This window comes from Amazonocrinis nigriterrae CENA67 (assembly GCF_016056305.1).
Taxonomy (GTDB): domain Bacteria; phylum Cyanobacteriota; class Cyanobacteriia; order Cyanobacteriales; family Nostocaceae; genus Amazonocrinis; species Amazonocrinis nigriterrae.
In genome coordinates this window covers 1,865-59,535 of sequence record NZ_JAECZC010000017.1, presented here as the reverse complement: position 1 = coordinate 59,535, position 57,671 = coordinate 1,865, and the positions used below count along the sequence as shown (strand labels likewise).

The following is a 57,671-nucleotide window of genomic DNA, read 5'->3' as shown; positions in this document are numbered from 1 at the left end:
TAAGAAAGATGTGACTAATGGATAGCCTTTCAAGGGAGAGGAATGGAAGCGGGGTTTTTTAAATCTGTCGAATTCACGTTAATGAGGCTAATAAGTAGGAGGCAGGCAGGAGGAGGGAAAAGCCTTGTGGTGAGTAGATTTTTCTGATTGGCATTTTATATTTAATTATGTCCACCTACTTAGCAATTCTGTCTGAAGATGCATCTAGAGAATTTATACAATGCCACACTCTTCATGGAGCAATTTATGAATTGTCCCTACAACCCTCCTTTACCTACATTTTATCTAAATTGCGATTTTATCTGTATTTTTTCTTAATGATTTTCAACAATACATCCTGATTTGTATATTAACGAAGACTATAATTTATTCATCTACAGGAGACGGACAATATCAGTATTTATAGTTTTGATGAATTTTCTAAGTTAAGCAATTGTCTTGGGAATATTAAATCAATAGGAGAATATTAGAATTAATATCACCATTCCTGAGACGGTCAGCAGAGGAAGCAATCCTCTACTCGCCAGAGTTCTTCTAGTCAAAAATGTGTTTTCTTCCCTTTTAATGTGTCAGTTACAATAGCAGAACAAGAAAAGTCATGACTACTCTTTTAGAATACAAAGTTATAGAAACAGTTTATGAAGATTTAAGAACCGTTATTTATCGAGCCTTCAGGGAAAAAGACGGCAAAGCAGTTATTCTCAAAACTCTCCGCGCAGAGTGCCCCACCTTAGAAGAAATCACCCAACTCCGGCACGAATACGAGATTTCCAAACAACTCAAAATAGCTGGAATCGTTCAACCATACGGACTAGAGAACTATCGTAACAGTCTTGTTCTAGTCTTAGAAGATTTTGGCGGTCAATCTATCAAGCAATTTATTGATCACAATTCTGTTGATATTGTTTGCTTTCTCCAAATTGCTATTCAGCTAGCAAATACACTGTTTTTGCTGCACGAAAATCACATTATCCATAAAGATATTAAAAGCCAAAATCTGATTATCCATCCAGAAACTTTGCAAGTCAAAATTACTGACTTCAGCATTGCTTCGCGCCTATCAAAAGAGAATCCCAGCTTTAGCAATCCAAAATTTATTCAAGGTACACTTGCTTATATGTCGCCGGAACAAACCGGGCGCATGAATCGTTCCATTGATTATCGCACCGACTTCTACTCTTTAGGAGTAACTTTTTATGAAATCCTCACAGGTAAGCTACCTTTTGTAACAACTGATCCAATGGAGTTAGTTCACTGTCACATTGCCAAACAACCCTTACCTCCAAGCGAACGAAATCCTAAAATTCCTCAAGCAATTTCTAACATCATCCTGAAATTGTTGGCAAAGACAGCAGAAGATAGATATCAAAGCGCCGTTGGTTTAGAAGCTGATTTAAAAACTTGTCTCATCCAGCTTGAAACCACAGGCAACATAGAAAACTTTATTTTGGGCCAGCAAGACCGTTCTGGTCAACTACAAATTCCTCAAAAACTTTACGGTCGCGAAGCCGAAGTTGCTACACTCATTGAGGCTTTCGTTCGTGTTGCAACTGTATCAGAAAAACCAGCAGATTCTGGCTCAACAGAAATGATGTTGGTTGCGGGTTATTCAGGAATTGGTAAGTCAGCTTTGGTTAATGAAGTTCATAAACCAATTGTGAAAGCACGCGGTTACTTTATTGCTGGTAAGTTCGATCAGTTTAAACGAAATATTCCTTATAGTTGTGTTGTCAACGCCTTTCAAGATTTAATTCGGCAGCTACTCACAGAAAGTCAAGAAAGTATAGCTGTTTGGAAACAAAAACTTTTAGAAGCCTTAGGTGCTAACGGTCAGGCCATTGTTGAAGTTATCCCCGAAGTTGAACTAATTATTGGTCAACAACCAGACCTGCCTCAATTAGGGCCAACCGAATCGCAAAACCGTTTTAATCGAGTCTTTCAAAAATTTATTCAAGTCTTTGCTCAACCTCAACATCCACTAGTTTTATTTCTAGATGACTTACAGTGGTCAGATTCAGCGTCTCTCAAATTAATTCAGCTGATGATGACAGACCCTGATAGCAAACATCTATTACTAATCGGAGCTTATCGAGATAACGAAGTCAGCGCTACCCATCCGTTAATAGTGACCTTGGAGGAAATAAAAAAAACGGGTGCAACTGTAAACGCGATCGCTCTACAAGCTTTAGAATTTGACCACGTTTGCCAAATAGTAGCCGATACCCTCAAACAAAGCGATGAATCACAACCTCTTGCCGAACTACTATTTCATAAAACCCAAGGCAATCCTTTCTTCCTGACTCAGTTACTCCAAACCCTACATGAAGAAAAGCTTTTAACTTTTGACTTTAAAACTGACAGTTGGCAGTGGGACATTGGCAAAATTCAAACCATCGGCATTACCGATTATAATGTTGTCGAACTCGTTGCAAGGAATATTCAAAAACTGCCATATGAAACGCAGCAAGTACTGAAATTAGCTGCTTGTATTGGCAACTCTTTTAATTTAGATATTCTGGCAATTGTCCGCGAGAAATCTCAAACAAAAACCGCTACAGAACTTTGGATAGCTCTGCAATCAGGTTTAATTTTACCCCTGAGCAACGCCTATAAAATTCCTTTAGCAACTGTTGATGATTCACTAACGATTGATAGCTTTGAACAACTAAATACAGACCGTGAAGCCCCAATCATTTCCTATAAATTTTTACATGACCGAGTGCAGCAAGCTGCTTATTCCCTAATTCCTGAAGAGCAGAAAAAAGAAACTCACCTCAAAGTTGGTCAACAGCTGCTAAAAAATACTCCTACAGCAAAAATTGAAGACAATATCTTTGACATTGTAAACCAGCTGAATATTGGGGTGGAACTGATTAGCGATCGCACACAAAAAGATGAGCTAGCTCACCTTAATCTGATTGCAGGTCGCAAAGCTAAGGCTGCAACAGCCTACGAACCAGCAGTGAGATACTTAAGGGTCGGATTGGGACTGCTAACACCTGAGAGTTGGCAAACTCACTATGACCTAACACTCAACCTCCACGTAGAAGCAGCAGAAGCAGAGTACTTAAATACCAATTTTCAAGGGTCAGCTATCTTATCTGAAGTCACACTGCAACATGCAACCAACCTCCTCGACAAAGTGAAAGTGTATGAGTTGCAAATCCAGTTTTATTTTGCTCAAAGCCAGATGAGTGCAGCGATGGACACGGGACTTTCTGCACTGTCAATGCTTGGTGTTTCTTGGGAAACTACTCCCAGTGACATGCAATTAGTAGCTAATCTGCCAACTCTGGCAGACTTAGAAGATATTCCAGTGATGACCGACCCTTACAAATTAGCAACTTTGCGTCTTTTAATCAGTGTTACGGCTGCCTCTACCTTTGCTAAACCTGATATGTTTCCCCTAATTATATTGACGCAAATCAATTTGTGTATCGAAAATGGCTATTCTGGTCTAGCAGCTTTTGCATGTGCATTATACGGTATGCTTTTATCTGCAATAATGGGGAACACAGATGCAGGATACTTGTCTGGTCAATTGGCATTAAAGCTGTTGGATAAATTTAATGCTAGAGAACTCAAATGTAAGGTATATAACCTATTCAATCTCTTTATTCGTCCTTGGAAAGAGCATGTGAAAACATCTCTCAAACCATTGATAGAAGGAGTTCACAGCGGACTAGAAACAGGTGATATCGAGTTTTCAGGATATTGTATAGTTAACTACTGCTGCCATTTATTTTGGTCAGGAGAGCAGCTAGAAAAAGTTGAGCAGCAGCAAACACAATATTTAGAACTCTTGCTAAAAATGAAGCAAGAATATTCGATTGACAATGTGAGTATTGCGCGACAAGTTGTCTTCAATCTATTAGGAAAAGCTGAAAATAATTCTCAGCTAATTGGTGAAAGTTTTGATGAATCAAAAAAGCTGCCTGCTTTTTTAGCAGCAAATAATCCGATTTTGCTGTTTCTCACCTACAATGCCAAAGCAATTTTAATGTATCTCTTTAAAGACTGTGCCCAAGCAGTTGCCAACGCGAAATTAGCAGCAGAATACATTACGCCTGTTGTCGGGTGGGTGATGGTTTTTGGTAATTATACCTTCTTTTATTCCTTGGCTGTTCTCGGTTTATATGCTCAAGCACAGACGAGCGAAAAACAACAATACTTAGCTTTGGTTGAAGAAAATCAGCAAAAGATGCAGCAATGGGCCCTACGCGCTCCTTGTAACTTTGAGCATAAGTATGAACTTGTAGCAGCAGAAAAAGCGCGAGTCTTAGGAGACATCGTTGCAGCCATGGAGCTTTATGATCGCGCGATCGCCAAAGCCAAGGAGCAAGGCTACCTTCAAGATGAAGCTATTGCTAACGAATTAGCAGCAGAGTTTTACTTTTCTCTTGGTCGAGAAAAAGTTGCTCAAACTTATTTAATTGAGGCTTACTATACCTATATTCGTTGGGGAGCAACAGCAAAAGTCAAAGATTTAGAAACAAACTATCCAATGGTTTTCTCCCAAATTCATAAACGAGAAACTCCAGAGAGAGAATTAACTCAGACGACAACCTTGACTAGTGGGATTGCTTCCAGTGCATTGGATTTTACCACCATTATGAAAGCATCGCAAGCTCTAACAAGTGAAATCGTCCTTAGTCGCTTGCTAGAAAAGTTACTCAGAATTGTCATGGAAAATGCTGGCGCTCAAACGAGTTACTTACTTTTAGAAAAGCAAGGTAAGTTATTAATTGAAGCTCAGGGTTCCGTTGAACAAGATGAATTTACTTTATGTTCATCTATTCCTTTAGAAAATACAGCATATTACCTGCCTCTCTCTTTAATTAATTACGTGGCAAGAACTAAGGAAAATATTGTTTTAAATTATGCTGCTCAAGAAGGAATATTTATTAAAGACCCCTATATTGCGAAAACCAAACCAAAGTCGGTTTTGTGCATTCCCTTAATTAACCAAGGACAACTAATTGGCATTCTTTACTTAGAAAACAATCTCACTACCGATGCCTTTACTTCCCAAAGGCTCGAAGTTTTAGGACTGCTTTCTTCTCAAATGGCGATCTCTCTGAAAAATGCTTTACTATATGCCAAACTGGAAGCAGCTAATAAAAAACTCCAAGAAGCAAAAGCAAGTTTAGAAGATTACAGCAGAAATTTAGAAAACAAAGTCCAGGAAAGAACATTAGAACTTTATGATAAAAATCAGCATTTACAACAAGCTTTGCAACAATTACAGCAAACCCAAACTCAATTAATCCAAACAGAAAAAATGTCCAGTTTAGGACAACTAGTAGCTGGTGTAGCTCACGAAATTAACAACCCAGTCAACTTTATTAATGGTAACCTTGTTCACACAACTAATTACCTTCAAGATTTGCTACAGCTAGTAGAGGATTACGAACAAAACTATCCCCATCCCGCAGCGGGAATCCTAGCTAGGCAAGAAGCCATTGATTTAGAATTCTTGAAAGAAGATTTGCCAAAAACTTTAGAATCCATGAAAATGGGAGCAAATCGTATCCGCCAGATTGTGCTGTCGCTGCGTAACTTCTCCCGCCTGGATGAAGCAGAGATGAAACAGGTAGATATTCATGAAGGCATTGACAGTACGTTGCTAATTTTGCAGCATCGCTTCAAAGAAAAGGCAGGAAGACCGAGAATTGAAGTCTATAAAGACTACATTCAACTACCAAAGCTTGAGTGCTATCCTGGGCAACTGAATCAAGTTTTTATCAATATTTTGACAAATGCCATTGATGCCATCGATCAAGAGTATGAAAATAGCCATGTTTCATGCAAGTTAGACCAAAAAAATGGTAAAGTTGTACAAGCAATCGCTGATTTACCAACCATTCATATTCGTACTGAACAGCTAGATTTTGACCGCGTGGTCATTCAAATCACAGACAATGGCCCTGGTATGACAGAAGAAGTACGCCGTCGAATATTTGATCCTTTCTTTACAACTAAACCAGTTGGTTCTGGCACTGGTCTAGGATTATCGATTTGCTACCAAACTATTGTTGAAAAGCACCGGGGTCAACTGAAGTGCAAATCTGCACTAGGACAAGGAACTCAATTCACCATTGAAATTCCCATCAAGCAGCATCAGTAGGACTTACGCGCATTGTCATATTTTTTGAGTGTGGATTGTATTAGCGTGAGTTCGATGAACCTTTCCCCAACCCCTCTCCGATACGGAGAGGGGCTTTAACATCCTCGGTAAAGAACGAAAAATCAAGCTTTTAACGGGACTTAAACATTTTTGAGGCAGAAACAAGGCTTAAACCTATACAGGGCAAGGAAAATACACCCCTTGCTCAAAAATGCTTCAAACCATGATATATCAATAAACTAGGTAAAACGATGTCAAAGCCTTTCTGTATATAGGTTTGATGTCTTTTGCAGGCTACTTTTTGTCTAAGTCCCACTATAAGTCCTGAGTTAGAAACTAGTTCCAGAGCAATTACTCTGTCTATGTATTTTTCGGTAATGGTAATGACGTAATTGTGAAATCTAGTGTTCTAAATCTGGTAAGTAAGTTTACTGAAAGTGTAAATGACTATCCTCTGTACTTTCACTTATCGTATTAATTAAGCGAGGGGTTGAGACACCAAACAAAGGCAATCAACCAAATAGCTAAAAGCAAATTCAACTCAAAATTAGAGGATTAAAACTATGTCTCACAACTTGTTTATCGATGTAACTGAAGAGCAACAAGAAATCGTAGCTGGTGGCGTAGAAGGTATTACCTTGTCAACATTATATAACCACCTCTACCAACTCTCTGAAACTATTGGGCCAGTTGCAGCTTCTTCAGGCCCTAGTGGTAGCACCATAGTGTCTGGTGGTATCCAAAAGACAATCCAAGAAGTTCTCCAAACATCTTCTATATTTTCAGCATTAGTTGGCTAACGCTCTTCAATAGATTGAATAACCTGGATGCTAATTAAAGGGTTACCTTCTTCAATCGTTTGAAGTCAAATGATCTTTAAGTTCAGTATTTCAGTTGTCAAGATAATTCAAGTCAAATCAAGGAGTTTCCAACCATGTTACACGAACTATTTACCGATTTATCTGCTGAACAACAAGAAGTTGTAGCAGGTGGTTTATCGACTCTAGACTTTAGCACCCTATATGCTAAAGCGTTCCAACAAACTGAAACTATTAGCCCAGTAGGTAGTAGTTCTGGTCTTGGCGGCAGCAGTTTATTAGCTGGTGGTGTGCTAAAAACAATTCAAGAAGCTATTCAAACAGCTTCTTCCTTTAAAGCAGTAGTTTCCTAGTTGATGCAATAGATCGCGATGAGTATGATCATCTCTCAACGCGTTGAGGAGGGGAGTAATTAGCGCTCCCCTATCTTCCCCTAGATTTTTGTTTTTATGACAGTTAGCTATCAGCTTTATATTAAATTTTAATGGATACAAAACTAATGATGTTTCCATAAATTGCTGATAGCTAACTGCTTTTTTTCAATTATTGTGCCATATTCCTTGTTGATAGAACATTGTAATTCCACTTTTTCAAGGCTAAAAAATATGTCTAGCCATATCAAACCGGAAATTGATGAATTATTTCTTGATGTATCCGAACAACAACAAGAAGCTATATCTGGTGGACGTTCACATTACTCAGGATTATCTCTTTACAATTTGTTCTTCCAAAAAACAGATATAGAAACTTTTGCCAATAGTGCAATTAATGTATCTGGTAGTAATGGTAGTATTTCTTCTATTCAACAAACTGGATATAGGTTTTCACAAATTACTTTTGGATTGAGTCTAGGTGGTAGAGGACGCGGGCGTAGGTCAAGTAGGAGGTCTAGTTTATTCGATATGTTATTTAATATTATATCTCTTTTAGATTAATCAATAAAGTTTTTAACTGTTAATAGGCTCTGAATCCAGAGTTGTTAGTAATTGCAAAAATCACCTAATAAATTGACAACATTATTAGGATTAGGTTGTCATAAACTAGAGTAATTGAGTTATGAAATATCAATTTGTTAAACAGCATAGTGAAGAAGACTGTGGAGCTGCTTGCCTCGCTGCTGTTTCTAAATATTATGGTCGTACTTTTACTCTGAGTCGTATTCGTGAAGCGGTTGGTACTGGGCAGTTTGGCACTACTTTGTTAGGGCTAAAAAGAGGTGCAGAAACACTTGGTTTTAATGCTCGTCCAGTGAAAACCTCACCAGAACTCCTAAACCGGATGAACGAAGCACCGCTACCTGCAATTATTCACTGGAAAGGCAATCACTGGGTTGTTTTATACGGTAGAAAGGGTCAAAAATGTTTAGTTGCTGATCCGGCTGTAGGTATCCGTTATCTTTCTAAAAAAGAGATAGCTGAAAGTTGGTCAGATTGGTTGATGCTTTTACTAGAACCTGATCCAATCAAGTTTTTTGCTCAGAAAGATGAAAAAGTAGGTGGATTTTGGCGTTTTTTTCAGCGCGTCTGGATTTACCGGGCTATTTTAGCTCAAGCTTTACCTCTTAACTTGATGTTGGGATTGCTATCTTTAGCTTCCCCATTTTTAATGCAAATCTTGACTGATGATGTGCTGGTTAGAGGTGATACAAAGTTACTTACTACTGTAGCGATCGCTGTGGTAGTGATGAATTTTATTTCTCGTAGTCTGTCGTTTGTCCAGTCCAACTTAATTGCTCACTTTGCACAACGTTTGCAATTGGGTTTAGTGCTAGAATTTGGGCGGCAAATTCTCCGATTACCTCTCTCATACTACGAAGCCCGTCGTAGTGGTGAAATTGTGAGCCGTCTACAAGATATTGACCAGATTAATCATTTAGTTGCTCAGGTTGTTGTTAGTCTACCTAGCCAATTTTTTGTTGCATTAGTTTCTTTGGGATTTATGGTTTTTTATAGTTGGAAACTGACTATAGTAGCTGTATTCATCGGTATAGTGATGAGCTTATCTACAGTAGTATTCCAGCCAACTTTACAGCAAAAAACTCGTGAACTTTTAGTCCAAGAAGCAGAAACACAAGGAGTTTTAGTAGAAACTTTTAAAGGCGCACTAACTCTTAAAACTACTACATCTGGGTTGCAATTTTGGGATGAATTACAAAGCCGATTTGGTCGCCTGGCTAACGTGACATACCGGACAATTCAGATTGGAATTATTAATAATACTTTCTCTGGCTTAGTTTCAGGGGTTGGTGGCGTGATTTTGCTTTGGTTTGGTGGCAATTTGGTAATTAACCCAGTAGAAAATCTGAGTATCGGGCAACTATTTGCCTTTAATTCCATGAATGCTAATTTTCTGGGCTTATTTGCTACTATAATCAGCTTTGTTGAAGAATTTACTCGTGCAAAAACCGCTACACAACGTCTTACAGAAGTGATAGATGCCACTTCAGAAAATGAGGGTGACGAGATCAAGCCTTACGCCAAGATTGCAGGAGATGCTGACATTGTTTGCACAAATATTAATTTCCATTATGCTGGTCGCCTAGATTTAATAGATGACTTTTCTTTAACAATTCCTGGTGGTAAAGTTGTTGCACTAATTGGTAAATCTGGTTGTGGTAAAAGTACTTTAGCAAAACTGATTGCTGGGTTATATTCACTGCAATCTGGCAATATTCGTATTGGTCTGTATAACCTCCAAGACTTATCCCTTGAATGTCTCAGACAACAAGTAGTACTTGTTCCCCAAGAGCCTCATTTTTGGAGTCGGTCAATTGTCGAAAACTTCCGCTTAGGCGCTCCCCATGTCACTTTTGAACAGATTGTCAGAGCTTGCCAAGTAGCGGAAGCTGATGAATTTATTAGTAAACTACCTGATAAATATCAAACTATTTTAGGGGAATTTGGTGCAAATATTTCTGGTGGGCAACGTCAAAGATTAGCAATAGCAAGAGCTATTGTTACAGATCCACCAATTCTGATTTTAGATGAATCTACTGGTGGTCTTGATCCAGTAAGTGAGGCTCAAGTTTTAGATAAATTATTTCAACATCGCCAAGGTAAAACTACAATTTTAATTACTCACCGTCCCAAGGTAGTTAATCGTGCTGATTGGATAGTTTTACTAGATCAAGGCAAGTTAAAAACTCAAGGTTCTTTGGAAGAACTGCGCTCTCAATCTGGTGAGCATTTAGAATTTTTAAATCCTTAATTATACAAATTTATTTAAATAATTATGCTCTACACATATAGTAAAAAACTTCTGCCATCAGAGCAGAATGAAGAGTTTCTCCCTCCTGTGAGTCGTTGGACATCTTTAGCAGGAATTTTTCTGGTTGTAAGTCTTGGTGCTGGGATTAGTCTTTCCTCATGGGTGAAATACAATGTGACGGTGAAAGCTACTGCTGTTGTGCGTCCTACAGGAGAAATTCGGTTAGTGCAACCGAAAATTGAAGGAACCGTTAAAAGTATTTTGGTGAAAGAAAATCAGCTAGTCAAACAGGGAGATGTAATTGCTCGTTTAGACGATGAACAACTACAAATCAAAAAGAGTCAATTACAAGACAATATTCAACAAATTAGGTTGCAAATACTACAAATTTATGCCCAAATTAGATCTTTAAATACTCAAATTACTGCTGAAGCAACAGTAGCAGAACGAAGCGTAGCTTCTGCTCAAGCAGATTTAGCACGCAATCAACGGGAATATCAAGAGCGACAAATTACCACCAACAGCGAATTAATAGCAGCGCAAGCAAGTTTAGAAAAAGCTGAAGCAGACTTGCAAAAAGCCCAAGCTGATTTAAGTTTTGCTGAAGTGGATCGCGATCGCTATGAACAGTTGGCGAAGCTTGGCGCAATTGGTAGGCGCGAATTTGAGCAGAAAAAGCTAGTTGTTGTGCAGACTAAAGCCATACTTGCAGCAGAAACAAAAGCTGTTGATATTGCCAAAGCTAAAGTGCAAGCAGCTAAAGCTGCTGTTAATCCTACCACCGCCATAGTTGCGATCGCTCAAGAACGCATTGGTCAAGAAACTGCTAAAGGTGAAGCCAGTCTCGCTATTTTAAAAAAGGAAAAACAAGCTTTAATTCAGCAGCGAGTGGAAATGCAAAACCAACTCGGACAATCTCATAAAGAACTTCTCCAAGTAATTAGTCAATTACAAGATACTATTCTGCGAGCAAGTGCTAATGGTATCATTCTCAAGCTCAATTTACGCAACCCTGGTCAAGTGCTGCGTGCTAGTGAAGCTATTGCTGAAATTGCTCCTAATAATGCTCCTTTAGTTATTAAAGCTGTTATTCCCACTCAAGAAATTAAAAATGTCGCAGTTGGTCAAAAAGTGCAATTGCGAATTGATGCTTGTCCTTATCCTGATTATGGCACTCTCAATGGTGTAGTCACGGCTGTTTCTCCCGATGCAATTGCGTCTAAAAGTAACAACCCAGAAGTTGCTATACCAGGTTCTGCAACCTCTGCAAATAGCTACTTTGAAGCAACTATTCAACCTGAAAAAACCATATTTGGCAATGGCGATCGCCAGTGTCATATCCAATCTGGAATGGAGGCCAAAGCTGACATTATTTCTAAAGAAGAGACAGCATTACAATTTATGTTGAGGAAGGCTAGGTTAATTGCTGATTTATGAAGAGACAAGTATGTGATTATGACATTCAACACGCAAAATCTACTAGTAATTACCTATGTAGTGACATTGGTAATGTTTTTGAAAACCTATTGTAGAATTCAACAAGCATTACAATGGTGGTTTTCTAGGCAGTCTCTAAAACTATTTATAGAAGCAAAGAAAATTCATGATGGCTTATTGCAAGAATCATTTACAATACGCCGCAGCTTAGATTTATTAGCGCAAGATAACCTCAGTTTAACAATTAATAAAACCCGAGAATACCTAAAACAAGCTGATAATTTTCATCACGCTCTCGTGCAATTGAGCGATCGCTTATTTCCGGCATATATTCAAGATAGCCTTCCTTTGGCTCTTGAGTGCCTATTAGAACCGTGGTTAACATCAAATTCTCACCTATGTTTTCATTTTGATATACCACCCTACTGGCGGTATGAGCCAGCTGAGCAGAGTTTGATAGTTTTAAGAGCTTTAGAAGAACTACTAATATTAACTTTGTCCCATGTTTCAGTTCCTACATCAATTTTTATCAGTTTAAAACAACAGAAAAATATGGGTCAGCTAATGGTACAAATTACATATCCTGACCAATCTACAGTCATTTTTTATTCTACCTTAAGAGAATTAAAGTATCTTTGCGAAAGCTTTCGATTTTTAACTTCGGGAACATGCTTTTGCCGTAAACAGAACCTGAGTATTACTTGTTACTTCTATTGGTAAGATTTATTGCAGTATTGCTTGCTGTCTGGCTAAAATGTATACCTTAATGATTTTAGATTAAAAACATGTAATAATGTAGTCATAAATATATAATCAACAATATAATTATATAGGTAATTACCCAACTGGCACAATAAAACAAATGTGAAGGTTGTGAAAATTCAACAGTTCATGGTCAAAAACAAGGTTTTTTAGACTATTGACCGGAGACTGCTAAAACTCCGGCTCTGCTTTTGAATTTTGACAGCTTCATAAAAAAATCTACTATACTGACGTAAGTGCTGTATATCAAAAAATATGTATGGATTGATTTCAAAATAAACAGTTAATCTTTACCTACTTCATCTGTAGGCTGTTAGTTATGAAACAAACTTGTACAGAGAAAGCATTGCTAAAAATTCTAGTAATTGATGACCACGAATCAGTTTTAGCTGGAACTGCGAATGTGCTACAAAAGCAATACCCTGACGCTGAATTCATCATTGCAATCAATGCTAAGAATGCTCTTAATCAAATTACTACCTCACAGCCAGATCTGGTTGTGATGGATCTTTCGATTCCAGATAACTCTGGAATGACAGCTCGACCTGATATAGGGGTTCAACTTTTAAGAACTTTGATGAAAAACTATCCCAACTTAAATATTGTTGTCCAAAGTGCTAATGTGAGAACCCTGGTGAGGGTTAGACCTGATATTGATAGTCACAAAGGAGGCTTTACAGTCGCTGATAAAAGCCTATCGACTCAGGAAATGTTGACCAGAGTTGATTGGGCATTACAGGGCTTAACTCATACAAAAGATATTAAAGGAATACATTCTGTCTTAGAAGTTAAACCAGAGTGGCTCAGGGTGCTGACTTTAGCATTTGAGGAAGGATTGCAAGATAAAGCAATTGCTGAACGTATGTGTATGTCTGAACGAATGGTGCGTCATTACTGGAGTAAGCTGCAAGATGCTTTAAGTGTTTATCCTGAAGAGGGTAAAAATATCCGAATTCAAACTGAAATCCGGGCTAGAGAAGAAGGATTAATTGATTGATAGTTGAGATAAATTATACAATTTTTGTAGTCATTATGCTGGTATCAGCAATAGTTAAAAGACTAAAAATAGCTTGATTTCTAACTATTGACTCTTCACAATCATCACTTTGGTATTAGTGTGTTAATTGCATAAGTTCTCAGTTAATGATTAATGGCTGATAGTTCAAGGCTAATTAACAGCAAAAAGTGAAGGTGGACGTTTATGAAGCCTGAACGTTGGAGAACAATTAAAGAAGAAATTGCTATATGGCGTGTAGGTGCATTACCAGGTATTGCAGTGATTGTGCTGGTGATGATTGCTCGTCTAGCTGGTTTAATGCAATCTTTAGAGTGGATGGCTTTTGATAATTTTCTTCGACTACGCCCCCATGAACCTAGAGATAAACGGATTGTAATTTTAGGGATTAATGAAGACGATATCAACACTCGTGCAGATTTTCCTCTATCAGATCACGACTTGGCACAGTTGCTGTTAAAATTGCAGAGTTATAAACCAAGAGCTATTGGTCTTGATATTTATAGGGATTTTCCAGTTAATCCTGGTCATCCAGAATTGGTTAGAGTTTTTCAAAGTTTCAAAAATATAATTGGTATTGAAAAAGTATTACCTGATGAAATTGCTCCACCACCAGGATTATCACCTGAACAGCTTGGTTTTGCCGATCAAATTACAGATAGCGATGGCAAATTAAGGCGTAGCTTGTTAAGTACACCCACAAGCAAAGGTTATAAGTTATCTTTATCTCTAAGTCTGGCAGCATTATATTTAAGTAATCAAGGTATTAGTATAGAAAATGGTATTCGCGATCGCGCTGCTATCAGATTCGGTAAGACTGAAATACCCAGGTTTTTAACTAATTCTGGGGGATATATCCGAACTGATGCAGGTGGAGTTCAGGTACTACTGAATTTTCGCAGTGGTCGAGAACAATTTAGAACTTTATCTTTGTATGATCTCAAAAGCGATAAATTTAATCCAGACTGGATACGCGATCGCATAGTCATTATTGGCATAACTTCCCCTAGCCGTAAAGATTTTATCCCTACTTCAGCCATTGAATCTATCGAATCTGCACCAGGACGAGTTTATGGAGTAGAAATTCAAGCACATGCTGTTAGCCAAATTATCAGCGCGGCGCTTGATTCTAGACCACTGTTAAATACTTGGCAAGATGGATGGGAATATCTATGGATTTTGACTTGGGGTTTGCTTGGAATTGCCATTGCTAGGCTCACTAAATCGCCTCTTACCAGTCTATTAGTTGTTGTGATCGCTAGCTGTAGCCTACTGATATTTTGTTATTTACTTCTGCTTTTGGGTTGGTGGGTTCCGCTGATACCGACACTCCTTGTTTTAGCTTTAAATGGAATGGAAATCACAGCTTTATATCAATACGATCAAGCTTTGCGTTCTGGAATTAGAGCAAGACAAACTATTATTGAGCGCACATTTGTAAAAATTCATAATGGCCCCCTGCAAAGCCTCGCTAAAGTTTTGAAACTAGTTCGAGACAAAGAGTTACCAATGAACGACTTGCTCCTAGAACTAGAAAAAGAACTTGAAAAATTGAACCACGAGTTAAGGGGAATTTATGAATATTTACAAAGGGAACCTATTGACCAAGAGACTAGTCTTTATTTAGGTAAAAGTCTAGTACTAAATTTGCGAGACCCTCTTCATGAAATTCTCTATCAAGTTTATAATTCTACCTTAGAAAGAGAATTACCCTGTTTTGAAACTATCAAAGTTAAAATCAGAGCTTTTGAACCTATAAATGAGCGGGTCTTGAATATGGAACAAAAGCGGGGGCTGTGCCGATTTTTGGAAGAAGCTTTATGCAATGTGGGTAAACATGCTATGGGAGTCACACGTCTGGAAGTTACTTGCTATTCATCTGAAGGCTGGTACACTCTCAGCATTATTGATGATGGTTTAGGAGGTAATTCATCTAAAGAAGGCCGGGGAACACAACAGTTTAGAAATTTAGCTCGACAATTGAAAGGGAAATTTCGGCGAGTACCACTTTCTCCTAAGGGTACTCTTTGTGAGTTATCTTGGCCTATGCCCAAGTTTTATTTTGGCAATTATTTCAAATGAAATTTTTACACAAATATACTTTATTGACAGTCGGTAGCAAACTCTAAACATGCAAGTAGTGTGGAGTTTTCATAATTGTATTTTTATACTAAGTTTCTGTTTGAAGTAGTACGATTTCTTCCCCTCTACTCCCCTACTCCATAAGCTACTATCTCTGAACACAACTTGGTATTAGATCTAGCTAGTGTAAGAATCAAGCATAACCTTACGTAGAATTAGTATTAAATTACTGATAAATTAGTAGACATTAATAGACTTAGCTAAAACTTATTAATTCCTAGTATTTGATACTTACTGATAAGTTAAATTTTATAAACTATAGCAATATAAAAATATGTCTATCGTGATTATCGCCATGCATATCTACTTATTTTTCCATATAAATATATTGAACAAAGAACCTAAAAAAGCTAAAAATTACTATATAGTTTGTAAAAAAGCTATAATCAAATATATGCTTGATTAAAAAATGCATAGTTAATAATATATGCATTTTTGTAAAGCTAATTTGATTGGACAATCGAGAATTTTGAAGATTTTAAAATATTTAATTGGCGTCAAACCGAAGGAAAAAAAACGATGACTAAATCATCTCGACTAGAAGTAGACAATTTAATATTTAGAGTAGTCTATACCTACAAAAAAGAAAGCAAATTCACAAGAGTATACGAAAAAAGTCTCTTTAAGAAAATTTTGAATCCTAAAGTTTTAACAAGTTGCTTTTTAAGTATGTTCTTAAGTATGGGACAGACTGCACTAGCTGGGTATCAACCACCCAAAGATCAAAAACCCCCTGCTGGGCATTCAGACTCATCAGGTGTAAGGGGAACATGTAAAACAAACAGTGAGCGATCGCTAGTAATGCTTGCTTCTGTGGCTAACATAGAAAAAACCAATTCTTTTGGATGGTTTGTAACTAATCACCAGCCTGTAGCAATACAATTTCAACTCTACAAATTTGACATTTCAGCCACTAACAATCCCTTTGTTGAAACCAATACTCACCCGGAAGCTGGCATAGACTATATTGCCCACCATGAAGTTGTGTTGCCTACTTCCAAACAGACAATAGATAGAGTTCTTGCCAGTTTTTTAACTAATCTTGCCAAATTGGAAAACCACGACAAAGCCAGCATTTAAAAGAATGTCTGCAAAGAGGGCAAAATGTATAATCTGTCATTGTGTTGGGGGGTGGCTAATTGGGTGTAGTGCTAAGTGCTAAGAAACATTGCATTGAGCAGTGTGAAACGCCGGCTTACTCTTCTTAATTCTCTACACCCTACACCCCAAAAACCTTAATATCAAAAGTTAGTGCTTTTCTTTGTGTCATTCCTGTTTAGCGAAATAACTGAGGGTAAATTTGTTTCCAAGCTAGCCAGATGCAGCCACCCATTAATAGCAACAACCATATTAATGCCGCTAACCACCACTCTGGTAAACTGAAAGGCCAGCGTAATAAATCGACAAAAGCCGCTAAAGGCAATACAGTTGCTACTTTTTCGAGTATGGGAGGAAGTGTATTACGAGGAAAATAAGTGCCGCAGATTGTAAACATCGGCACAAGCAATAAAAAAGTAGGTACGTTTAATTGGTCTACTTTTCGGACAATTCCCGCCGTCAGCAGTCCCATTGCTGCAAACACAAGACAACCTAAACAAATCAGGGGTAAAGACAAAAGCAGGTGCCAACTTGAATATAATCCCCAGAAACATACTATGATTGCAGTTACTAGACCAGCTATCAAACCGCGAGTTGCAGCCCAAAGCCACTCTCCTAAAAACACCTCAGTAAATGTTAGCGGTGCCGTCAATAATGCTTGCCAAATTTTTTGAAACTTCAAACGGATGAAGCTATTATAAGCACCTTCATAATAAGATTGATTGAGAATTCCGATCGCGATCATTCCTGGAGCGAGAAATTCTAGATAACTAATGGTTCGTCCGCCATAAGTTATTTCTCCCACTAAGGGAGTTAAGCCGTAACCAAAAGCCACCAAATAAATTAAGGGTTCTAAAATTGGCGGTAGCAAGTTAACTAACCAAGTATTTTGGTACACCTTGGCATTACGACGCCAGACAGAATAGACACCCCAAAGAGTAATACTTGAATTCAACTTCATCTCAATGAAATACCAGTAAGTCTAAGAAACACATCTTCTAAATTAGTTCGTCGCCGAGTTAGGCTGATAGGCTGTGTAGCGACAAGTTGTTCCCATAAAAGATTGGGATTGTTTGCAGGTAAAGTTACCAGATAACTGTTACCGAACGGGCGATACCAAGTTCCTGCTGACATCGCTAGCTGTTGCAAAATAGATTCTGCTACACCTGCGATTTCTACTATTTCTTGTCCGACAATACGATCAATTAGTTCTATAGGGCTACCTTGGTCAATCACTTGTCCTTGCTGAAGTAATAGCAGGCGATCGCACAATCGTTGTGCTTCATCCATATAATGAGTCGTGAGTAATACTCCACAGCCATCTTGTTTTAGTTGACTGACTAATTTCCAAAAATCTTGTCGTGCATCTGGATCTAAACCTGTTGTTGGCTCATCTAAAAACACAACTTGAGGATGGTTAATTAAAGCACGGGCTAAGACTACCCGCCGCTTCAGTCCCCCAGAAAGCTCATCCAGATGATGCTTAGCATAATTTTCCAATCCCACTCGCTCTAATAATTCCCCAACCCTGTGCTTTGCGGCTTTACCAACCAAGCGATAGTGATGGGCAAAGTGAATGAGATTCTGAAAAACCGTGAACTCCGGGTCTAAGTTATCATCTTGTGTGACAATTCCCATGTGAGTACGGACTTGGCGACCTTGACGATGCACATTCCAAGACCCCAATTGCACAAATCCACCACTGGGAATTACTGCTCCGTAAAGCATTCCTACCGTTGTTGTTTTCCCCGCTCCATTTGGCCCTAAAAGACCGAGAATTTCCTGAGGATTGAGGGTAAAACTAACATTTTGAACAACTGGAAGTTCTCTATAGAATTTGCATAAATCCCTAGCCACTAATGCCATTGATTTGACTTTCATGATACTGCTTTTTGTATATTGAAAGAGTGCTGAATGAGTTAGTTGTTAGTTGTCAGTTGTTAGTTGTCAGTTGTCATTTGTTATTCTTCCCATCTCCCCATCACTCCATCACCCCATCACCCCCGCTCCCCTGCTCCCCCGCCGCTCCCTTCAGGTATTTGTCTCAAATTGCTTTTCAATAATTTAACTGATGTGTTGCAACAGCATTTTATGCTTATATAACTTTTGAAGCATAAAATAATATAAAGGAGTTTCATGATCAAGTCTCTCGAAACCCCAGAGCTGCAGTTGCTGAAGCCAGGTGTTAAGGCACCTGTTCAGGAAACGTTGTTAACACCCAGGTTTTACACCACTGACTTTGAAGCAGTGGCGAATTTAGATGTTTCGGCAAATGAAACTGAGTTACGGGCAGTTATTGAAGAATTACGTGCTGACTATAACCGCCATCACTTCGTGCGCGATGAGGAGTTTAAGCAGAATTGGGATCATATTACTGGAGAAAAACGCCGCGCTTTTATTGATTTCTTAGAACGTTCTTGCACTTCAGAATTTTCGGGTTTTCTTTTGTTCAAAGAGTTATCTCGCCGACTCAAAGAGCGAAATCCCCTATTGGCAGATGCTTTCGATTTTTTGGCGCGGGATGAAGCACGCCATGCGGGATTTCTCAATAAGTCAATGGCAGATTTGAATCTCTCGTTAGATTTAAGCTATTTAACCAAGCATCGCACATATACTTTTTTCCCGCCAGAGTGGGTTATTTACACAGTATATCTATCGGAGAAAATTGGTTACTGGCGCTATATCTTAGTGCATCGCCACATGGAAGCGAACCCAGAATATCAGTTTTATCCGCTCTTCCGCAAATTTGAGAGTTGGTGTCAGGACGAAAATCGACATGGGGATTTCTTCAAAGCACTGCTGCGATCGCAACCTCAGCTATGGAACAATTGGAGAGCAAGGTTGTGGGTGCGTTTCTTCTTGCTGAGTGTGTTTGTTACCCACACAATTACAGTATTTGAACGGGCAACATTCTACGAATCTATTGGCATCCATCCCCGCAAATACAATAACAAAGTAATTCAAGAGACAAATAACACTTCTGCACGGGCATTTCCTCTCATCTTGAATACCAATCACCCGTCATTTTTCTGGCGGTTAGAACAGTGTTGCGAAAATAGTCTCAAGCTAACAGCAATTAACCAAAGTAAACGTCCCAAGATTGTCAAATTTTTCCAGAAAATCCCCCCAATTACTGCTATCATCTGGAATATGTTGCGGCTTTACCTAATCAAACCCATTGATGCCGAATTAACACGAGAAACAGTTCGTTAATTCGTATGGCTGTATAAAGAGTTGACTGCAAAGCAGGTTTTCTGACTCAATCTCACTTCGCACAATCGCTTCAACTAGAATCTTCACTCAGAAATCCTCTCTTCAAGAGACAATTACATTGCTCTGCGTAAATCACAAATTTATATTATTTTGAGTGTGTTTCTCGTTAGTATTCAGGACAGATAAATCTCGGCTGAACAAGAACATATATTATATTTATAAATGCTTTTCAAAACTAATCGTAAAATTTATTTTTCTCTATGCGCGACGGACACTTTCCTCAACGGAGGGAACCTCCGCACGGAAGTGTCCTCCTCTGCGCCTCTGCGGTTTAAAATTATTTATTGAACCGCAGAGGCACTAAGAACACAGAGGTAAGAGACGAAAGAGGAATTTTTCACTAAGATTTTTACCCACTTGAAAAGCGCTACTATGGTTGTTCCATACTTTGCACTTCTAATATGACTTTTGATCAATGCGATCGCCCCAAATTCCAGAAAAATCAAGAAGCCACTGCAACTTTTTCTGGTGTTTTACCTATCTGTTGATTAATATTTAACTCAGTACGCAATTCATCTATGGGAGTTTCCCATAAAGTATTCCATTGAATGCCAAACAGGGGTTTTGCTTGTTTTCCTAGTAACCATCCCTGAACTAATGCATTCATGTGTTGTTCAGAGAGTTCAATATCTTCAATCGCAGTTTTCAATAAATTTTTGGCAAGCAGTGCCAAAAATAGAGGGTATGGATAAATTTGTGCTACATAAAATGCTTCTAACTGAATTTCTCCGGCTATGGTAACGTCAGAATTAGTAACGACGTGCCAAATATCATGGGTTTCTAGAAGATGAATGCTGGGAAATGACTTTTCATCAATAACTTCTGGAGTTTGAGGTGGAGTTAAACCGCATTTGAGCATGTGATCTGCATAGAGATAACCCAGAGTGTTTTTTGGTAACTGGTGTAATTGCTGCAAATCGACTTTTCCCAAACGGGGGCGTTCCTGCAAAGCTTTTTGACCTTGTTGAGAGCGCGAGATGAATTCTATAACTTTTCGCAAGCTAGAAGGCTTTTTGAGTAGCTTTGACAGTCGCCCAACTCCAGCAAAATCACCATAAGGAGCTTGGACAAGTTGCATAAAGCGGTATCCAATTACTAACAAATCCCACTTTTGTTTGAAATTGTTTACCAAACCCATATTTTTCATCCTAAATTTCAAAGCTTTGGTATTGGCTACATCGGGCTAAAAACATACACTAAGCTGTTCCATATAAAAATTGTATATCTAATTGTGTTGATAGCTTGATTAATTTCTATGAAGCGATCGCTGCTGAGATTTTTGCAGATGTGTTTAATTAAAAATGGCGATCGCTAACACTAAACTTAACCAGTAAGTGTGTAGAGGCGCAACACGTTGTTGCAGTCATCATTTATAAATTACTCTCCTATTTTTAGCTTTTAGCTAACTAGGTATAATCGGCGATAAAATTTTATATTAATTGTATATTTTTTATATTAGAATTTTAAAGCTATAACTGGTAGCTGTACAAAAACTGCTTTGCAAGCTGCTAGCTGAGCATTCATAAGCAAAGAGCGCAAAACTAAGCAGACATTGTGCCTAAAAGATAATGACCACTGAAGCACTCCAAATTGGCAACCGGACAATCAAGGCTAGTGAACTGATTCCTTTACTAGCCAGTTACCAAATGCTGCCGCAATTACTGCGGGAATTAATTATCGACGAGGCGATCGCACCAATAGAGTGTACACCGCAAGAAGTAGACCAGGCTAAAAAGCAGTTCTACGCTGAAAAACATTTAACACAAGAAGCTGAAATTCAAGCATGGATGGCTTATCATGGCCTAACTGCAAGTCAGTTAGAAACTATTACTGTGCGGAAGTTGAAACTGGAAAAATTCAAACAAGCTACTTGGGGTAACAAACTGGAATCCTATTTTTTTCAGTCTAAAGCAAAACTGGACAAAGTAATTTATTCCCTGTTACGAACCCAAGATGTAGGCATTACCCAAGAACTCTACTTCCGCATTCAAGCAAAAGAACAAACCTTCGCAGAACTGGCAAAGGAATATTCACTCGGCCCAGAAGCCCAAACTGGTGGCTTAGTTGGCCCGGTTGAACTGAATTCACTGCATCCAGCAATGGTACAACTGCTTTCTAGCAGTCAACCAAATCAAGTCTTACCTCCTACTCGCATCGCTGAGTGGTTTGTAATTCTACGGTTGGAGAAATTTATTCCAGCACAACTAGACGAACCCATGAAAGCGCGTCTTTTGAATGAACTCTTTGAAACTTGGGTACAAGAACAGAGAAAGCAAATAACATCTTTGCGCAGTGAAGCAGGGGAGTAGGGGTGCAGGGGTGCAGGGGAGAACTCCTGACAACTGACAACTGACAACTGACAAATGACAACTAACTAAATTGCTGAGCATAAAATCTGGCGTAACGACGCTCAAGGGCTAACAATTCTTCATGGGTTCCTGATTCGACAATTTGTCCTTGTTCTAAAACTAAAATGCGATCGCATCGCCGCACTGTACTCAGACGATGAGCAATAATAAACACTGTACGGTTGTGCATGAGTCTTTCCAGTGCTTCCTGTACTAACGCTTCTGACTCAGAATCTAGTGCAGATGTGGCTTCATCAAGAATCAAAATCCGCGGGTTCAGCAAAACAGCACGGGCGATCGCAATTCTTTGCCGTTGTCCACCTGATAAATTGACTCCCCGTTCACCTACCCAGGTATTATAACCTTCTGGTAGCTGGGTAATAAATTGATGAGCATTAGCAATTTTGGCTGCTGCGGCTACTGCTTCTATATCAAAGTTATCTTGTCCAAAAGCAATATTTTGGGCAATAGTTCCAGAAAACATGATGGTTTCTTGGGGAACAATACCAATTTGTCGCCGCAAACTTTCAAGGGAGACATTGCGAATATCAACGCCGTCTATGAATATTTCACCAGATGCCGCGTCATAAAAGCGAGGCAGGAGATTTACAAATGTGGTTTTACCAGCGCCAGAGGCACCCACAAGGGCGATCGCTTCTCCTGGCAATGCCAACAAACTGATATCTTTTAAAACAGGTTCACCAGGTTTGTAGGCAAAGGACACATGATGATATTCCACTTTCCCCTTGACTGGGGGGAGAGTAATGGCATTTGACTTTTCTTGTACCGTCGGTTGAATAGCCATCAATTCAAAAACGCGGTCAACTGATGCTTCACCCTGCTTAAATTCGTTGTAGTTATTAGTAGTATGACCAATGGGGTCAATTAATAATCCCGCAGCCGCAAGGTAGCTGAAAAACTCTCCCACTGTTAAGTTGTTTTGAGCAATTTGCCATGCTCCCACCAACAATAAAGATAAAGCACTCAAAGCTTCTAAAAATCCTACTATGGGAATTTGAATTGCTTTTAGCCTTTCTGCGGAATATTTTGCTTGAAAACTGCGTTCTGCCTCATAGCTAAACCGGGAAATTTCATAAAATTCGGCAGCAAAAGCTTTTACAAGACGAATACCGCTGAAAACTTCTGTGAGAATTGCCGATAAATCAGACACGCGATTTTGGCTTTTTAAAGAATACTTGCGTAACCTTTCACCGAACCAGCCAATTAAAATCCCCATCAATGGTGCAACAATCACTGTCGCTAGTGTGAGTTGCCAATTGAGGTAAATCATGTAAATGGGAATTGCCACCAACTGCAAAACGCAGGGAATAAAATCGTGAAACAGTTTATTTACCACTTCCCCTACTCGGTCAACATCTTCGGTGAGGCGGTAAGATAAATCACCTGCTTTTGCTGCTTCAAAATAGCTCAAATCCAGCTTTTGTAGGTGGGTATATACCTGCTTACGGAGATTAAAAGCGACTCTTAAAGCAGCTTTCGCCATGTAGATATCTTGTACAGATTGAAAGAAACCTCGTACAAGAAACACCAAGGCTAAAATTCCAGCTAGTTGAGCGATCGCTACTACATTACCTTGTCCAAAGGGAGTTGCCAATTTACCCGCGAGATTAATCAAAATTAATGTCGCCAGTACATATCCCAAGATACCAACACATCCCTTCGTAATGTTTTGCCACTGTGGCCGGATATAGGGTAGCAGTTGCCAGTAGTTAGAACGAGTTTTCAAGCTGTCAATTCCACAAAAATATTTTCCTTTGTTTGACGCTATCAGCTTTTGCGTAGTTTCTCACAGCATTTTTCAAATATTGAACAAAGGCACGTGTTTAGAATCTGTCTTTTATCGGCATTTTTACATCAATAGTCTAGCCTCACACTGCCAGGGTGAAATGAGGACTTATGGCGAAAGCTGACTCCACAGGATAACTACACCACAAGAGGATTGAAGCAAATAGGTGATTTGTCTGATTTGAAGAGACTACTAACCAAGATTTTATAGTTATTTTTGGTTGAATGGCTGTTTGTATGGAGGTATTGTTTGCATTTTATGCTTGGTGGATTAATCAATTTACCAATTGTCTAATATCAGATTTGCATCTTCACTAATTAGTTCTTCAGGGGATTGAGCTGCCGACTCTATAATCATCTTCGCTTCAGGAGTTTCGATTTCTGCTAATGCTAGGAGAGACTTTCTTGGCACATTGAGCCATTCATCATAAGACCATCGGTATGTCAATGCCTTGGATAATGTAGGAATTGCTCTTTCATCGCGTAATACATCCAAAAGTTCAATAACTGATTCATGAAGACCATTATTACTCTCATCATTGAGGATTTGACAAAGTATAGGTGTGTAATCCTTTGATAGGTTACTCCATGCTGCCATCATGACAAACGAAGCCCCAGGATAATCTGGATTTGAAGCATATTTTTCCAACTCCTGAATCACTTCGCTAACTGAAGGAGGCGATGTCTTAAATTCTTTGTTCATCTCCTTTAAAAGTTTTGATAATTCATTGGAGCTTGGAGAATCCTTAAATAATTTTAGATATTTTTCAATCGTGTTACTTATCATTTTATAGCCTCTTAATATCAATACCTTAGCCAATTTACGAGGGTTCAACGTCTGTGGAAAGGGGATTAATACGTCCCCAAGAAGTGAGCTTGGCAAAAATTTGGGCTAATAAAATAGGCTCAGGCTTTTGAGGAAGTATTTTTAATATTTCACGACCATATCAGAAACCACGGTAATAAGCTTTCAGGTCAATAATGCCGAAACCAGGATTATGTTTACGGAAATCAGCGAGAAGATGATGAAATAAATTAACCATAAAGAAGGCGAGATTAGCCGCATTAGAGGTTGTTTGAAAAGTATCATTGCTAACATCAAAATCTTAAAAACCTAACCCCCCAAGCCCCCCTGACCCTAATCCCCATGAAATTCGGGTTTAGCCCGAATTTCATGGGGGCCCCGAGTTCCCTACGAGGGAATGGGGGTTTCAAAGCCTCTCTCCGTTTCGGGGAGAGGTTTGGAGAGGGGTTCTTAGCCTATTTAGTAACTTTTCATTGATACTTGAAAAGTAGTTAATATCAACCTCATGAGAATTGCGACCATGCTCAAAACAACAGTACGATTGATCCGTCAATTCAGATATGTCTTGCTTCTTGCTGCTATGCTTGTCATCTGCTTTAGCACAGCATCCTACTCTGCTGAACCTAGTGAAGCAATTTTTTACACAAAGAGTAGTTATGAGGGTACAGCAACTACCTATAAAATAGGGGACTCATACCAGGCTGATTGTAGCGATGACAATGACAGTATCAATGATAAATATTTGTCATTTGAACTCGGCTCACAGGCCAAAGTTGTAGCTTGGCAACACTGCGATAATACTGGAATTACGGATGAGTGGGAAGAAAGTAAGCCTGATATTAGTAATATAGAAAGCCTGTCAAGTTTTCAAGTAACTAATAGTACCGATACAATATTAACATTTCGTTTAGTTGATAACACTAATTCCAAGATACCTCTAACTTTGTACATTCAACCTTTTGGTATACCATCAAACAAGCCTATTGAAGATAGTACAGATGACGGAAAGAATGATTATCGTATTATTGGCATTCTACCAACCAACGCAGACGGTGAACCAAAAGTAACTGCTGTGAATTTACGTAACAAAGAAGGTGAATTGGTGTCCACTGGTTCTGTGTACTTCCAATGGAATGCAAAAGAAGATAAAGCAGAATATAGCACTAACCCTGAAACTGCACCAAAAGGATTTAAGATAGAACAAACTTCTACAAATACATTTGATTTTCGTTGGGTTGGTTTGTAAAGATGAGTTAAGGGGCTGATATAATCTCAAAATAAGCGATCGCCCCAACTTTCATTTTTTACTTAGTCTATTAAGAGGATGTTTGGAAAGTCGAAACAGTAGAATTCATAAATTTTCCTAAAGTGAATTAAGCCCAACTCCGCATATAACTCAGGCTAGTTACTGGCAAGTTTACAAATTACCATGATATGTGATGAATATTTGTTCGTACTATAGTGAACAAGTTGTAATCCTGCTTGTTCTATTTCTTGCAAAAGTTCTGGTAGTTCAAATTTATGATGTCTCCAGATAGTAATCTCTTCACCTTTAGAGAGATGAATACTCTTATCTATTTTCATAGATTTGAAGTTGAGAGTATAACTATGATGAAGTTTGATATTAGCAATTATACTATCTGTTGCTAAATCATATTTCCTGACCAGTTCACAATCTTCAGAGCTAATGCCAATCTGACTTTTAATCCATTCATAAATTTGTTCTGCATGATACTTACAGCCACCTCTGGCTATACCATCCCATTGAGAGTTAGAACCAATCTCATTAGTGAAAACCAGAAAATCATTCTTCCCCATGCTGTCTCTGAAATTCTTGAAGACTTGGGTTCTATTTTTATGGTTTCCAATTGTGACACCTAAGTGTAAAAATAAATTAGCAGTATCAAGAGTTTCAAGTTTAGCTTGATTTTTTATAAAAAATTGGGGAATACAACTATTTTCTATATCAATTGTGTAACTCTTATACTCGATGAATGGAAACCATTTCTGAAAGTTTTTTCGAGATACTTTGAGTAATTCCTCACTAATATCTAATGCAATATATTGATTCAGTCTCTCCATTTGAATCAGGTTTTTGATAAATTCTTTAACTGGATAAGAGTTGCCTGAACCTACATCTATAATATTTAATTTTTGACATTCTTGAAGATTGCCATTAATATATGTAAAATTCTGCTTTAACAGGTCAATTTCTACGCTTGATGGCCGATACCATTTAGGAATAATATTTTTTAAATAAAAAGTATCCCAAATTGTCGCACCTCTACCTTTGTAAGAATACTTTAGAGGTATTTCTCTGTTGACTTCTAATGCTTTAATTATTCCTAAAACTTCTGCTTCCGAAAAAATAGAATAGAACTCAGTAATGGGGTTTGCTGTGCGACCTTGTGGAGTTGGGATTTCTGAGGTAAATTGAGAATTCCTATTAAAATTTTGAGCCATTTTTCTTGTATTTTGCTTTTCTGAGGTATTCTAAGTGCATCAGCGTTGATCACCAGTTTTTCTACTTTACTGTTATAAGTGGGCCAGATAGATATCTTGCACAGATTGAAAAAACTTCGTACAAGAAACACTAGCGATCGCTTCAATCTCTCATTTTTCAGTCTCTAGGGGACTTTCATCCTCAAAAATAGCCTTTTCTTGTGGGATGGAGAACTGCGGGAGGGTTTCCCTTTGCAGGAGACTGGCGTTAGCGAGCTTGCGAGCGTCACCCAAAGGGGGGTTTCCCCCGCCCTTGCAAACTTCGGAGTGTCCCCACCTGTCTTTCATATTTAGGGCAGGTAGGATGTCCAAAGCCGCAAGATGTATAATTTATTTCTTGGAAATCCCTAAGAGGGTGTCCAATAAAGCGGGTGGGAGTAGCTGACTTCACGCTTGTTGAAAAGCGCTATATGTTAATACTAACGTCATCAAATCGCAATACTTTTGTCAAATTGGTGTGTGATAGTTAATTCGGGCTAAACAATATGCTCTGCAACAAGGTGGGATTTTCCTACCTTTTACTTATTTGGCAAAAACTATCATCATATAGCTTGATGAATAGGAATTCCTCCAGTGAAAAATATGCGGCTAATGTAGCAAAAACCCCAATTGATAAAGGGGTTTTTTCTTGTAAATATTTTGTTTAAGTGAGAACTAAATTATCTCGGTGAACCACAGTTTCTGCACCTACATAGCCCAAAATCGTAGGAATTTCTCTAGAATGGCAACCACGAATCTTTTGTAGTTCATCGCTGCTATAGTTCACAAGTCCTCTAGCAATTTCGTTGCCGCTACTGTCGCATAATTGCACCGCTTCTTGAGTCTCAAACTCTCCTTCTACAGCTTTAATTCCCGCTGCTAATAATGATTTTCCTGCTTGGGCGATCGCAGCGATCGCACCTGCATCTAAATATAATTTTCCAGCAGGCAATAGTCCGTAAGCTATCCAACGTTTACGGGCAGAAGTTGGTTCGGGTTGTGGCTGAAAGTGAGTCCCCAGTGGTTCCCCTTGTAAAATTTTTTCGATATTGCGGGGAAATCGCCCTTCGGTAATTACGGTACGTACTCCAGCTGCGATCGCAATTCTGGCTGCGGAAATTTTTGTCACCATCCCGCCAGTACCCCATTGCGAACCTTGAGTACCTGTTTGTATGCCTAATTCTGCTAATTCTTTCATGTTACTCACCAAGGCTATGGGTTGGGCATCGGGTACAGAACGCGGATCGGCTGAGTAAAGCCTGTCTACATCGGTGAGCAAAAATAGCCAATCTGCTTGGACTAAACTAGCAACTAATGCTGAGAGGGTGTCATTATCGCCAAATTTCAGTTCATCGACTGCTACTGTATCATTCTCATTCACTACGGGAATCACTCCTAGTCCCAGCAGTTCGCCAAAGGTGTTGTAGACGTTGAGATAACGGCTGCGCTGTACTAAATCGCTGCGAGTCAGTAAAACTTGGGCAATTGGCTGTTGTAAAGTTGTAAACAAATCGTCATATACGCGCATTAGCCGACCTTGACCCACTGCTGCTACAGCCTGTTTGAGAGCGATCGCTTTGGGACGTTCGGTTAAGCCTAACCGCGCACAACCCACACCCACAGCACCAGAAGATACTAAAATCACCCGATGACCTTGCTGTCTCAAATAACAAAGCGTTTCCGCCAAGGTGGCAATAGTTGAAAGTGCCAGTTGTCCAGTTCCTGGTTGAGTGAGGCTAGAAGTGCCAATTTTGACGACAATTGTTTTGGTCATTGGTCAGTGGTCAGTGGTCAGTGGTCAGTGGTCAGTCAATACGGTTCGGTTAAAGGGGAAAGGGGAAAGGGAAAAGGGGAAGAAAAACCTTTAACCCAAGCCCAGTAACCTTTTCCTCAAACCCTATTGTGAGTTTAAAATGCTTATCCGAACCCTATTGAGTAGTCAGTGGTCAGTGGTCAGTAGCTAATAACAACTGACAACTAACAACTAACTAAAAAAATTGTAAAGCGCCAGCGCTTCTATAGGTGAAGACTGACGCTTTACGGGCTTATATTTATTTAGTATCGACTAGGGTCTTTTTTGGCTGACCCCATGTTATTAATATTTATAATCTCCGATTTTTCAATACTGTTAAGTTTTCTTAATTATTTTTTTAGATTTAGTTTCCTGACGATTTGTCAATGTTTATGAATTTTCTTATGTTCGGGAGTAATCGAGGCTCCCAAGATTTCAGAAATCCAAACTTCAAAGTTACGTATGGGATGAGAGCGTAAAGCTACATCAGGATGGACGATTGGTTCAACCAAAATAGTAAACATACCTAAGCGATTACCTGCTAGGACATCGGTAAACAAGCGATCGCCTACCATCCCTACTTGCTGTACTGGCAGATCCATAGCTTTGAGTGCGGCTCTAATTTTGCGTCGTGAAGGCTTGGCCGCACCGAGGAAGTATGGCAAATTCAGAGAGCGGGCAATGCCACCAATACGTGCTTCACTCAGGTTATTACTCACCAAACACAACGCTGTACAACTGCGGATTTGCTCTACCCACTGTTGTAATTCTGGCGAAGCTACCCCTACTCTCATCGGTACTAAAGTTTCATCTACATCCAATACCAGCCCCTTCAGCCCGTATTGTTGAATAATGTCTGGTGTCAGGGTCAACACGGAACCTTCTAAAATCAAGTCAGGCTGTAAGAACTTGTTCCAGGTCATAGTCAAAGGTCAATCGTAAACAACTGAAGGGTAGGTAAGGCAATCCTGAATAAGAGCAGGGGTGCAGGGGTGCAGGGGAGCAAAGGGGCAGAAATAGTGCTATGTCTAACCACAATTTAGTGTAAGCAACCCTTAGTGCAGTACTGCAAAAATTACCATCTAGTTAAAAAAGGCTAAAAGCTCAGTGTAATACCAATTCGTAATTCGTAATTCGTAATTGTAGAGACGATTCGCCGAATCGTCTGTACTCAAATATGGCATGGCTTTCGGGGTTTGAATGTGTTGCCTCATTCTAGAGAATTGGTATAAAAGCTTTTCTTCTACTTGGCTACACTAGTGGCTGAGCATCTGTTTGACAGATGCCCAAAGCTTATTCAAATATAATTAAAAATTCTCAATTAAAAAAAAATTTAATTTTTAATTTTTAATTTTTAAGCTTATTCCACTTCATTAAAAAGGTGTTCTTCTAAGAGTGGTTGTACTTCACGAAACTCTTCTGGAGACAATAATACAGGTTGACCTGTTTTTGAGATGCGTGCAAAAAACAGCAGTGGATCTAGAGGAGTATAAATGGCATACTCTTGGTCTTCAAAATAGAAGCTAGTAAGTAGCTGTAATTGCTCTGGCTCTAAATCTGCCTCTTCGTCTTCGATTTCTAAGGTGAAAAGTTCTGATTCTTCAGCAGGCGGTAATTCACCCTCTACTGTCAAAGCATAGGCAGTGTGTTTTAATATCAGATTTTGCTCAGCTAAGACAGCTTGAGCAGTACTAAAAATTCGCTCAATGACGGCATCATCGTCTACTAGAATTGCCTCTTCTTCCTCGTCTTCACCTTGCCAAGCAAAAATTTCTATGGGTGAGTCTACAGGAAGCAGTAAAACGAATTCTTGTTCATCAACTGAGAGCGATCGCTCGATATAACATTCGAGAGTTCGCCCTGTTTCATCGCTCAAGGTGATAGTACTTGTTTGAGCGTGATCATTTTCTTCGGGAAATGGGGAGGAAAACATAAGGGAATTATCAAACTTTATAAGTACCAGCAGATGTGAAAATCGCTTCACTGTTTAATGACAAATAATGTCAAGCAAATAGTTTCAGACGAAAATACAACTACTGGGTAATAGCTTTCAGAATATCATGTTAAAACGTATCAATACTCTACGGCTACTACGGTGCTTGGAAAACTGGCTCGTCTTGTATCGAGCCATTGTTGTAATATTAAAGATGCTGCCTTGCGGTCAATCAAGCCTTTATTGCGTGATGGAGAGCGATTTTCAGCTATTAGCAGTTGTTCTGCTTGAAATGATGTTAACCGCTCATCTACATATTCCACAGGGAGTTTGAGAGCTTTAGCAAGTCTAGTGGTAAATTTCTGCACATGACGCGCTTGAAAGCCTAAAGAACCATCCATTGAATAAGGCAAACCGACTACCAAAACTTGCACTTCACGCTGATTAACGATTTGTCGTATTTGCTCAACATCTTTTTCAAAAGTTGTGCGCTCGACTGTGGTAATACCTGTGGCAATCAAACCAGTGCGATCGCATCCAGCCACACCAACACGCTTGCGCCCGACATCTAACCCCAATGCGGAAATAAACGGTTTTGGTTGCTCTTGGGGCGTCACATTAATTCTCCTGCTTGACATCTGATGACTCAGACTGGCAAGAAACCTCGTTGGTACAGTTGTTACATGCAAAGCTCACAGATTCTGATTTACTTGGCACAGGTCTATCTGAGGCTGGTAGTTGCCTTTGTTGTCCCCATGACATCCCACCCGGTATCGGTTTACGTGCCGGTTGTAGACCTTGTAGCACCTCAGTCCACTGAATTCCTTCTAAAGAGACAAATTTAGACTCCCGCAGCTTGTGCCAAACTGAGCGAGACATGATCAATGTATGTTCTATGCGCTTTGCCCCGATGCGTTCTAAGTATTCTTCTCGTTCTGCTTGGTAGTCTGACGAAGCCAACTGTAAACCTTGCTGGGGAAAATCTTGAGCAATGCGAGCTAGTTGAGAAAGTAACTCTGGATACAGCCAGGTATAAGCAGGGTGAACCGTCAAAGTTGCCACATGAGGAGATTCACCTTTGCGGTCAAGTTGTATCTGAAAGTAGCCTATAGCCGCTTTGCGTTGGGGTTCAAACACATACCCACTCACCACTTCTATTTTAGTTACCCATTGTTTGACGGCATCACATAAAGCACCGAACAAACTAGTTTTGAAGTCGCGGGTGTTGCGATCGAACACTTGACGCACCAAAGGGGGCATTGATGCTGTATCTAGTTGATAAAGCAACTGAGCATCGGCATTACTCACTGGTAACAAATTGGGCAAATCTGGCTCGGCTTGGGCTAATTCCGTCAGCAATTGCGGTTCAATTTCCCAGTAGGTCATTTCAGCTAGACGCTGAAATCCATTTTGGCGATAAAGCGCCAGCGCCTCTTTATCATTGACATTGACTTCTAATAACCAAGTGCGAGCTTCTAAAATCGACTCAAAGCAATGGCGTAAAAGTTGTGAGCCAATTCCTTGCTTGTCAGCAGCACGATCCAGCATTACCTGGTCAACCCGCCAAGTACTGCGTGTACGGTTAAACGGCGACACTTGAATCATTCCTAGAAGCATACGCCCTTGCTCTGCTACATAGGCACAGAACTGATACTGTAATGGGTTAGGAAACCAACTCAAACATTTGAGCAACCCATACCAGCGGCGCAGCCCTTGCATCTGGCGTATGTCGAAGCTAGCCCCTTTAGATGAGGGGTCATTTGATGACTCTTGAGTTATTCGCTCAATTCCATCCAAATCCCGGTATTGGATTGGACGGATGACAACGCTGAGATTTCGAGGAAGTATTGAGGTCATTTTGATTCGAGCTGCCATTTAGCCCTAACTAACTGCTCTTGGGAGGAACTGCTGCAATCATCTTAACGGCTTTCCGCTCCTTGCTATTGTTCCTAAAGGGTGATTTTCGTAACTCGTTACTGAAAAAGTTAGAAAAAGCAGATTTGATGAGTACACCATTGTTGGTGATACAACAAGATCTGCTTTTATTTTATTTGAATTTTAATTAAAATTTGTATATTCTATAGCCCTTGGCGAGAAATTTGTTTTTCAAAGTTGGCTTGGGTCTGATGAAGCAATTGTTGGCGGCTATCTTCAAGTGTCTGCTTCAGGGGTGGAACCAGATTGCGAGCTTGTAAAGTCATGTGAAGCTGCAAATGGGCAACATACTCGCTGAAATCTTCATTTGCTGCAACTGCGCTTGTTAAGAAGTTTGATTCCATTGCCACTGTGTTCTCCTTTACTATTGCTATTTCTTCACACCATCAAAAATTATCATGTAGTTTTGCCAGACTTCTTAATTCGCAATGAAGTTTAATGGTTTGCAATAGGTTGGGGAATGGGGCATTGGGCATGGGGCATGGGGCATGGGGCATTGGGCATTAGTTATTACTCCCTCATCTCCTTCATCTCCCTCATCTCCCTCATCTCCCTCATCTCCCTCATCCCCCTCATCTCCCCTGCTGCAACTGCACCAAGACTTAGTAAGTTCGATTTTTGCGCTTCGGTCAAACCTGTAACGCCGTAAATATTCATATCTTCATAAATTTGCTCTGCTTTGAGGGTGGTAAGGCATTTTTTTGTTTCTATATGCCAAATTTTAATGGCGGCATACCCATCTCCAGCAATTAGGTGTTGACCTTCTGGGCTAAAGGTGACACTCATGACCCAGGTATTATGTCCTTCCAGGGTGGCAATGCAGTCACCATTTGCCACATCCCAGAGTTTGATGGTGCCGTCACAGCTGCTACTGGCAAGAGTACTGCCATCTGGACTAAAAGCGATCGCCCAAATCATATCTTGATGTCCAGAGAGAATATGCAGACACTCTCCTGTTTCTACATGCCAAAGTCTCACTATCTGCTCGATACTGCTACCAGTGGCGAGTTTGCTACCATCGGGACTAAAAGCTACCCACCAGGCCCAATTCATATGTCCTGTCAAGGTTTGATAACACTGCCGCGTTGTGATGTCCCAAATCCTGACTGTGTTGTCAAAACCGCCAGATACTAGCTTTTTGCCGTCTGGACTGAAGGCTATTGACATCCCTAGATGTACTGGAAAAGTATCTACCAACTGTCCTGTGAACCTGTCCCAAAGTTTAATTGTGCTGTCATAGCTGCTGCTTGCCAATAAACGACCATCGGGACTAAAAGCTATTCCGGTTACTGTTCCTTGATGCCCGTGTAAGCTTTTTATACACTGACCTGTTGTCACATCCCACAACTTAATGGTTGTGTCAGCACTGGCACTGGCTACTGTACGACCATCACGAGTCAAGTCTACGTCAAAAATTATATCTGCATGACCGTACAAACTACGACATTCGCCGTCCGGTGTCCATAACCTGACACTGCGGTCTTCATTACCACTGACAATCAGACCGTCAATGCCTGTTTGAGTGAGTGAATTAGGCAAAATCGAAGTAGAAACTACAGATTTAATCCAGTTATTTCTGCCTTTGAATGTTCTCAAGCACTCGCCGGTGAAGATATCCCACAGTTTTAGGGAAAAGTCATCACCACCGCTAGCTAACAACGTTCCTTGGGGGTTGGCTGCGATCGCATCAATGGAATTACTATGTCCTTGCAGGGTTTTGAGACATTGCTGTGTGGCAATATCCCAAAGTCGAATTGTGCAATCTATGCTACAGCTAGCAACGATGCTGTCATTAACAAATGCGATCGCTAGTATCCCATTTAAATGTCCTTCTAGAACGCCCACACAAAGGCCTTGCTCAATATCCCACAGTCTAATTGTTTTATCCAAACTGCCACTGGCTAGCACTCCTGATGAACTAAAGGCTATGGACTTGAGCCAGTCAGTATGTCCTTGTAGTGTATTTATACAGGAACCTGTTGCCAGATCCCAAAGCTTGATTGTGTTATCCTCCCCTGCACTGGCGAGGATGTCACCTTGGGGACTCAACGCCACAGACCAAACTTTGCTACTATGCCCTCGCAATACTTTGGTACATTTTCCTAAGCTAATATCCCAAAGCTTAATGCTGGAGTCTGTGCTGCTGCTAACTAATGTATTACCGTCATGGGTAAATTTCACGCAGACAACCCCACCGTTGCTATCTTGCAGATTTTTCAAACATTGTCCGGTTGTGACATCCCAAAGCTTTATCGTTTCATCTTGCCCCACAGTTGCCAAGTTGCTGCCATCTGGACTGAAAGTAACACACCAAAGCATACCTATATGTGCTTGACAGTCAAGTAACTCTTGACCGCTGGTGACATCCCATAGCCGAAAATAACCGTTGAAATGCCCAGTTGCTAAAGTTTTACCATCTGGACTAAATGCTGTAGATATTACTGTGGAGAATGTTTTCGCAAATACAGTTTTGGATAAATCAGCATGGGCAAAATTAACTTTCCGCAAAGGAGTATCTTGAAGATATGCTTGCCAAATTGTCAGGCAAGAGAAATCATAGCCTGTTAAATCTGTTTGCAGGTGAGAGAGTAAATTGAGAATGTTGCCACCTGCATATCCCGGTTCTAATTGAAAGTTTGTAGGGTAGCACAGCTGTGCTACCCTACTTGGAGTTATTTTTTGGGAAATCTCATTCTGTCCTCTGTTGTCCTGTTGGCATCTGGCGAAAGATTGTTGTTGTAAATTTTGTAAAATCTGCGTGAGTTGAGTTTCAATTGCTTGTTTGGTTCGCAGCTTTTGCTGCAAGTGTTCAATAACAGGTTGCAGAATAAGCTTAGTTTGTGCAATCCTGATGTAATCTTTGGCAGTAGCTTTAATTAAAGCATGACTGTTGAAAATAGAATTTATCTCTATATTTTCTAGAATTTCTGTACACACCTGCTGTATCATTTGGTCTGTGACATATTCCATGACTACAGGTTGAAGAGTGAAATGCACAGAAGCTTGGGGAATTGATTTTTTTTCAATTAAACTTCGCCTACCGAGGGAATCTAACGCCTCTAATAGTTTCATGGATGAAACAGGTAAAACTAAATCAGCACGTAGTTCTACCAAATTTACTGGCTCTCGATTAATTGCTAGCCAGTACATCAGGTCTTTTTCGAGTGCTGAAAGTCTATGAAACTGCTGATTTATTAAGTCGTAAATACTACCAAAAACAGTAGAACCGTGGGCGAAAAATTCAGCGATATTGCCATCAAATAACTCTTGAATTGTGGTAGCAATAATCTTGAGTGCTAGGGGATTGCCTGCGTAATGTTCAATTAAGTTTTGCCAATCGGTATCATCGCCGCAGAAGAAGCTTTTAGTTTTGACTAATTCTAAAGCAGCGATCGCACTTAAACCTGTGAGATACCATGAACGGACTGGTAGATTTTCTCCTTCTAAAGCTGCTATTTCCTGGGGTTTTTCTCGACTCGTCAACACCACACAGCTAGTATGAGTTGTTTCTCCTATCTGTTTGAGCAGTTGTCCGTAGTCTTCATATCCAGTTTGGTAATGTCCAGATTGATCGCCACTAGCTAGAATTGATTCTGCATTATCTAGGATGATCAGGCAACGGTGCGATCGCAAATGTGCCATGAATTGCCCAATCAGATCGCCGATATTCTCCGATAATTTAATCGGTTCTCCCTGAGCAAAGCACTGAAGCAAGTTGGCTAGCAGTTCTCCCAAAGGCGGACTGTTGCGGAGACTCCGCCATACCACAAACTCAAACTCCTCCTGAATTTGCTGTGCTAGTTTCACCGATAGAGAAGTCTTACCAATTCCCCCCATCCCCAACAGCGCCACAAGTCGGCAATGATCATTGATAATCCAATACTCTAACTTGCTAACTTCATCTGTACGTCCAAAAAAAATCGAGACATCAACAGCTTCACCCCAGTCGGCGTAGAGTGCTGAGTACTGAGTGCTAAGTGCTGAGTGGGGAGTGCTGAGTGGGGAGTTAGGAGTTAGGAGTGACGAGTTAGAAACATTCTCCCCTGCTCCCCTGCTCCTCTGCTCCCCTGCTCCCCCGCTCCCCTGCTCCCCTGCTCTAACAAAATCGCTTGGTGTTAAATCTAATGCAAAAGCTCTGAAGAAGTACTCAAGGCTTTGTTTATCTACTCCTTCTTCTCGCGCCAGAATTTTGGAAACTGTAAAAGGAGCTAATTGAGTACGATAACTTAATTCTTCTAGAGTAAATCTAGCTCCATCATTTTCTAGAATTTCCGCTTGATACCTAGCCTCCTGTAGCTTATGAAATCCTGGGAGGCTAAGAATAACACCGCGCCTGCGTCTTTGCTTGGGCAATTCCATCAGATTACAAGGTTAACGCCAAGTTGAACAGCATTTTACTGGTTTTAACTCTTTTATACAACTTAAGCGATCGCTGTTTCCCTCAATGTCTAGATTTAGAAACATTCCCATGTGCTTGGATATTGACCAAGACTAACTTTAACTTAACAAAACTTAAGTTAGCCCTTTAAGACCTTTATATTGACTGGTGCAGATTGAGAGGAAAAGACAAACTAAAACTGTCAGCAATAAATCAATCGCTGCAATTACAACTTATAAAACAGGAATAATTATTATGTTTGCACCATTTATTATTTTAATTTGCAATCATCTAGACCAACGGCAGTTCAACAGATTGCGTAGTAAATTAATTGGACTCCATGCTCAGACAATTACTGACTTTTGCCATATCTTTAGTATCGACGATACAACCCGTCAACATCTGATTCGTATGGCTCGCTACAACGGTAAGCGCCTCGGTTTACTTGCTTAACGTGCGCCTCCGTTAAAGACTCACGTTAAGTTAGCACCTTAACACCTTTATCTTTACTGGTGCATTTGAGACAGTCATCAGAAACTTTAATAAAGCTAAAGCACATCATCAGTTCACCTTCGTGTCTTTGTGCCTTGGTGGTTCATTTTAACCACAAAGACACTAAGACACAAAGAAGAATTCATGACATCTTGAAAGTTTAGGAAACTTAAATCTATGACAAGTTCTATTATCAATCCAGTTGAGCGCCCCCAAGTTACGCAACAACTTTCTGAAAATGTCATTCTCACAACGGTAGATGACCTTTACAACTGGGCGAAAATGTCTAGTTTGTATCCCCTATTTTTTGGCACAGCTTGCTGTTTTGTTGAGTTTGCTGGCATGATTGGGTCACGTTTCGACCTAGAAAGATTTGGGATGTTTCCCCGTGCTACACCTAGGCAAGCAGATTTGTTAATCACCGCAGGTACAATCACCATGAAGTACGCGCCTACGTTGGTGCGTCTTTATGAACAAATGGGAGAACCGAAGTATGTCATTGCAATGGGAGCTTGTACAATTACGGGAGGTATGTTCAGTGCAGATTCTCCCTCAGCTGTTCGAGGCGTAGATAAGTTAATTCCAGTTGATGTATATTTGCCGGGATGTCCACCCAGACCAGAGGCAATTATGGATGCAATTGTGAAGTTGCGTAAGAAAATTGCCAATGAAAGCATCCAAGAACGTCAGCAAACTCAACAAACTCACCGCTTTTACAGTATCTATCACCGGATGAAGGTTGTACCACCTGTCAACGATGGGCAATATCTCAGCAATTCAGCACGGGAAATTCTGCCCCAAGCACTTACTATGGCAACAGAATTAGAATTACCCCTACCATTGCAACAAACTGAGAGTGAGAAATAGACTATTTATCGTAGAGATGGGGTTTTGAAGCATCTCTACCAAAGAATTTGTCATGAAGAAGGGGAAGGGGAAGGGGTAAAGGGGAAGAGAACCCCATATTTAAAAATAGGGGCTTCATACCATGTGAGGAAAAGTTTTAACTTTAATTTCCTTCCCCTTCCCCTTTTTGTTTTCCCCTTTTTGGTAATTATTAATATTGCTATCATCGTTTAGCTATTAGCCAAAAAATAAATTTCTTGGCGGGAAATGGGGCAATTGTAAGATATCAATCTACAAACAATGAGGATGAAAGAGACATAGAACTTCTAACTTCAACCTCAAAGCCTCAAACTTCAACCTCAAAGCCTCAAGCTTCAGCCTCAAAGCCTCAAACTTCAACCTCAAAGCCTCAAACTTCAGCCTCAAAGCCTCAAGCTTCAGCCTCAAAGCCTCAAGCTTCAGCCTCAAAGCCTCAAACTTCAACCTCAAAGCCTCAAACTTCAGCTTCAAAGCCTCAAACTTCAGCTTCAAAGCCTCAAACTTGCTATCTTTTACTCCCTCATCCCCCTCATCTCCCTCATCTCCCATGCTTAGTAGATGTAGGTTGGGTTGAGGAACGAAACCCAACACCCCAAAATCATGCCATTGTTGGGTTTCACTTTGTTCAACCCAACCTACACATTTGTTTCATTTTTTTCGGGAATTGATATTACAGATGGCAATGGTAGTAGCCTGTCAAAATCTTTTTGGCAGGCGGGGGAAAGGGTAAGGGAAAAAGGGGCGCATGTTTTTAATTTCTTTCCCTTTCCCCGGCCTTCACCTGTCAAAATTTGCGTGGTGAACTAGTAGATAGTGAGATTACACCTACTCAGCAGAAGAAATTGCGATCGCTTGCGGATGCGCTTTGTGTCAATGAGCAAGATTTACGAATGCTACACAAAGCGGTAAACGAATACAAGCTGTTAGCACACATGGACATGATGCGGGGGTTTATGGGCAAATTTATGAGTGGTACTGATCAACAAGAGGGAATTATTGGCATCAAAAAATTGCTAGCTCCTTTTTTAAATCAGGGTGAAGATTCAGAGATAGCATGGAAGTATCGCCAATTAGGGCTATTACCAGAGGGAACTTTGGGACGTGTCTTTTGGGAACACTGCACCCAACGCCACTTTAGCTTCCCTGGTGAGGCTGGCGGCATTCCCGAACGCATGGTTTTTCATGATTTTGGTCATATTCTGTCAGGCTACAATACTGAACCACAAGGACAGATGCAGCAAGCAGCGTTTCAAGCTGGTTTCATTAGACCTCTTGCAAAAGTAACTTTTGCAAGAGGGGGGAAAGGGGAAAGGTTAAAGGGAAAAGGGTTTTTATTTGCCCTTTCCCCTTTACCCCTTACCCTTTTCCCCACTTCTGCAAGAAGTCTATTGGCGACGATGGCTTTGTATTTTTGCTGTTTGTCATCTTACATTTTCATTGGGGAATTCAAATCACTCCCATTGCAGATGCCGATATGGGAGTGTTTGACATTCAATTAATTATGCACGCCTTACAAAGAGGAGCAGCTTGCAAAGTAGACCTTTCAGATAATTGGAACTTCTGGGAAGTGGTCGATGTGCCAGTTCAAGAATTACGCGATCGCTACGGTATCCTACCCTTGTGTTTATCGACAATAAAGGAACCTTCTAATGTCTGATTTTGGTTTTACCCACGTTGCACTTGAGGTTAGCGACATCGATCAAAGCATTTCGTTTTATGCGAAGTATGCTGAAATGAAAGTTGTACATCGTCGCACAGATCCCACAACCCAATTAGATGTTGTTTGGATTAGTGATTTAACTCGACCATTCGTGATTGTGCTGATTCAAGTGCCTAAAGTACAAGGCAAACTCTTACCCGCATCTCATCTTGGTGTCGCTTGTAAAACCCGTGAGGAAGTTGATCGTCTTTGCCATGAGGCGCAATCAGAGGCTGTGCTGCTAGAAGGGCCAAATGATTGGGGTCATCCTGTTGGTTACTGGGCTTTTATACAAGATCCTGATGGTCATACCCTGGAAATTTCCTATGGTCAGGAAATTAATTTTACCGTCGCGCAAGCCAGCCAGCAAGCTTAACTTAAGTCATACCAATTCTCTAAAATTCGGCAATAAATTTAAACCTTGAAACTTAGATACAATCTGATTTTTTTAATTACTAATTGCTAAAAGCAGCGAATTGCGAATTGGTGTTGTTAATATTAGGAGAATTAGTAATGATTACGTTTCCAAGAAATTCTTCACATGAAACCCATTTTAAACTGCCAAATGGCTCCCATGCACCTAAATTAATCCAAACATTGAGGGGTATATGGCGACCAATAAAGGCATTAGAAAGCGCCCGTGAGCGTTATGGGGACATATTTATTTCCAACTTTAGTACCTTACCTCGTCAAATCATTATTAGTAGTCCCCAAGCCATTCAGGAAATTTTTACGGCTGATTCAAAGTTGTTTGATTCTGGTTCCGGAAACCGACTGATCGAACCTTTTGTAGGGCCAAATTCAGTTATAGTGCTAGATGGCGATCGCCACATGCAACAGCGTAAACTTTTGATGCCGACGTTTCATGGTGAACGGATGCGGGCTTACGGGCAAACCATCTGTGAAATTACACAAGAAGTTATTAATCAGTGGACTATTGGGCAGGAATTTGTCGCCCGTCCCCAGATGCAAAATATTTCCCTGCAAGTAATTTTAAAAACTGTTTTTGGTTTAAAACAAGGTGAACGTTACCAACAAATCAGGCAAGTTTTAACTGCCATGTTGGATAGTTTTGATTCTCCTTGGAAATCTAGTCTACTTTTTTTCAATTTCCTACAACAAGATTTAGGTGCTTGGAGTCCTTGGGGCAATTTTCTACGCCAAAGACAGCGGCTTGATGAACTAGTTTATCAAGAAATTCATGAACGTCGAATTAAAGCTGAATTGGAAGGTGAAGATATCCTCAGCTTGTTAATGTCATCTCGTGATGAACAAGGTCAACCAATGACTGATGTTGAGTTGCGCGATGAGTTAATGACTATGCTATTTGCTGGGCATGAAACTACAGCGATCGCTCTTGCTTGGGCTTTATATTGGATTCACTATATACCAGAAGTCCGTGAAAAACTTTTGCAAGAACTCAACTCTATTGATATCAAGAATGCGAATCCCACAACAATTGCTCAACTACCTTATTTGAATGCCGTCTGTTCAGAAACTCTACGCATTTATCCAGTTGCTTTCTTTAGTTTGCCGAGAATTCTGCGAGATGATATGCAATTTTTCGGCTACGATTTACCAAAAGGAACGTACTTATCTGTTTGCATTTATTTGACACACCATCGTCCCGATATCTACCCAGAACCTAATCAGTTTAGACCAGAACGCTTTTTAGAACGTCAATTTTCTCCATATGAATTTTTACCTTTTGGAGGTGGTAATCGTCGCTGTATTGGTATGGCTTTTGCCATGTTTGAAATGAAGTTGGTTTTAGCAACTATTTTATCACGCTACTCGCTACAACTTTTGGATTCTCGTCCTCTTTTACCTGTTCGTCGTGGTTTGGTATTTGCACCAGCCAGGGGTGTGCATTTAGCGGTGAAAGAGCAATATTAGTTGTGGTAAATTGGACTTAAATAAATATACCTTAACGTGAGTTCGATGAACCTCTCCCCAACCCCTCTCCGACGCGGAGAGGGGCTTTAATATCCTCGGTAAAGAACGAAAAATCAAGCTTTTTTCAGTCGCCAAGGCAAGTAATAAATTAAACTTTTCAAACAAAGTCTTAGAGGCAATTGATGAATTGCCTCTACTACAAACTTTTACTTCTCAAAATTGCTTTGACAATAGCGATCGCATCCACTACACTCTCGACAATATAAACATTTTCTGGCGACAGGCTTTGAAAGAAACTTTTGCTTTCTACATCGTCAGTCAACAAGATTACTTGCTTTTTTGCTTTTAAAGCCAAGGCAATTTCTGAAGCTGTTCCTGCACCTATACCACAAGCAATCACCACATCACTGGAGAGAACATTAATATTATTGCGAGCGTTCCCCATGTCTGTGAAAATTGCAATATCTACTGCTTCAGAAATACCATGTTGATCACTGTTGGGAAGAATGCCAATAGTTAAACCATTGTCAGATTTTGCACCCTTACTTGCTGCATCCATTACCCCCACATTCCTACCACCAGTCAATAATATCCACCCTTGTTGGGCGATGAATTGACCTAATTCATAAGCATTTTGCAAATCACCTTCTGTAGCCTTTTCTCCAGGCCCCATCACCCCAATAACAGTTTTCCTCATGAAGATTAATTTCTAATTTTTAATTTTTAATTTTCAATTTTTAATTCCTACTTACCACCTCTCAGCCCAATAAACAATTTCTGAGGCTGCGCTATCAATGGCTACGCCGTAGCTATCACCGTGATTCCACTTAAAACCAGGGCTGCCTCTATCTTGTGCATTTAATACTAATATTTCATAGGTGGGTGGAAAAGATTCCGTTCCAGAGTCACTAGTATAAAAGAAAGTTGTCGGTACACCATTGGGTAGGTTGGCATGGTCGTTTGTGTCACCACCTATATATTTATGTTTAGCAAGCTTTCTGTATTGTGTAAGTAATTTTTGTATCTTTTCTGGTGATTGTTTTAGCCGCAACTGAAAATAACTACCTCCTTGCAAGAAGCCGGGATAATAAGCAATGCGGGCGCTTTTAGCGTCAGCAGAAATCTCATTAGGAAAGTATTTTACTTCGTCATTATTAGCCCAGAGTTGATTACGGATTTCACTGTAACGTAATGTATCAGTTATGATTCCTGGTTCACTGGTACTACTAAAAGCTTTTCTGAGAAAAAAACTTCCTCCGACAATACCAACACTGCCAAGGGAAAGTAAAACTATCATGGCGACTTTGACAAGAGGCGATCGCTTCATGGTGTTGAGTACGTCTAAATTACATAGTCATATACTCAACTACTAATCTAATTTCGTAGTATTGCGGAGGTACTTCAAGATATTTTGATAAAAACTTTGTAAACCCAGGGTAAATACGGGGCAATTGTAAAATTAGTGTGAATTGAAAAACACTAATTAACACTTATTCCTCTTTATAGACCAGCACCTAGGGCGATTAGAAATCGCGCGACTTCTAGTCGCCAAAGCTTGATTTACAAAGAGCCAGCAATCATCCCAGCAAGTACAATAAAACCAATCCACACATTTTGCCGGAACATCTCACCATAAGCAGAGTTAGGTAAGTCTTTTTTGTTTAATCGCCAATACTGCCAACCCCAGCCGATAGTGGCAATTGCCAAGCTAATCCAAAAAGCAAGCTGGAGGTGAATCGAAATACCTAACCAAGCTAATAATAAAATTGTGCCAGCAAAGAAAATTCCAATTGCTGTGGGGGCGTATTTACCAAAAAATAAAGCACTAGAATTAACGCCAATGCGCCGATCATCTTCGCGATCGCTCAAAGCGTAAACTGTATCAAATCCCAATGTCCACAGTACAGTTGCACCCCAAAGTAGCCAAGTCGGTTGAGAAAGGGTTTTTGTAACTGCACTCCAGCTAATCAACACAGCAAAACCCCAAGCTATTGATAAAACTAGCTGCGGTACTGGAAACACCCGCTTTGCACCCGGATAAAGCAAGATTACAGGCACGGCTGCTACAGATAACCAAAAGCTGAGTGGGTTAAGATAAAAAGCGAGAACCGCTGCACATGATAGCGCTATTATACCAACCACAATACCAACTTTTATGGAAAGAGCGCGAGCAGCCAGGGGGCGATCGCGTGTTCTCTCAACTTGTGGGTCAATATCCCTATCCCACAAATCATTGACCACACAACCAGCCGCACTTGTAGCCAGAGTACCCAAGACAATTACACCTACCAAAGGTAAAGGCGGTTTGCCATCGGCTGCCAAAAACACAGCCCAAAGTGCAGGAATCATCAAGATTAACCGCCCTTCTGGTTTATGCCACCGCAGAAGTCGGATAATCACAAGCCACACTGGTTCTTGGTTGCGTTCTGGCATACTCAACATATAAAGAAACAAATAACTTTAGATAGATGATTTAACACAACTTTACATCTATAGAATAACTTTATTTGATATTTGTAAAAACATAACCTGAAGTGACGACTTAAAATAAGCTTAAAGAGTCACTAAAGTTATAAGCAGCAGAGTGAATATACTTAGCTAAGTTTGCCTAGACCGAAGGGCAACATCATAGCAAGTGTGTTGCAGTAAATAGCAGTGTCATCTACTCCCACACACCACCTTTAACTAAAGAAGTCTGAAGTGTAAAGGATAAAGACTAAAACCTTGACTTCATACTTCAGCCTTCAGCCTGACCATCCTTCCTTAACAGAGAGAAAACTAGATGCTAAATGCTTTAGTTTCAGCTGACTGGGAGAGTCTTAGCACTCAATCAGTTAAGCAACACCGGATTATTGCTGCCATTGATTTGGGTACAAATTCTCTGCACATGGTAGTGGTAAAGATTGACCCGACTTTACCATCTTTTAGCATTATCGCCAGGGAAAAAGAAACTGTGAGGCTGGGCGATCGCGATATCACCACTGGGGAACTGAAACCAGAGATAATTGCAAAAGCGATCGCTACCCTCGGACGCTTCCAAGAAGTTGCCAAAACTTTCGACGCTGAAACAATAATCGCTGTGGCAACTAGTGCTGTGCGGGAAGCCCCCAATGGTAAAGATTTTTTGCACCAAATAGAAACCGAGTTGAATTTAAGCGTTGACTTGATTTCTGGTCAAGAAGAAGCGCGACGAATTTACTTAGGTGTGCTGTCGGGGATGGAATTTAACAACCAGCCCCAGATGATTATCGATATTGGTGGCGGTTCTACAGAAATCATTTTGGGAGATAGTCATGAACCGCGTACTCTCACCAGTACCAAAATTGGTGCAGTGCGACTCACCAGCGAGTTAATCAAGACCGACCCCATCAGTAATAGTGAGTTTCAGTACTTGCAAGCTTATGCGCGCGGTATGTTGGAACGTTCTGTAGAAGAGGTGCTAGCAAATACCCAGTTTGGTGAATCGCCACGGTTGATTGGTACTTCTGGCACCATTGAAACTTTAGCCCTAATTCAGGCACGGGATAATTCTGGTTCAGTCCCTTCCACCCTAAATGGCTACGAGTTGAGTCTTAAAGACGTGCGGGAGTGGGTAAATCGCTTGCGGAAATTGTCTAATTCAGAAAGGGCTGCCATACCTGGGATGCCAGAAAAGCGGGCTGAAGTGATATTGGCTGGTGCAGTTATTTTACAAGAAGCCATGACTTTGTTGGGTGTGGAGTCAGTCACAGCCTGTGGGCGTTCCCTCAGAGAAGGCGTGATTGTAGACTGGATGCTAGCCCACGGTTTAATTGAAGACAAACTGCGCTATCAAAGTTCAGTACGCCAGCGGAGTGTTCTCAAACACGCGGATAAGTACCACATTAAATTAGAGTACAGCGATCGCGTGGCAGCATTTGCCTTAAGTTTATTTGACCAAACTCAAGGTCTATTACACCACTGGGGAGTCAATGAGCGGCAATTGTTGTGGGCAGCTGCGATGCTACATAATTGTGGTCACTATGTCAGCCATTCTTCTCACCACAAACACTCCTACTACTTAATTCGCAATGGTGAATTACTTGGCTACAACGAAACTGAGATAGAAATCATTGCCAATTTAGCGCGTTATCATCGCAAATCACCGCCAAAGAAAAAGCATGAAAACTATCGGAATTTGCTGAGTAAAAAGCATCGCCAAATAGTCAGCCAATTGAGTAGTATTTTGAGGTTGGCAGTTGCTTTGGATAGGCGACAAATTGGAGCGATCGCCAGAGTAGAGTGTGAGTATTACCCACAGTTTCAGCAGGTTAATTTGCTCATTTCTCCATCTCATCCTGATGATGATTGTGCCTTAGAAATGTGGAGTTTAGATTATAAAAAAGGAGTATTTGAAGCAGAATTTAATGTCAAATTAGTGGCGAATTTAGAAGCTTCTAAGGTGCCAGTACAATATTGACAGTCAGGGCGTACATATGTACGCCCTGACAAATTGCGCGGTCTAGGATTAAAAAATCTTTTTAATATTAAAGCACTGCTGACATTGCTTGTTATCTTAATTTGTTAGTTTTACTTATCTTAAATTTCTCAAAATTATTAATAAATATTAAATAATACTATTTATTAGCAAAAATATGCATATATCCATCATAGAGCGATACCTTCAGCGAGCTTCGTGCTTCGCAGAACTTTTTGGTCTACTGATTTAACGTGAGTTCGATGAACCTCTCCCCAACCCCTCTCCGACGCGGAGAGGGGCAGAAATATTCCGCGTTTTCAACGGAAAAATCAGGGTTTCAAAGCCTCTCTCCCTATGGGGGACTCGGGGCCCCCTCTGGGGATTGGGGGAAAGAGGAATGGAAGCGGGGTTTTTTATATCCGTCGAACTCACGTTGATTTATGTAGTGAATATAAAGCAACTGTAAATTTCTTAAGATTTTATAAAAAAGTTACTTAACTGTCTTAACTGTCCTTGCATCTTCGTCATGATTATGAAAATATTCAGAAAAATCAAAAATCTTATCATATTTTCTAATCATAATGCAGAATCTAATGTCTTTTAAAGTTAGTGGACGAATTTACGAAGCCGAAAGTGGTAATGGTATTCCTAACCTCATTATCGAAGCCTTTGACAAGGATGTTGTTAAGAACGATAAGTTAGGACAAGTGAAGACCAATATCGATGGAACCTTTGAAATTACTTACTCCCAAGCAGATTTTCAAGGCAAATTTGAGAAATTTGAAGGCAATGCTGATTTATATATTGTGGTCAAAACGCCTGACATGAGGGAAATTTTGTATAGCAGCGAGAATAAAATTCGTAGCAATGCAAAGAATCATGAACATTTTGATGTTGCAATTCCCAAAGCTACCTTACTTGCAAATAAAGAAAGGTCTTCAAAAGATAATAAGCAGTTATTAAAACTTCTCATCGGTATTGCCTGGATTGATGGGGTACTTGAACCAGGAGAACAAGTATTTTTGCAACGGATGGTAAACGAGAAAGGACTGGCTGATGATCCGGAGATTCAATCCTTGTTATCGGTAGATAAGCCAGTACAGCCTGAAGAATGTTATGGCTGGTTACAAGCCTATTTAGGAAATAATAGTTCAGACAAAGATTTTCAGGAGTTGTATGAAGCCCTTAACTCGCTAATGTACAGCGATGGTGCATTGGATAGCCAGGAAAAGGAACTTTTAGCAGAGCTTGCAACCACAGATGTAGCGAACGCCCAAAGTCGCCAACTGACTCTACAGCGCCGATTTATGAGCATGATGCTCGATAGCAAATTCCTGGCTAACGTACTACAGATGGAGCGCTCATCAATAGTTAGTCAAACAGCAATGGGGACTGGCTATTATGCTCGCGTTCCCTATCAAATCATAAGTCGCTTCAGTACCACTGCAAGTACCAAAATTCTCGCGGACGATATGGCGAAGCTCTATTTAACTGACAACTTCGCCCCAGTAAACAAACAAATCACTGCGGACAACTTGACAGTAGAAGGCGAACTGCCCAAAGAACTAGAGGGGATGTTTCTCCGCAACGGCCCCAATCCGCAATTTAAGCCCATTGGACTCCATCACTGGTTAGATGGAGATGGAATGCTCCACTCTGTAGAGATTAGCAATGGCAAAGCTAAGTACCGCAACCGCTACATCCGCACAGATGGGTTTAAAGTCGAGCAAACTCAAGGCAAAGCAATTTGGCCTGGGCTGCTGAACCTGCCAAGGTTTGACACACCCTACGGCTTGATGATGAAGAATACCGCCAATACTTCATGTGTATTCCACGCTGGTAAATTGTTGGCTCTTTGGGAAGCTGGCGCACCCTATGAAATCCAGCTTCCAGATTTAGAAACTGTTGGTGTATATACCTTTAACAACAAACTAGCTTCTACCTTTACAGCGCATCCAAAAGTTGACCCGGTGACGGGTGAAATGATTGTGTTCGGCTTCGCACCCATTGCTCCGCCTTACCTGGAATATAGCGTCGTTTCAAAAGAAGGGGAATTAAAGCGAACCGTGCCTATTGACATACCAGCCCCGGTGATGATGCATGATTTTGCCATTACTGAACACTACACCATTTTCCTAGATATGCCGCTGACTTTCAAACCGATGCGAATCATGCAAGGTCAGCTACCCATTAAGTTTGAGCCTCAAAACCCCAGCCGTATTGGCATCCTACCGCGCAATGGCGATAATCGGACAATCCGCTGGTTTGAGGTTTCTGCCTGTATGCTCTACCATGTGGGTAATGCTTGGGAAGAAGGTGACGAGGTGGTACTCTTTGCTACCCGAACACCCGATACCTATCTGTTTATTCCTCAAGAAGACAAAGGTGAAGGTGGGGAAACTGAGTTTGAACAATTCCGGCTGTATCGCTATCGCATTAACCTAGCGACGGGTGTCGTCAAAGAAGAGGCTTTGGATGATGTTGCCACAGAATTTCCTCGGATCAACGATGATTTCACGGGTCGGAAAACACGTTATATGTACGCTTCACGGCAGGCTACCTACATGAGACCCAGACTATTACTAGATGGTTTGATTAAGTATGATTTGGAAACTGGTAGCTCCCAAGTGCATGAATTTGGACGGGGACGCTTTGGCGGTGATAGTGCGTTTGCACCTCGACCTGGTGCTGCTGCTGAGGATGATGGTTGGTTACTGACGATGGTCTGGGATGCGGTAGCCAAGCAGTCTGAGTTACTAGTTATTGATGCCCAAAACTTCACATCTGAACCTGTAGCGCGGGTAATTATGCCTCAGCGCGTTCCTTACGGCTTCCATGCTACCTGGATCTCGTCTCTTGCAATGGCTACTTATTGAAGTTAACGGTAAATCCACATTATTAAATTTTCTGTCAACCACCTTTTGTATCATGTCCGGTTAAACAGTTGTCCTCTTGCAGCTTTGTAGCCATATCTCGGTTCAAGACCGACATTAGTTGTTCAACGGACATGATATTTTTTAACCAAAGCGATCGCTACTAAAACTTACAGATAATTTATTGCTACATATCACAAACTATTAAAAAATAAAAATCCTGTTTGAAATAAGCCGACGATAAAACCCAAAATACCACCCAAAGTGACGATCGCCTGCAATTCATCTTTGACAATTCCCTCAATTGCAGCTTCTAAATCAGCGGGTGAAGTTGACTTCACACGGTTAACAATCACCTGATCTATGGACAAAATCGGAATTACCTGCGCCACAATTGCTTCTAAATCTTTCTCTAAATAGCGTTCTAAAATCAAGGCTAACTCTTGACTCACAACTTCTAAAGAAGAACTGACAACAGGTGAAGCACTCAGACGATTAAGTAGCAAAGAAGCAATATTTTCCCAATTCACAGAGTCAGTTAATCCTTCTAATAAATCGCTACCACTGGTTTGAATATAATGGCGCACAGTTTCCCGTGTAGTCTTTCGTAGTTGGCGTACTGTGCCAATTGGTAAGTTTTGCAGTGATAAATTTAGTAGGATTTTCTTGAGGCGATCGCGCAATTGTAAATCTTGAATCAATTCCTGCAAACGCTGATTAGTAGCTTCTTTTTCATCTAAGCAAAAAGTCCGCAACCTAGTGAGAGTATTACGTAAACCGAACAGATTAGCTACAACCCAATAAGTACCGCTAGTTTTTTCCCGAAAGCTTTCATCAACAATTTGAATCGTGCGATCTGTTAAAAAATCAATAATTGCCTGACGCAAGACATCTGGTGGCAAAACTACCTGTAATAGCCAATCAGCCAATCGTGTAGATTGTTCTTCAGATAACTGCAATTCCAGCAATACTTGGTCAAAAATTTGATTAATCTGCGCTTCTAAAAAGTCTTCTCGCCTTGCTAAAACTTTTAGCAAACGTGGCAATGATTCCCCTAACAAATCACGCAAAATTCCAGCGACAACTTTGACACTTTTCTCGTTTTGATCTGCTTTGACTTGTTCAATTGCCAGTTGCAATAACCAAAGAATTGCTCCTTGTACCCGTTCTGTTTCCAACAAGCGCCGCGCCAGATTTTGCAATTCATCCGGCGTCAGCAGCGATCCCATAATTGTATCAGAAATCTTCTTAGCCAGTCGTTCCTGGTTGCGAGGAATCAATCCAGGAGTGAATGGTACTCTTCGTTCACCGATATAAATTGCTCGGTAAGGACGAAATAACATTTTGATGGCTATATCGTTTGTAAAATAGCCAATAATTCCACCCAATACTGGGGGAGAGATATAAAGCCAGAGATGAGACCAATCCAAGGGAAAAATTAAAAAAATGAGGAATTGGAAGTTTGCAGTCGAAAGTTAGGAGTTGGGAGTTAGAAGTTAGAAATGATAAATAATAATTTATCACTACTCATAAATTACAAATTTATTACTCCTAATTCATAACTCATAACTCATAACTCATAATTTGCTGAGTACCAGCACTCCCATCATATCGTTCACAAGGGGATAGTGTGTGGCTGATGCAAAACCAACTTCACGGGCTAATTTGACTTGCTCTTTCCCTGTGGGGAAGCGGTCGAGACTGGGACTAATGTAAGCATATTCTTCCTTTAAACCCATACGTTCCGCCATTGGTACAACTATATTATCTAAGTACCACTGCTGAAAAGCGCGGATTTGCGGATTGGCTGGTCGATGAAAGTCTAAAATAGCTGCCTTAGCACCTGACTTGAGGACGCGGTGTAATTCTTGAAGACTACGGCGAATATCTGTAACATTTCTTAAACCGTAGCCCATTGTGGCGGCATCGAATTGGTTATCCTCAAAGGGCAAATTTAGCACATCTGCTTCTATCCAGGAGATAGCAGGCTGGGGGTACTGCCTTTGGGAACGTTCTTTAGCAGTTGCTAGCAGGTTTGGTGAGAAATCCACACCATACACAATACCTTTGCTTCCCACACGCCTTGCTAAACGCAAAGCTAAATCGCCACTCCCGCAACACAAATCCAGGCAAGTATCCCCTGGTTTCGCAGCACTCCATTTGATAGCCATTTCCTTCCATATATGGTGTTGACCCAAACTGAACCAATTGTTTAGCTGGTCATAAACTGGGGCAATACGGTCAAAAATGGCACGAATTTCTTGAGTCATTGGTCAATAGTCGATAGTCTATAGTCAAGAGTCAATAGAACTGTACTATAGACTATGGACTCTTGACTAAATTTTTGCTTGATAACACCCGCTACTGGTAAGAGCGATCGCCACTAGTTGGGCTGATAAATGAATTAGGTTTAATTCATCTTCTCGCAAAGAACAGGGTTGTTGCCATTGAAGTGACAATACCCCTAACATATCATTCCGGTAGGTAATTGGAATCACTAAATGTGCTTGCACACCACTATCTTGATAGTGATTCACACCAGCGAGTTTCGGTTCTTTGGCTACATTTAAAGCAACTTGCATTTGCCCAGTGGCAATTGCCTCACTGGTGAGTGGATCTTGATCTAGCCAGTTTTTGACCATACCTCCTTGACTATAAGACCCTTGAGTTGCAGCCAGTGTATTGCTCTCCAACAGCTGCAAAATACAGCTATCTGCTGCAAAACTGTCGCTAAAAACTGTTGCAATTGGTTCCAGGCTTGCTTCTAAACTTTGAGATGCTTGTGTCACCTGCACTAAAACAGTCAGCAGGGCCATTTGGGCATTGGCGCGTCGCAATTCTTCTGTGCGTTGCTTCAGTAAGTCGTAAGTCTCAGCAGCCCTTTGCACCACTGCCTTCAGTTCACCTGGATCCCAAGGCTTGGTAATATATTTGTAGACTTGTCCGGCATTAATCGCCTCCACTAAGTCTTCAATATCCGTAAATCCGGTGAGAATGATTCTTACCGTATCGGGAAACTGGGGTACAGTCTTGCTGAGAAACTCAGTTCCCTTCATTTCTGGCATTCGTTGGTCAGAGATGATTACTGCCACTTCTCCTTCTGCTGCCAACACATCTAAGGCATTAATTCCACTATCGGCTTTTAGAACATGAAAGTCGCGTCGAAAAGTGCGGTATAGCAGATCAAGATTATCTGGCTCATCATCTACTACCAATATTTTTAGCTTTTTGCTTCGTTCTAGAGTCGCCCCTTGACGACGACTTGCAGGAACTTCAACAAGGGTATTCTCCATAAGACAATTCTTCTAAAGATTATCCATTTTGTTATATTCCATACCAAGCCCAGTTGAGAATATCTGCTGAAATTTGCGTAAATTTACAGTTGTATCTCTAGGCAGCAAAAACTTGTCTTGAATAGATACCTCAAGAAAGATTTTGCTCTCTAATTTCTGGGCTAAAGTCAGTTTGCTACAAATAAATCTCAATACTTAAGTTGGGGTCAGCAACTCAAAATCCCAAACCCTATTATTGTCATCTTTAGACTCTAAATCTTTAACTTTGAATTTTATCTATTTACTCCTAGCTAGTGAGCGTGTATTATTCATAACTCATAATTTTGTTTAGCGGTAGAGTCTAGAGATAATCTGCTGTAAAAGATTACAATAAGCTGGGTACTGGGGACTGGGGACTGGGGACTAGGTACTAGCAAAAAATTCTTTTAATCCCCAATTCCCAATTCCCAATTCAATCACTGTTTCAAGTTGTAGCTTCCACTCCAGATTATGACTGATTTACCACCTAACGCTCAAAATCCCGAAAATATTGCTAACGAAGCAGCACAAGAGTTGCTGCAAAAACTCAGGCAAAAGCAAGGGAACTGGGTGGAATGGGGAATAGCGATCGCTTCTGTGCAAAAAGCCGGTTACAACCCACAAGAAATTTTTGAAGCAACGGGATTTGAACCAATTCAACAAAATCAGGTGATTGTTGGTTCTCAAGTTTACAATTCTTTAGAAAAAGGCGGGGCATCAGAAGCAACGCGATCGCACTACGCCACACGCGGTAGTGATATTTTATATGAACTGCGCCTGCTTAGCCAAGATGAACGCGCCAGTGCTGCGGAACTGATTTACCAACTGAAACTCGATGCTCTTGAAGCGCGGGAAGTGGCAAAAGCAGTCAAGGAGTTCTCTTATTTTCGTACCTTACCAGAAGGATTTTCTGCTCATCCTGGGGATGCTGTTGCTTACCAAGTTTGGAAATTAGCACGGCAATATACAGATTTGCAAGAGCGATCGCGCCTGATTGCCAAAGGGTTGCGCTTTGCTCACACACCAACGGCTAGGAAACAAATCGAACAGTTACTTGTGGATTTTACTGTTGTTCCCAAGCGTCCGGCTCCCCTTCTACCCTTTTATAGACTAGAGTCTGAAGAGGAATTGCCTCGGATTGTGCCTGTGGTGGGTGAGATGCCATTAACACCACAAGACTTGCAAAGTGTACCGTTGATCGAAGAAATTCAACCATTTCGGTTAGTTAAGTTTGCCGGAGAGCAAGCTTGGGTGCCATTACCAGGTTGGCAAGTGTTGTTAAGTGCAGAAGATCCAGTGGTGATTTTAGCAAATAGCGATCGCTTTCCCAACCAATCACAAAATCCACAAACACCAGTCCTAGTAGTTATAGATCGCGCACAAAGGCAATGGGATATCTCTAGCTACTTTGTGGTTGATAACCGTGGAGAATTAGATTTTCAGTGGTTTGAAACTGAACCAGAACTTCCCCTACTAGGACGAATTATTATCATTGTACGTCCTAAGAAAATCCTCGACGAAGAAGTAACTAAAGATTCCTGGCAGATTGATGAATAATCATTAAAACCCTCTAAATTAATAAATTCTTAATTACGAATTATTCGGTCATCTCTGCTTAATAAGAATCTCAATCACAAACTCTGCACTCTTTCCAGGTGCAGAGATACAATTGATTGTTCCCTGATGTTTATCTACTATAATCTGGTAACTAATATATAATCCTAAACCAGTACCCTTACCTACAGGTTTAGTAGTAAAGAATGGGTCAAACAATTTTGTGTTAATAAATATTTTTAATAATTCAAAAATTTTTGTTTAATAACTTTAAAAATACTCAAATTATATGAGAATTAATTTATATTTATCTGCAATTACTTCAGGGTTTTAAAAAATTTTGTCATTCATTAATCACTGCAATCCAACATTAGTACATCGGTAAAGCTGATAGGGAACACCTATACGGTAGTACTGTTTGGGGTTTATAGTGCAAGCAATTTGACCGGCAAGAGCTACTTGTGGCGGATAGTCGCGTTTTCTCAATCCAGGAGCAACTATCCATAAATTTAACTGAGATGTTGTTGGTGGAGATAGTTCAGAAAACTTTTTCCAGAAAGTAGATAAATCAGGATATCTCTGTAAAACAGCAAAATTATCCAAGTTAATAGCTGAGTTGAAACTCGTATATTTATCAGTAGTATTATTAATTTTTAAATTTTCATTTGGAATTGGGAATTTCCCCACCGTGGGCTGATTCCTGAGTTGTTCTAATGCCAAGGCGAAACTCAATCCCAATGCCACATCCTGATAACTGCTGTATGACACCACCAACATCAGCGGTACAGAAGGTTCTAAATTCATGTTTTGGGCAACTTGTTCAGGTTGGAAAGGTTTTTGAAAGACTAGATTAGAAACTACAAAAATAGAACTAATAAACCCAATAAGTATAAATTTAATTGATGACTGTTGACTGATGACAGATGACTGATAATTTTTGGTAATACTGGCTGCTAATAGGGCACAAAAACTAGGATAGTAAACAAAGCTGTAGCGGGGAACTACGGTAATATCTTTACCTAAAAAATAGACGATGGCAAAAAATTGTAACAATACAAAAATAGTAAAACTCAAAAGTGTTAAGGTTGCTAAACTAGTTGTATATTGTGACCATAAAATTTTTAAACCTTTGAATATTTGATATCCTGCCCAAACAGCAAAAATCAACATTAAAAAACCGCAGATAATAGCAATTGTCCAAGGCTGATTTTCTACGGGTAGAGCAATGACCATTAAAACCCAACTAAGAAGAGTTTGATAAAAAGGTGCGATATGATTGGGAGGGGGTAACCAATTGGTTTCAGACCGTTGAAAATGACTGAATATAACTAGTAACCAGGGAATAAAACTAATTACAACGCCACTGACTGAGATAATTAAAGCAAGCCAGATTTGACCTTTGTTAAGTATTTTTGTTTTACCCCAGTAGATTAATACAAGTAGTGTGGCGATTTCAGCAATGAAAGCTAGAGCAAAAAAGTAATGAACATACAAACCTATACTATTAATAATTGCCCATAAAACCCAAACCCCAACTCTGAGGCGCGATCGCTCAAAAATATCCCGCTGAATTTGCATTAGCCCCAATAAGGCTAAAGTGATCAGTAGCATGGGCATGGTATAATGCCGCGCTTCTTGGGAAAGGTAAACAGCAAAGGGCGAAACGGCCATGAAAAATGCCGCGATGATTCCAGATACTCTAGAAAAGGCAAGACGATTGAGACTATAAATTGCCGCGATCGCACCCACACCAAACAAAGCTGGTAGCGATCGCAATTTCGTTACCCACTCCGGCCCCAAAGGAAACATTAGCCCCAACCAACTATACATTCCGCAAAAAAATAGCGGCGGATGTGTAGACTGAGTTGCAATGTTTTCGGCAATTTGATTGCAACTAACTCCAGATTTAAATGTAAAAATTTCTTGTATACGATCAAGAGAAAACACCAAATTCAAAGGCAAATCATGGTAACTTTTCCCCAAGCTGAAAATGGCAGTAATTACCTCATCCATCCACAGAGGTTTTAAGTCTAAATGCCAAAAGCGCAAAACAGCACCAAGTGCCATCGCCCCAGCTAAACCTAGATAATGTAGAGTAAGTCTTTTATTTGTCATTATTTAGTTATTAAAACAATGAACATTTATCAGTGAGCAATGATGACTGATAACTGATAACTGATAACCGATTTATGTCAGACGCTAATTTTACCGCTACCGTGCCTCAACAATCTCTCCAATCCAAATTATCTCAGCCATTGCCTGTTTCTTCTCTGGGGGAGAAGATTAGCAAAATCCGCAATGGTTTACGTCCTGGACAACAGCAAATGGCTGACTGGCAATCTGGGCCACTAGCTGTTTCTGCTGTTCCTGGGGCTGGTAAATCTACGGGTATGGCGGCGGCGGCGGCGATCGCGATCGCCCGTCAGTATGATTCCCCTGAGTTTCGCCCGTCTTCTCGTCGTCAAATTGTAGTTGTTACTTTCACTCGCTCCGCTGCTGCTAATATTAAAGCCAAGATCCGTAAGTACTTACGCGAGGATTTATCTTTACCTCAAACCGGCTTTGCTGTGTATACCTTGCATGGTTTGGCATTGAACATTGCCAGCCGCCACCCTGATTTGTCGGGTTTGCAGTTAGAAAATGTCACATTAATTACACCAAGTCAAAGCCATCGTTTCATCCGCACAGCTGTAGAACAATGGATTGCTAACAATCCAGGGCGGTATTTACGTTTATTAGAAGGTTATCAATTTGACGGCGAAGAAACAGAAAGATTGCGTCGTCAATCGGTACTGCGGACAGAAGTATTGCCAGAATTGGCAACTACAGTCATTCATGAAGCAAAAAGTTCTGGAATACCACCAGAAAAACTGCGGGAATGGAGTAAACAAACCACAGACGAATATGCAATTTTGAGCGTAGCAGCGGGATTGTACGAGCAATATCAAAATTTAATGCGATCGCGTGACTTTATCGACTACGACGATATGATTTTAGCTGCCCTGCGCGTCCTAGAAAACGATAGCGCTCGTCGTATCGAGCAAAACCAAGTTTTCGCAGTCTTTGAAGACGAAGCCCAAGATTCTAGCCCATTGCAGACGCGGTTGCTAGAAATTCTGGCGAGTGATAGGGGAGATGGGGGGATGGGGAGTAGGGGAGTGGGGGG

The 57,671-nt window shown here is 40.4% G+C and carries 44 protein-coding genes and 2 pseudogenes; 23 read left to right on the top strand and 23 right to left on the bottom strand.

Annotation, left to right across the window (positions count from 1 at the left end; all coding sequences use genetic code 11):
- Positions 1-598 precede the first annotated feature (598 nt).
- From I8748_RS11995 to I8748_RS11950, 10 genes are all read left to right on the top strand, one after another.
- Positions 599-6,127 (top strand): trifunctional serine/threonine-protein kinase/ATP-binding protein/sensor histidine kinase, encoded by a 5,529-nt coding sequence (locus tag I8748_RS11995; RefSeq protein WP_198124808.1) that lies wholly within the window; start codon positions 599-601, stop codon positions 6,125-6,127.
- A 563-nt stretch (positions 6,128-6,690) separates the two neighbouring features.
- Positions 6,691-6,927 carry a CTB family bacteriocin gene (locus I8748_RS11990; RefSeq protein ID WP_198124807.1) on the top strand — a complete coding sequence of 79 codons (237 nt, stop codon included), beginning with the start codon at positions 6,691-6,693 and terminating at the stop codon, positions 6,925-6,927.
- Positions 6,928-7,061: 134 nt separating this feature from the next.
- Positions 7,062-7,298, top strand: a complete 237-nt coding sequence (locus tag I8748_RS11985) for a CTB family bacteriocin (protein ID WP_198124806.1) — start codon at positions 7,062-7,064, stop codon at positions 7,296-7,298.
- Between the two features lie 252 nt (positions 7,299-7,550).
- Positions 7,551-7,880 (top strand): hypothetical protein, encoded by a 330-nt coding sequence (locus tag I8748_RS11980; RefSeq protein WP_198124805.1) that lies wholly within the window; start codon positions 7,551-7,553, stop codon positions 7,878-7,880.
- Between the two features lie 121 nt (positions 7,881-8,001).
- Positions 8,002-10,152 carry a peptidase domain-containing ABC transporter gene (locus I8748_RS11975; protein ID WP_198124804.1) on the top strand — a complete coding sequence of 717 codons (2,151 nt, stop codon included), beginning with the start codon at positions 8,002-8,004 and terminating at the stop codon, positions 10,150-10,152.
- Positions 10,153-10,176: 24 nt separating this feature from the next.
- Positions 10,177-11,589, top strand: a complete 1,413-nt coding sequence (locus I8748_RS11970; RefSeq protein WP_198124803.1) for an HlyD family efflux transporter periplasmic adaptor subunit — start codon at positions 10,177-10,179, stop codon at positions 11,587-11,589.
- Between the two features lie 18 nt (positions 11,590-11,607).
- Entirely contained in the window at positions 11,608-12,309 is a 702-nt protein-coding gene (locus I8748_RS11965) for a hypothetical protein (protein ID WP_225896389.1), read from the top strand.
- A 361-nt stretch (positions 12,310-12,670) separates the two neighbouring features.
- Positions 12,671-13,348, top strand: coding sequence for a response regulator (locus tag I8748_RS11960; protein WP_198124802.1), 678 nt, complete (start codon positions 12,671-12,673; stop codon positions 13,346-13,348).
- 204 nt (positions 13,349-13,552) lie between these two features.
- A complete protein-coding gene (locus tag I8748_RS11955) occupies positions 13,553-15,448 on the top strand; it encodes a CHASE2 domain-containing protein (protein ID WP_198124801.1) in 1,896 nt (631 codons plus the stop codon).
- Positions 15,449-16,027: 579 nt separating this feature from the next.
- Complete coding sequence (locus I8748_RS11950; RefSeq protein ID WP_198124800.1) at positions 16,028-16,588, top strand: hypothetical protein; 561 nt, start codon at positions 16,028-16,030, stop codon at positions 16,586-16,588.
- 196 nt (positions 16,589-16,784) lie between these two features.
- Here I8748_RS11950 and I8748_RS11945 read toward each other — a convergent pair whose 3' ends face one another.
- Both I8748_RS11945 and I8748_RS11940 read right to left on the bottom strand, forming a co-directional pair.
- Entirely contained in the window at positions 16,785-17,567 is a 783-nt protein-coding gene (locus I8748_RS11945) for an ABC transporter permease (protein WP_198124799.1), read from the bottom strand.
- Complete coding sequence (locus I8748_RS11940; protein ID WP_198124798.1) at positions 17,564-18,487, bottom strand: ABC transporter ATP-binding protein; 924 nt, start codon at positions 18,485-18,487, stop codon at positions 17,564-17,566. Before I8748_RS11940 ends, I8748_RS11945 begins: the two co-directional genes overlap by 4 nt.
- 255 nt (positions 18,488-18,742) lie before the next feature.
- Between I8748_RS11940 and acsF the strand changes: the two genes are divergently transcribed.
- Entirely contained in the window at positions 18,743-19,819 is a 1,077-nt protein-coding gene (acsF, locus tag I8748_RS11935) for a magnesium-protoporphyrin IX monomethyl ester (oxidative) cyclase (RefSeq protein WP_198124797.1), read from the top strand.
- Between the two features lie 502 nt (positions 19,820-20,321).
- Here the strand turns inward: acsF and I8748_RS11930 are convergent.
- Positions 20,322-21,017 (bottom strand): Coq4 family protein, encoded by a 696-nt coding sequence (locus I8748_RS11930; protein ID WP_198124796.1) that lies wholly within the window; start codon positions 21,015-21,017, stop codon positions 20,322-20,324.
- 430 nt (positions 21,018-21,447) lie between these two features.
- Here I8748_RS11930 and I8748_RS11925 point away from each other — a divergent pair, with 430 nt between their 5' ends.
- A complete protein-coding gene (locus tag I8748_RS11925) occupies positions 21,448-22,188 on the top strand; it encodes a peptidylprolyl isomerase (RefSeq protein ID WP_198124795.1) in 741 nt (246 codons plus the stop codon).
- A 61-nt stretch (positions 22,189-22,249) separates the two neighbouring features.
- Here I8748_RS11925 and I8748_RS11920 read toward each other — a convergent pair whose 3' ends face one another.
- From I8748_RS11920 to I8748_RS11910, 3 genes and pseudogenes are all read right to left on the bottom strand, one after another.
- A complete protein-coding gene (locus I8748_RS11920; protein ID WP_198124794.1) occupies positions 22,250-23,974 on the bottom strand; it encodes an ABC transporter ATP-binding protein in 1,725 nt (574 codons plus the stop codon).
- A gap of 339 nt (positions 23,975-24,313) precedes the next feature.
- A complete protein-coding gene (locus I8748_RS11915; RefSeq protein ID WP_214662526.1) occupies positions 24,314-24,736 on the bottom strand; it encodes a HEAT repeat domain-containing protein in 423 nt (140 codons plus the stop codon).
- 118 nt (positions 24,737-24,854) lie between these two features.
- Positions 24,855-25,133: pseudogene (locus I8748_RS11910) on the bottom strand (IS4 family transposase); the annotation flags it as partial.
- 210 nt (positions 25,134-25,343) lie between these two features.
- Between I8748_RS11910 and I8748_RS11905 the strand changes: the two are divergent.
- Positions 25,344-26,084, top strand: coding sequence for a beta/gamma crystallin domain-containing protein (locus tag I8748_RS11905; protein ID WP_214662525.1), 741 nt, complete (start codon positions 25,344-25,346; stop codon positions 26,082-26,084).
- A gap of 155 nt (positions 26,085-26,239) precedes the next feature.
- Here I8748_RS11905 and I8748_RS11900 read toward each other — a convergent pair whose 3' ends face one another.
- The 8 genes from I8748_RS11900 to I8748_RS11865 all read right to left on the bottom strand — a co-directional run bounded on the left by I8748_RS11900 (position 26,240) and on the right by I8748_RS11865 (position 37,338).
- Complete coding sequence (locus I8748_RS11900; RefSeq protein WP_198124791.1) at positions 26,240-27,301, bottom strand: L-histidine N(alpha)-methyltransferase; 1,062 nt, start codon at positions 27,299-27,301, stop codon at positions 26,240-26,242.
- 682 nt (positions 27,302-27,983) lie between these two features.
- Complete coding sequence (proB, locus tag I8748_RS11895) at positions 27,984-29,093, bottom strand: glutamate 5-kinase (protein ID WP_198124790.1); 1,110 nt, start codon at positions 29,091-29,093, stop codon at positions 27,984-27,986.
- Positions 29,094-29,494: 401 nt separating this feature from the next.
- Positions 29,495-30,034 carry a YqeG family HAD IIIA-type phosphatase gene (locus I8748_RS11890; protein WP_198124789.1) on the bottom strand — a complete coding sequence of 180 codons (540 nt, stop codon included), beginning with the start codon at positions 30,032-30,034 and terminating at the stop codon, positions 29,495-29,497.
- 437 nt (positions 30,035-30,471) lie between these two features.
- Positions 30,472-31,044, bottom strand: coding sequence for a DUF3727 domain-containing protein (locus I8748_RS11885; protein WP_198124788.1), 573 nt, complete (start codon positions 31,042-31,044; stop codon positions 30,472-30,474).
- 140 nt (positions 31,045-31,184) lie between these two features.
- Positions 31,185-31,682, bottom strand: coding sequence for a Holliday junction resolvase RuvX (ruvX, locus tag I8748_RS11880; protein WP_198124787.1), 498 nt, complete (start codon positions 31,680-31,682; stop codon positions 31,185-31,187).
- Complete coding sequence (locus tag I8748_RS11875; protein WP_198124786.1) at positions 31,663-32,919, bottom strand: GNAT family N-acetyltransferase; 1,257 nt, start codon at positions 32,917-32,919, stop codon at positions 31,663-31,665. The genes ruvX and I8748_RS11875 overlap by 20 nt, the downstream gene beginning before the upstream one ends.
- Before the next feature lie 203 nt (positions 32,920-33,122).
- Positions 33,123-33,323, bottom strand: coding sequence for a hypothetical protein (locus I8748_RS11870; protein ID WP_096556305.1), 201 nt, complete (start codon positions 33,321-33,323; stop codon positions 33,123-33,125).
- 166 nt (positions 33,324-33,489) lie between these two features.
- On the bottom strand, positions 33,490-37,338 hold the full coding sequence (locus tag I8748_RS11865) for a WD40 domain-containing protein (protein WP_198124785.1): 3,849 nt from the start codon (positions 37,336-37,338) through the stop codon (positions 33,490-33,492).
- 274 nt (positions 37,339-37,612) lie between these two features.
- On the opposite strand from I8748_RS11865, the gene pgr5 reads away from it, so the two are divergent.
- Complete coding sequence (gene pgr5 / locus I8748_RS11860) at positions 37,613-37,810, top strand: cyclic electron transport protein PGR5 (RefSeq protein WP_198124784.1); 198 nt, start codon at positions 37,613-37,615, stop codon at positions 37,808-37,810.
- A gap of 216 nt (positions 37,811-38,026) precedes the next feature.
- A complete protein-coding gene (gene nuoB / locus I8748_RS11855; RefSeq protein WP_198124783.1) occupies positions 38,027-38,716 on the top strand; it encodes an NADH-quinone oxidoreductase subunit NuoB in 690 nt (229 codons plus the stop codon).
- A gap of 270 nt (positions 38,717-38,986) precedes the next feature.
- Here the strand turns inward: nuoB and I8748_RS11850 are convergent, their stop codons facing one another.
- Positions 38,987-39,283 (bottom strand): hypothetical protein, encoded by a 297-nt coding sequence (locus tag I8748_RS11850; RefSeq protein WP_225896388.1) that lies wholly within the window; start codon positions 39,281-39,283, stop codon positions 38,987-38,989.
- A gap of 242 nt (positions 39,284-39,525) precedes the next feature.
- On the opposite strand from I8748_RS11850, the gene I8748_RS11845 reads away from it, so the two are divergent.
- From I8748_RS11845 to I8748_RS11830, 4 genes are all read left to right on the top strand, one after another.
- On the top strand, positions 39,526-40,233 hold the full coding sequence (locus tag I8748_RS11845; RefSeq protein WP_198124782.1) for a hypothetical protein: 708 nt from the start codon (positions 39,526-39,528) through the stop codon (positions 40,231-40,233).
- A 2-nt stretch (positions 40,234-40,235) separates the two neighbouring features.
- Entirely contained in the window at positions 40,236-40,391 is a 156-nt protein-coding gene (locus I8748_RS11840; RefSeq protein WP_214662524.1) for a hypothetical protein, read from the top strand.
- Complete coding sequence (locus I8748_RS11835; RefSeq protein WP_198124780.1) at positions 40,384-40,809, top strand: VOC family protein; 426 nt, start codon at positions 40,384-40,386, stop codon at positions 40,807-40,809. Before I8748_RS11840 ends, I8748_RS11835 begins: the two co-directional genes overlap by 8 nt.
- 137 nt (positions 40,810-40,946) lie before the next feature.
- Positions 40,947-42,329: a cytochrome P450 gene (locus I8748_RS11830; RefSeq protein WP_198124779.1), complete on the top strand. Its 1,383-nt coding sequence runs from the start codon at positions 40,947-40,949 to the stop codon at positions 42,327-42,329.
- A gap of 196 nt (positions 42,330-42,525) precedes the next feature.
- Here the strand turns inward: I8748_RS11830 and I8748_RS11825 are convergent, their stop codons facing one another.
- The 3 genes from I8748_RS11825 to I8748_RS11815 form a co-directional block, all read right to left on the bottom strand.
- Positions 42,526-43,026 carry a TIGR00725 family protein gene (locus I8748_RS11825; protein WP_198124778.1) on the bottom strand — a complete coding sequence of 167 codons (501 nt, stop codon included), beginning with the start codon at positions 43,024-43,026 and terminating at the stop codon, positions 42,526-42,528.
- A 51-nt stretch (positions 43,027-43,077) separates the two neighbouring features.
- On the bottom strand, positions 43,078-43,656 hold the full coding sequence (locus I8748_RS11820; RefSeq protein ID WP_198124777.1) for a hypothetical protein: 579 nt from the start codon (positions 43,654-43,656) through the stop codon (positions 43,078-43,080).
- 233 nt (positions 43,657-43,889) lie between these two features.
- Entirely contained in the window at positions 43,890-44,771 is an 882-nt protein-coding gene (locus I8748_RS11815; protein WP_198124776.1) for a 4-hydroxybenzoate solanesyltransferase, read from the bottom strand.
- Positions 44,772-45,111: 340 nt separating this feature from the next.
- Between I8748_RS11815 and I8748_RS11810 the strand changes: the two genes are divergently transcribed.
- Together I8748_RS11810 and I8748_RS36045 are read left to right on the top strand one after the other, a co-directional pair.
- Positions 45,112-46,767 carry a Ppx/GppA phosphatase family protein gene (locus I8748_RS11810; RefSeq protein ID WP_198124775.1) on the top strand — a complete coding sequence of 552 codons (1,656 nt, stop codon included), beginning with the start codon at positions 45,112-45,114 and terminating at the stop codon, positions 46,765-46,767.
- A 593-nt stretch (positions 46,768-47,360) separates the two neighbouring features.
- Entirely contained in the window at positions 47,361-49,643 is a 2,283-nt protein-coding gene (locus I8748_RS36045; protein ID WP_198124774.1) for a carotenoid oxygenase family protein, read from the top strand.
- A 191-nt stretch (positions 49,644-49,834) separates the two neighbouring features.
- Here I8748_RS36045 and I8748_RS11800 read toward each other — a convergent pair whose 3' ends face one another.
- The 3 genes from I8748_RS11800 to I8748_RS11790 all read right to left on the bottom strand — a co-directional run bounded on the left by I8748_RS11800 (position 49,835) and on the right by I8748_RS11790 (position 52,933).
- Positions 49,835-51,070, bottom strand: a complete 1,236-nt coding sequence (locus I8748_RS11800) for a DUF445 domain-containing protein (RefSeq protein ID WP_198124773.1) — start codon at positions 51,068-51,070, stop codon at positions 49,835-49,837.
- Between the two features lie 147 nt (positions 51,071-51,217).
- Positions 51,218-51,910: a bifunctional demethylmenaquinone methyltransferase/2-methoxy-6-polyprenyl-1,4-benzoquinol methylase UbiE gene (gene ubiE, locus I8748_RS11795; RefSeq protein WP_198124772.1), complete on the bottom strand. Its 693-nt coding sequence runs from the start codon at positions 51,908-51,910 to the stop codon at positions 51,218-51,220.
- A gap of 66 nt (positions 51,911-51,976) precedes the next feature.
- Positions 51,977-52,933 carry a response regulator gene (locus I8748_RS11790; protein ID WP_198124771.1) on the bottom strand — a complete coding sequence of 319 codons (957 nt, stop codon included), beginning with the start codon at positions 52,931-52,933 and terminating at the stop codon, positions 51,977-51,979.
- Between the two features lie 489 nt (positions 52,934-53,422).
- Here I8748_RS11790 and I8748_RS11785 point away from each other — a divergent pair, with 489 nt between their 5' ends.
- Entirely contained in the window at positions 53,423-54,508 is a 1,086-nt protein-coding gene (locus tag I8748_RS11785; RefSeq protein ID WP_198124770.1) for a RuBisCO accumulation factor 1, read from the top strand.
- 48 nt (positions 54,509-54,556) lie between these two features.
- On the opposite strand, the pseudogene I8748_RS11780 reads toward I8748_RS11785, so the two are convergent.
- Together I8748_RS11780 and I8748_RS11775 are read right to left on the bottom strand one after the other, a co-directional pair.
- Positions 54,557-54,736: pseudogene (locus tag I8748_RS11780) on the bottom strand (ATP-binding protein); the annotation flags it as partial.
- A 123-nt stretch (positions 54,737-54,859) separates the two neighbouring features.
- Entirely contained in the window at positions 54,860-56,620 is a 1,761-nt protein-coding gene (locus I8748_RS11775; protein ID WP_198124769.1) for a glycosyltransferase family 39 protein, read from the bottom strand.
- A 74-nt stretch (positions 56,621-56,694) separates the two neighbouring features.
- Between I8748_RS11775 and I8748_RS11770 the strand changes: the two genes are divergently transcribed.
- Positions 56,695-57,671: UvrD-helicase domain-containing protein (locus I8748_RS11770; protein WP_198124768.1), on the top strand; the 977-nt coding region annotated here is incomplete at its 3' end.

Coding starts and splice junctions, on each gene's coding strand:
- pgr5 (WP_198124784.1), top strand. CDS start 37,613: ATGTTTGCACCATTTATTATTTTAATTTGCAATCATCTAGACCAACGG.
- I8748_RS11985 (WP_198124806.1), top strand. CDS start 7,062: ATGTTACACGAACTATTTACCGATTTATCTGCTGAACAACAAGAAGTT.
- I8748_RS11815 (WP_198124776.1), bottom strand. CDS start 44,771: ATGTTGAGTATGCCAGAACGCAACCAAGAACCAGTGTGGCTTGTGATT.
- I8748_RS11905 (WP_214662525.1), top strand. CDS start 25,344: ATGAGAATTGCGACCATGCTCAAAACAACAGTACGATTGATCCGTCAA.
- I8748_RS11945 (WP_198124799.1), bottom strand. CDS start 17,567: ATGAAGTTGAATTCAAGTATTACTCTTTGGGGTGTCTATTCTGTCTGG.
- I8748_RS11785 (WP_198124770.1), top strand. CDS start 53,423: ATGACTGATTTACCACCTAACGCTCAAAATCCCGAAAATATTGCTAAC.
- I8748_RS11790 (WP_198124771.1), bottom strand. CDS start 52,933: ATGGAGAATACCCTTGTTGAAGTTCCTGCAAGTCGTCGTCAAGGGGCG.
- I8748_RS11940 (WP_198124798.1), bottom strand. CDS start 18,487: ATGAAAGTCAAATCAATGGCATTAGTGGCTAGGGATTTATGCAAATTC.
- I8748_RS11965 (WP_225896389.1), top strand. CDS start 11,608: ATGACATTCAACACGCAAAATCTACTAGTAATTACCTATGTAGTGACA.
- I8748_RS11820 (WP_198124777.1), bottom strand. CDS start 43,656: ATGAAGCGATCGCCTCTTGTCAAAGTCGCCATGATAGTTTTACTTTCC.
- I8748_RS36045 (WP_198124774.1), top strand. CDS start 47,361: ATGTCTTTTAAAGTTAGTGGACGAATTTACGAAGCCGAAAGTGGTAAT.
- I8748_RS11865 (WP_198124785.1), bottom strand. CDS start 37,338: ATGGAATTGCCCAAGCAAAGACGCAGGCGCGGTGTTATTCTTAGCCTC.
- nuoB (WP_198124783.1), top strand. CDS start 38,027: ATGACAAGTTCTATTATCAATCCAGTTGAGCGCCCCCAAGTTACGCAA.
- I8748_RS11995 (WP_198124808.1), top strand. CDS start 599: ATGACTACTCTTTTAGAATACAAAGTTATAGAAACAGTTTATGAAGAT.
- I8748_RS11850 (WP_225896388.1), bottom strand. CDS start 39,283: ATGGGAGATGAGGGAGATGAGGGGGATGAGGGAGTAAAAGATAGCAAG.
- I8748_RS11835 (WP_198124780.1), top strand. CDS start 40,384: ATGTCTGATTTTGGTTTTACCCACGTTGCACTTGAGGTTAGCGACATC.
- I8748_RS11900 (WP_198124791.1), bottom strand. CDS start 27,301: ATGGCTCAAAATTTTAATAGGAATTCTCAATTTACCTCAGAAATCCCA.
- I8748_RS11840 (WP_214662524.1), top strand. CDS start 40,236: ATGCACGCCTTACAAAGAGGAGCAGCTTGCAAAGTAGACCTTTCAGAT.
- proB (WP_198124790.1), bottom strand. CDS start 29,093: ATGACCAAAACAATTGTCGTCAAAATTGGCACTTCTAGCCTCACTCAA.
- I8748_RS11980 (WP_198124805.1), top strand. CDS start 7,551: ATGTCTAGCCATATCAAACCGGAAATTGATGAATTATTTCTTGATGTA.
- I8748_RS11975 (WP_198124804.1), top strand. CDS start 8,002: ATGAAATATCAATTTGTTAAACAGCATAGTGAAGAAGACTGTGGAGCT.
- ubiE (WP_198124772.1), bottom strand. CDS start 51,910: ATGACTCAAGAAATTCGTGCCATTTTTGACCGTATTGCCCCAGTTTAT.
- I8748_RS11830 (WP_198124779.1), top strand. CDS start 40,947: ATGATTACGTTTCCAAGAAATTCTTCACATGAAACCCATTTTAAACTG.
- I8748_RS11870 (WP_096556305.1), bottom strand. CDS start 33,323: ATGGAATCAAACTTCTTAACAAGCGCAGTTGCAGCAAATGAAGATTTC.
- I8748_RS11955 (WP_198124801.1), top strand. CDS start 13,553: ATGAAGCCTGAACGTTGGAGAACAATTAAAGAAGAAATTGCTATATGG.
- acsF (WP_198124797.1), top strand. CDS start 18,743: ATGATCAAGTCTCTCGAAACCCCAGAGCTGCAGTTGCTGAAGCCAGGT.
- I8748_RS11990 (WP_198124807.1), top strand. CDS start 6,691: ATGTCTCACAACTTGTTTATCGATGTAACTGAAGAGCAACAAGAAATC.
- ruvX (WP_198124787.1), bottom strand. CDS start 31,682: ATGTCAAGCAGGAGAATTAATGTGACGCCCCAAGAGCAACCAAAACCG.
- I8748_RS11950 (WP_198124800.1), top strand. CDS start 16,028: ATGACTAAATCATCTCGACTAGAAGTAGACAATTTAATATTTAGAGTA.
- I8748_RS11810 (WP_198124775.1), top strand. CDS start 45,112: ATGCTAAATGCTTTAGTTTCAGCTGACTGGGAGAGTCTTAGCACTCAA.
- I8748_RS11775 (WP_198124769.1), bottom strand. CDS start 56,620: ATGACAAATAAAAGACTTACTCTACATTATCTAGGTTTAGCTGGGGCG.
- I8748_RS11970 (WP_198124803.1), top strand. CDS start 10,177: ATGCTCTACACATATAGTAAAAAACTTCTGCCATCAGAGCAGAATGAA.
- I8748_RS11885 (WP_198124788.1), bottom strand. CDS start 31,044: ATGTTTTCCTCCCCATTTCCCGAAGAAAATGATCACGCTCAAACAAGT.
- I8748_RS11915 (WP_214662526.1), bottom strand. CDS start 24,736: ATGAACAAAGAATTTAAGACATCGCCTCCTTCAGTTAGCGAAGTGATT.
- I8748_RS11890 (WP_198124789.1), bottom strand. CDS start 30,034: ATGACCTGGAACAAGTTCTTACAGCCTGACTTGATTTTAGAAGGTTCC.
- I8748_RS11825 (WP_198124778.1), bottom strand. CDS start 43,026: ATGAGGAAAACTGTTATTGGGGTGATGGGGCCTGGAGAAAAGGCTACA.
- I8748_RS11960 (WP_198124802.1), top strand. CDS start 12,671: ATGAAACAAACTTGTACAGAGAAAGCATTGCTAAAAATTCTAGTAATT.
- I8748_RS11875 (WP_198124786.1), bottom strand. CDS start 32,919: ATGGCAGCTCGAATCAAAATGACCTCAATACTTCCTCGAAATCTCAGC.
- I8748_RS11930 (WP_198124796.1), bottom strand. CDS start 21,017: ATGGGTTTGGTAAACAATTTCAAACAAAAGTGGGATTTGTTAGTAATT.
- I8748_RS11925 (WP_198124795.1), top strand. CDS start 21,448: ATGACCACTGAAGCACTCCAAATTGGCAACCGGACAATCAAGGCTAGT.